The sequence below is a fragment of the Janthinobacterium sp. Mn2066 genome (assembly GCF_049319705.1).
Lineage (GTDB): Bacteria > Pseudomonadota > Gammaproteobacteria > Burkholderiales > Burkholderiaceae_D > Janthinobacterium.
Map to the genome: position 1 here is coordinate 57,672 of NZ_JBMOUF010000012.1, position 57,223 is coordinate 114,894.

Below are 57,223 nucleotides of genomic sequence, written 5' to 3' on the forward strand. Positions count from 1 at the left end.
CATCTCCAGCAACTGGCGCTTGCCGGCTGCTTCCAGCTCCGTTTCCAGCTCATAAGCCGTGTCGAAATGGTCTTCGATGGCGCGCTTGTTGCGGCCGGTGATGAAGATCATTTCCGTGATACCCGCCGCGACCGCCTCTTCCACCGCATACTGGATCAGTGGCTTGTCGACGATGGGCAGCATTTCCTTCGGTTGCGCCTTGGTGGCGGGCAAGAAACGGCTGCCCAGGCCGGCCACGGGAAACACTGCTTTTCTGATTTTTTTCATAAATTTATCTGCAAAATGTTAAATTGAATTATTCTTGCGCCAGCAGGGCCAGCAAGCCCGCTTCATCGAGCAGGGCCACGCCCAGCTCCTGCGCCTTGGCCAGCTTGCTGCCGGCGTCGGCGCCGGCCACCACATAACTGGTTTTTTTCGATACAGAACTGCTGACCTTGCCACCGGCCGCCTCGATCAGCGCGGCTGCGTCATCGCGCCCCATGGTGGGCAAAGTACCCGTCAAGACAAAGGTCTTGCCTTCGAACTTGCCACCAGCAGCGGGCAACTCGGGTAATTCTGCCAGCAATTGCGTGCGCAGCTCGTCCAGTTGGCGCAGCAGCGCCACATTGGCCGCCTCGGCCAGCCAGGAGGACAAGGCATCGGCCACGCCCGCCGGCAAGCCCGCCTGGAAACCGCTGCCCTGCGCCGCCAGGCTGGCCAGGGTCAGCCCCCGCTCCACCAGCTGCTTGCTGCGCGCCTCCGTCAGCTTGGGAATGCCGACGGCCGCCAGCAGCTTGGTTTGCTCGAGTTGCGTGCGCAGCTTGGCACTCGGCGCGTGCTCGCCCTGCGGCACCACGCCAGCGGACAACAAGGCGTCCAGCGCCTGCTGGTTTTTTGGCTCGGCAAAAAAGTCAGCGATGGACAAGGCCACCGTGCCGCCAATATCGGGCAGCACGCGCAGCAAGGCTGCCGGCGCGCGACGCACGCGCGCCAGGCTGCCCAGCCATTCAGCCAGGGTCTTGGCCGTCGATTCGCCCACATGGCGGATGCCCAGCGCAAACAGGAAACGCTCAAGCGGCGGCTGCTTGCTGGCCTCTATGCCCGCCAGCAGGTTTTCTGCCCATTTGGTGGGAATCTTGCCTTGCTGCACCGTTTCCGGCGTCGAGCCATCGCGCTCATCGGCACGCAGCTTCATTTCCAGCAATTTATCCAGGGTCAAGCCATACAGGTCGGCCAGGCCATGCACATAATCGAGTTCGACCAGGGTATCGATATAACGTTCCCCCAGGCCTTCGATATCCATCATGCGGCGACCCGCGAAATGACGGAACGCTTCCTTGCGCTGTGCCGAACAGAACAGGCCACCCGAGCAGCGCGCAATCGCCTCGCCCTCTTCGCGCACCACGTGCGAACCGCAGACGGGACAATGTTCCAGCATCTTGAACGGCGCCGGGACCGGTTCAGGCCGTTTGTCCAGCACCACCGCCAGCACTTCCGGGATCACGTCGCCCGCGCGGCGCACGATGACGGTATCGCCCACGCGCACATCCTTGCGCAGCACTTCATCTTCATTGTGCAAGGTGGCGTTGGTGACGGTCACGCCGCCCACGGAAACAGGCGCCAGGCGCGCCACCGGGGTCATGGCGCCCGTGCGGCCCACCTGGATATCGATGCCCAGCACCACCGTCATGGCTTCTTCGGCGGGAAATTTATGCGCCAGCGCAAAACGCGGCGCGCGCGACACAAAACCCAGTTCCTGCTGGTCCTGCGTGGCGTTGACCTTGTACACCACGCCATCGATTTCATACGGCAAGCCGGGGCGGCGCGCGCCGATGTCGGCGTAGTATGCCAGCAAGCCCTGCGCACCCTGCACCACCTTGCGCTCTTTCGACACGGGTATGCCCAGGCTGTCGTACCAGTCCAGCAAGGCCGAGTGCGACTCCGGCGCCTCTGCACCTTCCAGGGCGCCGATGCCGTAGGCGTAAAAGCGCAGCTTGCGCTGGGCCGTGATGCGCGAATCGAGCTGGCGCAGGCTGCCGGCAGCCGCGTTGCGGGGATTGGCGAATTCTTTCTGGCCAGCCTCGCGCTGGCGCTCGTTCAGGCGCGCAAAGTCGGACTTGAACATCATCACTTCACCGCGCACGTCCAGCACGGCAGGCACGCTGTCGCCAAGCAAACGCAGGGGGATGCCGGAAATGGTACGGATATTGGCCGTCACATCCTCGCCCGTGGCGCCGTCGCCACGCGTGGCCGCCTGCACGAACAAGCCGTTTTCATAGCGTAAATTGATGGCCAGGCCATCGAATTTCACTTCGGCCGCATAATCGACGAGGCCCGCATCGAGATCGAGGCCTTCGCGCACGCGGCGGTCGAAGTTGACGATGTCGTCGTCGGAGAAACCGTTATTGAGCGACAACATGGGCACCGTGTGCGTGACTTGCTCGAATTGCGGCAAGGGCGCCGCGCCCACGCGCAAGGTAGGCGAATCGGGCAGGCGCCAGTCGGGAAACGCCGCTTCCAGCGCCTGCAGTTCGACAAACAATTTGTCGTACTCGGCGTCGGGAATGGTGGGGTTGTCGAGGACATGGTAGGCGTGCAGGTGCCGGTTGAGTTCGGCAGTGAGTGCCAGGACGCGTTGTTGCGCGTCCTGGTGGGAAAGTTCAGTCATGTTGTTGCGGGATTCTTAGCTAAATAAACGCAGGGCGCGGGTAGAGCCGGCCGGAATGTCGGCGGCGTCCATTTCCTGGTAAAACTCCTGTACCTGGCCAGCGATCTCGGCCAGGGCCGCATCGGACAAAGCCTGGTTGTAATCGTCGACGATGGTGGCGTCCAGGCGGCCCACCAGCGAGCGGGCGCAGGCGACCATGGCGCCGAAACCGTCGCGCGCCGGCGCCACGCAAGGCACGTCCAGCAACAGGGTCAAACGTGGCGTGGTTTCCTCGGCCAGGGTGACATTGGTCGACAGCGAGAACAGGTATCCTCCCTCGCCGTCCGGCATCACGAAACGGCCATCGGGACGCACGTCGAAACCTTGTTTTTCCAAGGCGAACAGCAAGGTGGAAATCGCCCAGGGCGCGCCATTGGTATGCAGGTTGACGCCCAGCTGCGCGTCGTGGCCGGTGACGAAACGGTGCAGATTGCGCGCTTCGGCCATCACTTCCATCATGTCCGGCACTTCCGGCTCGGCGCCGATTTCATCGGCTACGCCACGCAGGCGCGTGACCAGTTCCGAGTATTCCAGTTCATTCAAGGCCGTGGTGCGGCTGGCCAGCTGCACGCCACCCTGCATCCTGGTGTAGACACCGCCGTGCACGATCGGTTCCCAGTCGCCATTCACGTGCAAGCCAATGAAATGCACGGGCTTGTTACCCACCAGGCGCAGGGTTTGCAGCACCGGCAAGATTTTTTCACCGCGCACGGGCGCTTCCAGCGACAGCGGCAGCAGGCAATCGATCAGCGGATCGACCAGGCTGGTGGCTTGCTCGGTGGCAACGCTGACTTCTTCCTGCGGTGCTGCAGTAACCGGCGCGGCAGGCGCCACGGCAGGGGCCGCCTCCAGCGACGGTTCGGCATGCGCCTGCACGGGGGCCGGCGCCGACGCCACGGCAGCGGCCGGCGGCGCACTGAATGAAGGTTCCGTCTTGACGGCGGGCGCCGCATCGAAACGCGGTTCCTGGCGCAATACGGGTTCCACGGGCGCGGCTGCGGGCGCAGGCGCCGCTGCAGGCGCTTCGCCTTCGCGCATCAGCACGTCATCGTGGTCGGTAGAAAACGCCCGTTCCACGCTTTTCTTGGCCTTGTATTCCTGCCACTTGTTGTAGGAGAAAACGGCGACGATAAAGACGCCACCGGCGCCGAACAAGGTAATTTGAAGATCTGTCATGCTGCTTGTGCCTCGGTAGCAAAATTTGCGGCGGACTCCATGTCCACCGCCACGATGCGCGATACGCCTTGCTCCTGCATCGTCACACCGATCAATTGATGGGCCATTTCCATCGCAATCTTGTTATGCGAAATGAAAAGGAATTGGGTCTGGTCGGACATGCGCTTGACCATGCGGCAGAAGCGTTCCGTGTTCGAATCGTCCAGCGGTGCATCGACTTCGTCGAGCAGGCAGAACGGCGCCGGGTTCAGGCGGAACATGGAAAACACCAGTGCGGTCGCGGTCAGCGCCTTCTCTCCACCGGACAACAGGTGGATGGTCGCATTTTTCTTGCCAGGCGGTTGCGCCATGACTTGTACACCGGAATCGAGAATCTCGTCGCCCGTCATGGTCAGGCGGGCCTGTCCACCGCCGAACAAAATCGGGAACAGCTCGGAAAAGTGATGATTCACCTTGTCGAAGGTGTCTTGCAGCAAGTCGCGCGTTTCCTTGTCGATCTTGTGGATCGCGTCTTCCAGGGTATTGATCGCTTCCGTCAGGTCGGCGTTCTGGGCGTCGAGGAAATTCTTGCGCTCGGATGCCTGCGCCAGCTCGTCGAGCGCCGCCAGGTTGACGGCGCCCAGGGCCGTGATGGCGTTGGTCAGGCGCGTCACTTCGCCTTGCAGATACGATGGACGCATGTCCGGGTGCAATTTTTCCGTCAGGGCCGCTTCATCGGCGCCGGATTCCAGCAATTGCTGGGCGAATTGCTCCTGGTTCAGGCGCGCGGCCTGCTCCTTGAGCTGCATTTCCATGATCTTGTCGCGCTGCGGCTGCAAGCTGCGTTCCGATTGCGTGCGCGCATCTTCGGATAAACGCAGCTGCTGCGTGATCTGGTCCAGTTCGTGGCGTGCATCGGCCAGCGCCCGCTCCTGCGTGGTGCGGCGTTCCAGCAAATCCTGCAAGCCATCGTTGGCGGCGCCGCTTTCCAGGTTGGCCAGTTCCAGCTGGCCCGCCTGCAGGCTTTCCGACACTTGCTGGGCTTGCGTGCTGGCCGTGGCGATATTGCGGCGCAATTCCTCGATCTTGGCGCGCTGCGATTTTTCCGCGTATTCCGTATCTTTCGCGGCCCGCTCCAGGTCGCGCAAGGCTTCGCGCGCCTCGGCCAGGCGCTGTTCCTTCTGCAGGAAATCGGTATGGCCGTCTTCGTGCGCTTCCTGCAAGTTGCCCAGTTCCATGTCCAGCTGTTCGAATTTCTCTTCCGATTCCGCCTTGATCTGCTGCTGTTCGGCTTCCTGTGCGGCAATCTCGGCCAGGTCTGCGCCGATCTGCGTGCTGCGCTGGTTGAAGCGCGCCTCGACTTCGGACAGTTTCACCACTTCCAGCTGCAGGCTGTGCACGGATGAGGTCAGCTGCTGCACCCGCAGGCGCAAGTCGGACAGATTGCGCGACAGCGCTGACACGGCCGCATCGGCCCGCACGGAACGGGCGCGCGCCTCTTCGGCCAGCAATTGCTGGGCGCGCAGCTGCTTGCCGATATTATCGATTTCCTGCTGGCGGCCCAGCATGCCTTCCTGCTCGGAATCGGCGGCGTGGAAACGCACGCTGGTGGCCGTGATCACGTGACCCAGGCGCGTGACGAAATAGCCGCCCGGCGGCAATTTACTGCGCTCAAGCAACGCCTCGGACGCGTCTTCCACCGCGTAGGCGTTGTACAGCCAGTCCTGCAGCAAGCCGCGCAAACCCGGATCGTTGAGTTTGAGCAAGTTCAAGAACGGTTTCAAGCCCGCTATTTCCGGCACGGGCAGCGGCGGCACGGTCGATGGCGCATACAGGGCCAGCTTGGCTGGCGGCGCATCGGCAAAGAACGCCTTGGCCCAGTCGATATTCGATAATTGCAAGGCGGACGTGCGCTCGCGCAAGACCGACTCCATGGCCGCTTCCCAGCCCGCTTCGATCTGCAGCTTTTGCCACAGACGCGGCAAGCTGTCGAGTTCATGCTTTTTCAGCCAGGGCTGGACCTTGCCCTGCGTTTGCACGCGCTCCTGCAATTGTTTCAGCGCAGATAGACGCGCTTCCAGCTGCGCATTGGCAGCCGTCTCGGCATTGACTTGCGCCTGGGCTTCCTGGCGTTCCTGCTCCAGCTTGGGCTGCTGCTCCAGCGCTTCTTCCAGGTAAAAGCCCTGCTCTTCCAGCGCCTGCTGCTTTTCTTCCAGCTGCAGTTTCAGGTTGTCCAGATGGCTGCTGTCGGGCAAGCTCAGGCTGTTTTTTTCCTGCTGCAGACGCTCGCGGCGGGTCAGCAAGCTATTCAGGATATTCGAGGCGTTGCGCTGGTGCGCCGACTCCAGTTCCAGCTGCTGCTGGGCCTGCATGATTTTCGCGCGCGATTCCGTGCTCTTGTGTTGCGCGGCGCGCCAGGCCGCGTCCAGCTCGGGCAATTGCTCGCCCTTTTGCTCGGCCATCATTTGCGACTGTTCCACCTTGGCAGCCAGTTCTTCGAGGTGGAATTCCGCTTCCTCGATCTGTTCCTGGTATTCGCTGCCCTGGCTGCTCCACTGGTCGCGCTGGGCCGTCAAGGTTGCCAGTTGTGCCTGCAGGCGGGCGCGCGATTCGATCACGAACTTGATCTGCGCTTCCAGGCTGCCGATCTCGGCATTGGTCTGGTACAGATGGCCTTGCGCCGTATGCAAACGGTCGCCCACGGCAAAGTGGGCCTGGCGCATCTGCTCCAGGGTCAGTTCCACATTACGCAATTTGGCCGTCTGTTCTTCCAGGTCGGTCTGCGCCTGTTCCACTTCGCGGAAATAACGCGTCTGTTCGTTCTGCGCTTCATTCTTGCGCAGCAGCCACAGCAGCTTCTGCTTTTCTTCCTGGTCGGCCTGCAAGGCGTGGAAACGGGTGGCCACCGCCGCCTGTGCTTCCAGCTTTTCCAGGTTGGCGTTCAGTTCGCGCAGGATATCTTCCACCCGCAACAGGTTTTCACGCGTGTCCTGCAAGCGGTTTTCCGTCTCGCGGCGGCGTTCCTTGTATTTCGATACCCCGGCCGCTTCTTCGAGGAACACGCGCAACTCTTCCGGGCGCGATTCGATGATGCGCGAAATCATGCCCTGGCCGATGATGGCGTAGGCGCGCGGACCGAGCCCGGTGCCGAGGAAAATATCCTGGATATCGCGCCGGCGCACGGGCTGGCCATTGATGTAATAGGTGGAGGTGCCGTCGCGCGTCAGGGTGCGCTTGACGGCGATTTCGGCATACTGGCCCCATTGGCCCGACGCCTTGCCATCGTTGTTGTCGAACACCAGCTCAACCGAGGCGCGCCCGGCGGGCTTGCGGTGCGTGGAGCCGTTGAAGATCACGTCCTGCATCGACTCGCCGCGCAACTCGGACGCTTTCGACTCACCCAGCACCCAGCGCACGGCGTCGATGATGTTCGACTTGCCGCAGCCGTTCGGCCCGACCACGCCCACCAGCTGGCCTGGCACCTGGAAATTGGTGGGATCGACGAAAGACTTAAATCCCGACAACTTGATGGAAGAGAGACGCACGTGTTTTAGAGTTCCTGGCCTGGGCTGGTGGTAAGGGGTTTAAAAGTGCCGCATCAAGAGCCGCCGTATCAAGACCAATCCGGCTCGCGCACTGACTGGTGCATGCACTGGCGATGATGCCACTAAAAAGTGGCTCATCATACCATTTCCTGATGATTTTCTGGCTAAAAACACGTGTGCGCCGCAGGGGCCGACTTTATCGTTCAAGGGCTGCGATGGCCATCCTGCGCCAGCTTCCAGTCTGCCCGCGAAAAAATGCGCTCATGGCCAGACAGATACATGGCGATTTTATGCAGCCACAGCTCGGTTGGCACGGGCTCGGCCTTGAAGCTGAGCACCGCCATCACGACGAGGCTGGCCAGCACCAGCGGCCGGCTGATGGCGATATCGACGGCGCCGCGCGCGCTCCAGATAAAGCCGACCGCCATCGCCAGGCCCAGTACACAGCCGCTGACGGCTTCCGACACGCTGTGCGCATGGCCCAGCACGCGCGCGATGGCGATCAGCACGGCATACGCCACGCCGAGCGCGACGCCAGCCTGGCGCCAGCGCGGCTGGGCGCGCTGCAGCACGACATACAGCAAGACGGGGAAAACCGCGCCGGCGCGCATGGCGTGGCCACTGAAGCCCGTAAAATCGAGCGCGCTGCTGCCCACGCCCCAGCCCATGAAGAGCAGTTTCGACAGCACCACCAGCAACAGGCCGCCGCCGTACCAGAGACTCCAGCTGAACACCAGCCGCCACTGCCTGGACACCAGCAGCCACAGGGCAATCGCCACGCCAGCCGGTCCCATCAAGGCCATATCGGCCGTAAAAGAAATACTATTCCACCAATTCATCGCAACAGCCTATTTCATCATCAGGCTGAACTATGCCATGACTGTCACCCCTGCTGCCCGGCTTTTCATCAGCACAGGGCGAGAATTACATTCAATTACAATTTCCACCCTAAATATTGCAATAAGAAAACAACTGCATCACATCATCAGGCAAGCTCCTACACGGGGTCGAGCAGTGTTCCGATACTGGCGTCCAAGCTTTCTGCGCATCATGCTGCCACCGGAAGTAATTCCGGCGAGTGACTTCTTTCATTTCAGCAAAGGAAATATGATGAACTCGAATCAAAAAGGCGATCAAGGCAACAAGCAGTCCGGTAGCGGCTCCCGTAGTGGCAACCAGGGCGGCAAACAAGGCGGCACCCACGAGCAGCATGTGGATGCCGGCCGTCAAAGCCATAAAAATGACGGCAACAAACAATCTGGCACTTCCAGCAACAAGGGCGGCAAATCCTGAGGCCCTGCTGCCGCCACGATAGCCCGAACCGCCGGCAGGCGGCAAAACAGGGCTGGCCGCAGCATGCATGAAGCGGCCAGCCCTGTTTCTTTTAAAACACTAAAGATTGTTTTGAACCACTAAATATTGGTCAGGCGCTTGCCCTTGGGCGGCGAGAAATCGCGGATGGCGTCGATCAAGCCCACCTCCAGCGCCTGCTCGGCCGTCAGATGCAGGTCGGAATACGCATGGACCCGCCAGTGCTCCTCATTCAGGCTCACATGGCTGCGCAGGATGCGTTCGGTGCGCAAGTCATCGGCCCGCAAGCCTTCGACGATGATGCTCAGGGCATCGGGTCGCGCGCCGGGCGACGCGGTGGCGTGCGATTTATGCACCATGAAGCGGGCCGTGTCGCTGGCGCAACGATGCCGCCCGGCAAGAAAGAGGGTCACCGCAATCGACGCCACGGCGCCGCCGTTATACGTGACCAGTTCGATCGGCAGCTTGCTGAGGAAGTTGTACAGACAGATGCCGTCGCTGACATAACCGCCGTTCGACTGGATCAGCACGTGCGCCGTGCTGATCTTGTCTTCGGTCATATCGGACACCGCATTGAAGACACGCCTGACCATATCGCTGTTGACGTCGCCAGACAGCGTGAAATAGGCGTGCTGATCGGTATTGCTTTGCGTATCGTTCATGGCAGAAACCCGCAAATAAAGCCTGATTCATCATAGCAAATTTCTGCCGCAACACACGCACGATGCGACGTGAAAGCAACAGTTGCCCAGCCATCAAACATGCGTGTCTTTGCCCTGTTTTGGTGCGAGTTTTGGTGCGTTCTGGAAAGCCTTTTCAGATTGACAGAACACCCCTGCTGACATATATTCCACACACTTGATCGGGAGAGGGCAATCCAGCGTTGCCGCCGAAGGGGCACTACCCAAAAACTCTCAGGCAAAAGGACCGATCAGGCGAGCTCAAGCTGTTGCTTTGGCAACACAATGACTCAACTCTGGAGAGCGGCCGCGGCGAAACGCCGGCGGCCCACCGAAGGGGCGCACGGGGCTAGCCCCGTAATCTCTCAGGTACAAAGGACAGGGGGGTGAGTGAATGCCATGGAGAAACGCGTTGGCGGCTTTCTTGTGTGTTCTGTTAACTTCCCCCTATACCTTCGTTCCGAGGATTCAATGACGCTCAAAGCGACCCCACTCAATAACGCCCACCGTGCCCTCGGCGCCCGCATGGTAGATTTCGGCGGTTGGGACATGCCTGTCAACTACGGTTCGCAAATCGAAGAACACAACGCCGTGCGCAGCGACGCCGGCATGTTTGACGTGTCGCACATGTGCGTGGTCGATATCGAAGGCCCGAACGTGCGCGCTTTCCTGCGCGGCCTGCTGGCCAATAACGTCGACAAGCTGCAAGTGCCGGGCAAGGCGCTGTATTCGTGCATGCTGAACGTCGAAGGCACCGTCATCGATGACCTGATCGTCTATTTCTTCAGCGAAAACTGGTTCCGCCTGGTCGTCAACGCCGGTACGGCCGAAAAAGACGTGGCGTGGATGCAGCAACAGAACGCCGCCACCAACAGCGGCCTGACCATCACCGAGCGCCGCAACGCGAACGCCCCGATCGCCCTGGTGGCCGTGCAGGGTCCGAACGCGCGCGCCAAGGTATGGCAGGTGCTGCCGGAAACGCAAGCCGCTTCCGACGCCATCAAGCCATTCAAGGTCGTCATCGTCAAGGACACGCCATTTGGCGAAGTGATGCTGGCGCGTACCGGCTACACGGGCGAAGACGGTTTTGAAATCGGCGTGGCCGCTACGCAAGTGGAAGCGCTGTGGAACGCGCTGCTGGCCGCCGGCGTGAAACCGGCCGGCCTGGGTGCACGCGACACCCTGCGCCTGGAAGCGGGCATGAATCTGTACGGCCAGGACATGGATGAAACGGTCAACCCGCTCGACGCCGGCCTGGCATGGACCATCGACCTGGTCAGCGAGCGCGACTTCATCGGCAAGGCGGCCCTGCTGGCCCAAGGCCAGAACGCCCAATTCGTGGGCCTGATCCTGCGTGAAAAAGGCGGCGTGCTGCGCGCGCATCAAAAAGTCATCGTGGCCGGCACCGACGCCACCGGTGAAATCACCAGCGGCACCTTCAGCCCGACCATGCAGGAAGCGATTGCCCTGGCGCGCGTGCCGAACGGCGTGACAGTGGGCGACACCGTGCACGTGGAAATCCGCGGCAAGCAACTGGCCGCCTCCGTCGTCAAGCTGCCTTTCGTGCGTAACGGTAAAATCCTGGCTGCTTAGTACGCAACTGAGCACGGGACGCGACGCGAGCAACATAATCAATAAACAAACACTCACCCTCTGGAGCAACACATGAACATTCCTGCTGACCTGAAATACACCGCCTCCCACGAATGGGTACGCCTCGAAGCGGACGGCACCATCACCGTCGGCATCACCGAATACGCGCAGGACGCCCTGGGCGATATCGTGTTCGTTGAACTGCCGACCGTCGGCAACAGCTATGGCGCCGGCGACGATGCAGCGGTGGTTGAATCGGTCAAGGCAGCCAGCGACATCTACGCGCCTGTCGCTGGCGAAGTCGTGGCAGTCAACGACGACGTCGTCAACTCGCCAGAAGCGATCAACGCCGACGCGTACGCCAACTGGCTGTTCAAGATCAAGCCAGCCGACGTGTCGGCGCTGGACGGCTTGCTCGACGCTGCAGCGTACGGCGCCACCACCGGCGAGTAATCACGTTTGAAGCGGGCCGCGTTTGCGGCCCGTTTGCATATTCCAGCTCCATTTCACCGCCGCGCCCGCGCGCCGCATCCCGGTTTTTCAGTCTTTTTTGGCCTCTATATCATGACCCGCACCAGCCTGACCCAACTCGAAGCACGCGATGCCTTCATCGCCCGCCACATCGGCCCTTCCGCCGCCGAACAGGAAGCCATGCTGTCCACCCTCGGCTACGCCTCGCGCGCCGCCCTGATCGACGCCCTGGTTCCCGCCAACATCCGCAACAAGGGCGCCCTGCCCCTGGGCGCTTACTCGCAGCCGATGCCGGAACAGGAAGCGCTGTCGCGCCTGAAAGCCATCGCCGGCAAGAACCAGGTCTTGAAGTCCCTGATCGGCCAGGGCTACTACAACACGTTTACGCCTGGCGTGGTGCTGCGCAACATCTTTGAAAACCCGGCCTGGTACACGGCGTACACGCCTTACCAGCCAGAGATTTCGCAAGGCCGCCTGGAAGCCATCCTGAACTTCCAGCAAGTGATCACGGATCTCACCGGCATGGGCATCGCAAACGCCTCGATGCTGGACGAAGGCACTGCCGCCGCTGAAGCGATGACCCTGATCCAGCGCGTGGGCAAGTCGAAATCGAACGTGCTGTATGTCGCCAACGACGTGCTGCCGCAAACGCTGGAAGTGGTGCAAACGCGCGCCCAGCCGATCGGCATCGACGTGCGCACGTTTGATCCGGCCGAAATCGAAGCGCTGGACGGCTGCTTCGGCGTGCTGCTGCAGTACCCGGGCGTCAACGGTGTCGTGCGCGACTACCGCGCCGGCGTGGAAAAACTGCATGCCAATGGCGCCATGGTCATCGTCGCCGCCGACCTGCTGGCACTGACCATGCTGACGCCACCAGGCGAATGGGGCGCGGACGTCGTCGTCGGTAACAGCCAGCGCTTTGGCGTACCGCTCGGTTTCGGCGGCCCGCACGCAGGCTACCTGTCGACCCGCGATGAATTCAAGCGCAATATGTCGGGCCGCCTGGTGGGCGTGACCGTCGATGCGCAAGGCAACAAGGCTTATCGCCTGGCCCTGCAAACGCGCGAACAGCATATCCGCCGCGAAAAAGCCACCTCGAACATCTGCACCGCACAAGTGCTGCTGGCCGTGATGGCCTCGATGTACGCCGTCTACCACGGCCCTGCCGGCCTGCTGCAGATCGCCCAGCGCGTGCACCGCTTTACGGGCGTGCTGGCAGCCAACCTGACAACCCTGGGCTACACGGTTGCCAACGCGACTTACTTCGACACCCTGACGATCCAGGTGGCCGATGCAGACAAACTGCACGCCGCCGCCCTGAAACATGGCGTCAACCTGCGCAAGGTCGATGCTACCCACGTCGGCCTGTCGCTGGACGAAACCACCACCCGCGCCGATATCGCGCTGCTGTGGAATGTCTTCGCCGACGGCGTGGCCAACGCGCCTGCCGCCCCGGACCTGGACGCCGTCGAAGCGGCAGTGACCAGCGCGCTGCCGTCGCAACTGGCACGCTCGAGCGCCTACCTGACCCACCCGGTCTTCAACAGCTACCACTCGGAACACGAAATGCTGCGCTACCTGCGCAGCCTGGCCGACAAGGACCTGGCGCTGGACCGCACCATGATACCGCTCGGTTCGTGCACCATGAAGCTGAACGCCACGTCGGAGATGATCCCCGTCACCTGGCCGGAATTCTCGAATATCCACCCGTTCGCGCCCGATGCGCAAACCGTGGGCTACCGCGAAATGATCTCGCAGCTGGAAGAGATGCTGTGCGCGCTGACAGGCTACGCGGCCGTCTCGCTGCAGCCGAACGCCGGTTCGCAAGGCGAATACGCCGGCTTGCTGGTGATCAAGGCTTACCACGAATCGCGCGGCGAAGGCCACCGCAACATTTGCCTGATTCCGTCGTCGGCGCACGGCACCAACCCGGCATCGGCCAATATGGTCGGCATGCAGGTGGTCGTCACCAGCTGCGACGCCAACGGCAACGTGGACCTGGCCGACCTGAAAGCCAAGGCAGAAAAACACAGCGCCAACCTGGCCTGCGTAATGGTCACTTACCCATCGACCCACGGCGTGTTTGAAGAAGGCATCCAGGAACTGTGCGAGATCATCCACTCGCACGGCGGCCAGGTCTACATCGACGGCGCCAACATGAATGCGCTGGTCGGCGTGGCCGCTCCCGGCTCGTTCGGCGGCGACGTATCGCACCTGAACCTGCACAAAACCTTTTGCATCCCGCACGGCGGTGGCGGCCCAGGCGTGGGCCCGATCGGCGTGGGCGCACACCTGGCAAAATTCCTGCCGAACCAGCGTTCGAGCGGCTACCAGCGCGACGTTGCCGGCATCGGCGCCGTCAGCGCTGCGCCATTCGGCTCGGCCAGCATCTTGCCGATCTCGTGGATGTATATCGCGATGATGGGCGCAGAAGGCTTGACGGCCGCTACCGAGACGGCCATCCTGGCTGCGAACTACATCGCGCGCCGCCTGTCGCCGCACTACCCTGTGCTGTACTCGGGCCACGACGGCCTGGTGGCGCACGAGTGCATCCTGGACCTGCGCCCGATCACGGACGCCACCGGCATCAGCAACGAAGACGTGGCCAAGCGCCTGATGGACTTCGGTTTCCATGCGCCGACCATGAGCTTCCCGGTACCGGGCACCCTGATGATCGAGCCGACCGAAAGCGAATCGAAAGTGGAGATCGACCGTTTCATCGACGCCATGATCGCCATCCGCGCCGAGATCGCCAAGGTCGCCAGCGGTGAATTCGACCACGACGACAATCCGCTGAAGAACGCACCGCACACGGCACAAGTGCTGTTGTCGGATAACTGGGAACGCAAGTACAGCCGCGAAGTGGCTGCTTACCCGGTCGCCTCGCTGCGCCAGCGCAAATACTGGCCACCAGTGGGCCGCGCGGATAACGTCTACGGCGACCGTAATCTCTTCTGCGGCTGCGCGCCGATCAGCTCTTACGAAGAAGAGTAAAAGTAAGCAAGCCGCACTCCCGGTGCAAACCGGGAGTGCGAGTGCGCGCTGAAAACAAAAACGGCAGGCCATCAGTGGCCTGCCGTTTTTTTATGTTCGTGCAGTGAAGCTTACAGCGCCAGCAAAGCTGCTCCCGGCAAGGCCATGGCGCCGGCGGCAATGCCCAGGCAGACTACATCGCGGCGTTCGCAGCGTGCGCGCTTGGCGCTCCAGGCGGCAAACAGCAGCGCCAGGCCGATACCGAACAGTGAAATTCCCAATGGCACCATACAACCTCCTTGTTTATCGTCGTCATCATATCTATGAAGCCCGATCGACTACCGACCGGTAGGAAGCAAGTGTAACTCAAAATGGCAGAAAGTGCAGCACGCTTGCATCAGGGGACGCTCCGAGTACCGTCCTTGACGGTTTGCCATCTGCTGGTATGATGGCAAACGCTGGTGATTTGCGGTAGCAAGCCAGCCTGGCAGCGCACTGTCGCGGCCGGCATCGTTCCACCACTTTCAAAGAATCTCTCCACCATGAAGAAACGCTCGGCTTCGGCCGACAGAATCTGCACCGTGGCCGTCGGGCATTTCTCCGAACACGGCTATGACGGCTCGTCCCTCAGTGATATCGCCGAACTGGCCGGCATGCGCAAGGCTTCCCTGTACTCGCATTTCGATAGCAAGGATGATCTGTTCCTGGCCGTGTTTGCCGACGCCTTGCTGGAAGAGCACAGCTTCATGCAGCGATGCTTCGACGACGAAGCGGCGCTGCAGCAAGCGCCGCAGCAAGCGATGCAGCAGGCCGGCGCCCTGTATTGCGACCGCATGGCGCAGCGCTATGGGCAGTCGCCGCACGCGCGTTTTTTGCTGCGCACCGTGTATTTGCCGCCACAAGTGTTGCGCGATCACATCACTGGCGCTTACCGCGCCCTGCTCGACCAGCTCGAGCGCCATTACGCGGCCAGCCTGCTGCACGCCGCACCGTGGCTGGCCCAGCCGCGCCTGGCGCTGTATGTGCAAGCTTACCTCGGCATCATAGACAGCATGCAGGTGGAATTGATCTATGCCGATGGCGCAGCCTTGCAGCAACGCCACGCCGCGCTGTGGCAGATTTTGTCCGATTCGCTGGCCATGGCGGCCCTCTCCCATGCCGCCTAACATTACAGTTTGGAAATCTAAGATTTCTTCAGTTGACACCTTTTGACCTCATCAATATCATGCGGGCATTATTCATTTACGGAGTCCCTCGTGGGTACTTGTTCTAGTGACAGTAGTCGATCGCGTAATAGCGATGTTATCGGCAGCTAAGCAGCAAGCAACACGGAATCCGTTGTCCTCCGTGCCTTGCTGAGCAAGGTGCGGTGTCTCTTGCGGCCTGTCGGCCGTGCGTTTCTCCCCTCTTCCCTTTTTCTTTCCGATCGCGACCGGCTACTGACCCGGATTGCCCGCAAGCACCATTTGCCTCGTGCATCATGGTACGCTTGCGGCACGCAAGTCTTGCCTGCGGCTGCGCCGCCCGCCAACACCTAGTCGTGAAAGGAAGAGCATGAATCTCTTCACCCGTTTGTTCGAATCGTTCCTGCGCAAGCGCCATACGGCCGGCCATTTCCGCCGCCATGCCATGCCGCTTGAAAACAGCACCGGCCGTCCTGTGCCCGATCATCTGGCGCGCCAGTTACTGATGGCCGCCCATGAAGAATTGCATGCGGCGCTGGAGCGATTGCATACGCGTGAAAGTGGTTTGAGCGAAGACGAAGCGCTGGACGTGATTGCGCAAACGGGTCCGAACGAGGTGGAGCACGAAAAGCCGCTGGCCTGGTACCAGCATCTGTGGCTGTGCTACAAGAATCCGTTCAATCTGCTGCTGACGGTGCTGGCCATCGTGTCCTACCTGACGGAAGATCCGAAGGCGACCATCGTCATCGGCACCATGGTGATTCTGTCGACCTTGCTGCGCTTCGTGCAGGAAGGCCGCTCGAACCGCGCCGCCGAGCGCCTGAAGGCGCTGGTCAGCAACACCGCCACCGTGCTGCGCGCCGGCCAGCAAATCGAATTGCCGATCCGTAAGCTGGTGCAAGGCGACATCATCGTGCTGTCGGCCGGCGACATGATCCCCGCCGATTGCCGGCTGCTGTCGGCCAAGGACCTGTTCGTCAGCCAGGCGGCCATGACGGGCGAATCCCTGCCAGTGGAAAAGATGGCCGAATTGAGCGACGCCAATGGCAAAGACCCGATGGACATGGCCAACCTGCTGTTCATGGGCACCAACGTCATCTCGGGCGCCGCCACGGCGCTGGTGCTGGCGACCGGCAACCGCACCTATTTCGGCACCATCGCCACCCGCGTGACGGCTACCGAGCGCACGCCGACCGCGTTTGAAGCGGGCGTCAACAGCGTCAGCTGGCTGCTGATCCGCTTTGCGCTGGTGATGGCGCCGCTGGTGTTCCTGATCAATGGCTGGACCAAGGGCGACTGGATGGAAGCGTTCCTGTTCGCCTTGTCGGTGGCGGTCGGCCTGACGCCGGAAATGCTGCCGATGATCGTCACCAGCACCCTGGCCAAGGGCGCCGTGAAACTGTCGAAAAAGAAAGTTGTCGTCAAGCGCCTGGACGCCATCCAGAACTTTGGCGCGATGGACGTGCTGTGCACCGATAAAACCGGCACCTTGACGCAGGACAAGATCGTGCTCGAGCGCCACACCGACGTATTCGGCCAGCCATCGGATGAAGTCCTGCAATTTGCCTACCTGAACAGCCACTACCAGACGGGCCTGAAAAACCTGCTGGACCGCGCCGTGCTGGACCACGTCGAGCTGCAAACGGAAATGCAGCTGGCCCGCGATTACGTCAAGGTCGATGAAATCCCGTTCGATTTCGTGCGCCGCCGCATGTCCGTGGTCGTATCCGAAAAGAATGACCACCATGAACTGATCTGCAAGGGCGCCGTCGAGGAAATCCTCGCTGCCTGCAGCCATCTGCGCCTGGGCCAGAGCAATATTCCGCTCGACGACGCCCTGCTGGAAAAAGTACTGGCCACCACGCAAGGCTTGAATGCGGAAGGCTTGCGCGTGGTTGCCGTGGCCGTCAAGGAAGTGCCGCCGCACAAGACCGTGTATGGCGTGGCCGATGAAACGGCACTGACCCTGATCGGCTACGTAGCCTTCCTCGACCCACCGAAGGAATCGACGGCGCCCGCCCTGCGCGCGCTGGCCGAACATGGCGTGACGGTGAAAGTATTGACCGGCGACAACCATCTGGTAACGGCGAAAATCTGCCGCGAAGTGGGCCTGACCGTGCATGGCGTGCTGCAGGGACCGCAGCTGGACGACATGGATGACGCGACCCTGGCCAGGGTCGCGGAAGAGAACACCGTGTTCGCCAAGCTCAGCCCGCTGCACAAGGAACGCCTGGTGCGCGCCCTGCGCGGCAATGGCCATATCGTCGGCTTCATGGGCGACGGCATCAATGATGCACCGGCCCTGCGCGCCGCCGACATCGGCATTTCCGTCGACTCTGCGGTCGATATCGCCAAGGAAGCCGCCGACATCATCTTGCTGGAAAAGAGCCTGATGGTGCTGGAAGAAGGCGTGCTGGAAGGCCGCCGCACCTTCAGCAACATGCTGAAATATATCCGCATGACGGCCAGCTCGAACTTCGGCAATGTGTTTTCCGTGCTGGTGGCCAGCGCCTTTTTACCGTTCCTGCCGATGCTGCCGCTGCACTTGCTGGTGCAAAACCTGCTGTACGATGTATCGCAGATCGCCATTCCTTTCGACAATGTCGACGCCGAACTGATCCAGCAGCCGCTGAGCTGGAACCCACGCGACATCGGCCGTTTCATGGTCTTCTTCGGTCCGATCAGCTCGATCTTCGACATCACCACGTTTGCCCTGATGTGGTACGTGTTTGACGCCAATACGCCGGAAAAACAGACCCTGTTCCAGTCCGGCTGGTTCGTGGTGGGCCTGCTGACGCAAACCCTGATCGTGCACCTGATCCGTACGCCCAAGCTGCCGTTCATCGAAAGTATCGCTTCCGTGCCGCTGCTGGTGGCCACCACGGCCATCATGGCGGTGGGCGTGTTCCTGCCGATGGGTGCGTTTGCCACCTACTTCAAGCTGGAAGCCTTGCCACTCAATTACTTCCCGTGGCTGCTGGCCATCCTGGTTTGCTACACCGTGCTGACGACCGTGATGAAACGCATTTACCTGCGCAAGTTCGGCTGGCAATAGTATGATGGGCCGCTCCTACCTCCCCGATCACCTTTTTAGGCGTACATGAGCGGCTCTCCCCTCCCCAAACGTAAAAATCGCAAGCTGGCCCTGCTACTCTCGGGCCTGGTCTTTCCCGGCAGCGGACACTTTGTGCTGGGCCATAAAATACGTGGCTGCATCTTTGTGCTGCCCACCCTGGCCGCCATCGTTTTCGTGCTGCGCGATGTCATGACCCGCGCCGATCAACTGGTAGACCAGATCAACAGCGGCGCCCTGCCGTTTGACCCGCAGCTGATCATGGAAAAAGTGCAGGCGCTCTCCGCCAGCGATGGCCCCGCCATGAGCATCGCCGTCTGGGTGCTGGCGGCGTTATGGATAGGCAGCCTGGTCGATACATTCATCGTCACGCGATGACGCAGGACGCAGAGGCGCGCAGGCAGCGCAAGCAAGAAAAACTGCAGGAGCGGCGCGCACTGTGGGCCGCGAAACGCCAGGATGCTGCAGGCCCGCTGGCCTGGCGCGGCTGGTTCGACGGTTCCGCCCATCCGAATCCCGGCAAGCTGGGCATCGGCGCCCTGCTGCTGGGACCGAACGGCGAACGGGTGGAAATCAGTGAACCGCTGGATTACGGCAACAGCAGCGAGGCGGAATATGCGGCCTTGATCGCCGTGCTGCAGGCGGCGCTGGCGCTGAAGCCGCCGCCGGTGGAACTGCTGCTGTATGGCGATAGCCAGGTGGTGATCAATGACGTACTGGAAACCGCTGCCGTGGGCGCCAGGGGACTGGAAACACAAAGGGCCACCGTAGTGGCCCTGCTGCAACAACTTAATCAGGTGACGTTGCGCTGGATACCGCGCCACCGTAATGGCGAGGCGGACCGTTTGTCGCAGTTGGCCATCGTTGCGTGGGTGGAATCCACTCGAACAGTCAAACTGCCAACATCAGCTCCTGAAGGTATTTAAGCGATAGATATCGATAGTACGTTGATTGGCTTGGACTCCCACTTATGTGCTAATACGAACGCGCATCTGACAATATTTATACTGCTATGCAGCGGCTCTTTGACGCACTAACGGATCGGCACCAAGAACAAGTCAAACAGCTTAGTAAACTCTTGCGGTTGACTCTAGCGATCAATTTACCTACGTTCGAAGAATGTCGCGCAAATCGGAGGGGCAATCCGGACTAGTCCATCCGAATTTTTCGTCAGGATCTGGATGTAATGCTTCCCACGAATCGGCAGGTGGCTCTCCAGCTTGAAACCATCTGGCTCGCGTTTCCTTACTCCGTGCTATGACTGTGCTTGGAGCATAAGCAGCATGTCGATGATTTAAGGCATCGACCCAGTCTGATGAAACCTCGGAATATAGCGGGTGGGTGGGGCGGTGCGTGAATAGGAGGCACTGCTCTGGTGAAATCGGCAGCGTGATCTCAATGGATGGGTTCTCTAGACCGACGGCTCGCTCGAACGGATGCCGGCGGTAGGCTGTGGGATCGTGCCACGTTGATGGGGCATCACTGGTGAGGAATCCAAGAGCGTCACTTGTACAAATCACCGTCTTATGCATACCAAGCAGTGTTGGAAGAATCAGCTTCTCCGCTGCATCGAGCAGTGTTGTAGTGGCCTTTTCCTTTAAATTATCAAAGTCTCCTGGTTTAGGAATATAGACATTAGACCGGTCAACGTGAGGAGGAAGCTCTGGCTCGACGGTTCTAGTTTCCCAGTCGGAACCTGCGACCTTCTCAAACATCTCCTTCACCTTCTCCATTTGACTGAGGAAGTGATCACGCATTGCGGCGGTACGGTTGTGTGCCGTGGCAGCGAACAGGCATACCCACAACCAATCCTCAGCCGTGAGTGGACGCTTGAAGTTGAACTTGCTATTTCTCACTCTCGTGAAGTTCGACTCCACAGTCCCCAAACCGTGCTCAAGACGTAAATCATGACCACCATCAGGCGGAGTCAGCGTATACATATCGGATTCACGGAAGATTTTTTCTGGCGATCTAGCCTTAGGGTTTTCACCCGTTCTATCAAATAACCAAATGTACGGCGTGTTCTTGTTTGTTTTAGGCGCCAAAGGATCTAGCCAAGCTTTTAGATAGCACACCGGGACAAAATGCTGCCTTCTTTGCTCGTACTTTTTTCGTTTCATGGTCTCGCCGTCCAAAGAAATTTTTCTAGTATCAGCGCACAGGTATACCTCGCCACCCAAAAAAACGCTTGCGGCCAAGCGCTCTTCACCGAGCTTATATATCTACTGATGATGCGGAATTAGCAACTTAAAAATGCAAAAAAAATACCGCATGACTGTAGTCGCAAGTGCCGATGAATGCAAGATGTCCGCATCACGGTATGATGGTTTGAAGCCGGAACGCTGCATAGCCAACAACTTAAATGCATTTTTTAGCAATATTTAACATGATGCGATCATCATAAAAAATGTGTCCTATGTGTCGCGACATACACCCCGATGTGTTCGCCTGCAGCTCTTTGACGTCAGGGGTTTATTTTCAAGCCACGCGGCTGATCCGCAAAACCTGTTTCGGCTTTGCCAGCGCCGGCCGCTTCAGGCCAGCCTGTCCACCCAGATTAAACACGCTCACCACCTGCGCCAGCTGATGCGCCTGGTGCTGCATCGATTCGGCGGCGGCCGCCGATTCTTCCACCAGGGCCGCGTTTTGCTGGGTCACGGCATCCATCTGGCCGATGGCGCGGTTGATTTCATCGATGCCCACGCTTTGCTCGTTGCTGGCGGCCGTGATCTCGGTGATGATGTCGCTCACGCGGTGTACGCTGGCAACAATGTCATCCATCGTTGAACCCGCCTCTGCCACCAGCTTGCTGCCCGCATTAACTTGCTCGACGGAATCGCCAATCAGGGTCTTGATTTCCTTGGCAGCCGACGCTGAGCGCTGCGCCAGGTTGCGTACCTCGGTGGCCACCACGGCAAAGCCGCGGCCTTGCTCGCCTGCCCGCGCCGCTTCCACGGCCGCGTTCAAGGCCAGGATATTGGTCTGGAAAGCGATGCCATCGATCACGGAAATAATATCGACGATCTTGTTGGACGACACATTGATCGCATCCATCGTGCCCACCACCTGCGCCACCACCGTGCCGCCCTTGACTGCCACTTGCGCCGCTGTCGCCGCCAATTGGTTGGCCTGGCGCGCATTGTCGGCGTTCTGCTTGACGGTCGAGGTCAGTTCTTCCATCGACGAAGCCGTTTCTTCCAGCGAGCCGGCCTGCTGTTCCGTGCGGCTCGACAAGTCCTGGTTGCCCGCCGCGATCTGCGTCGACGAGGTGGCGATGCTGTCCGTGCTGCTGCGCACTTCGCCGACGATGGTCAGCAAGCTGCTGTTCATGTCTTTCAAAGCCAGCAACAATTGCCCCGTTTCATCCTTGGCGCTGGCATCGATCTGCGCCGTCAAGTCGCCATCGGCCACGCGGCGCGCCACGTCGACGGCCATGCGCAGCGGCCCGACGATACCGGTCGTCAGCAGCCAGGAACAGACCACGCCAAAAGCCAGCGCCAGGGCCGTCAGCACCAGCAGCAGATTACGGCTGGTGCTGGCCACCCGGTCGATATCGCGCGCGGTGGCGTCGATACTGGCGCGCTGGTGTTCGAGCAATTCAAACACCATCTTCTGGTAGGTGGCGGCGGCCGGCACGAAGGTCTTTTCAAATACTTCATTGGCGGCCTCGGCCTGGCCTTCGCCCTTGAGCTTGTAGACCTGGTCGCGCGAGCTCAGGTACAGCTTGCGCTGTTCCAGCAAGGCAGCAAACATGGTTTTTTCAATCGGCTGGTCTATCAGCGCCTCGATCTTCTTTTGCAACTCGGCCGAGCTGGCCGACGAGACTTTCGATTCTTCTGCGAAATAGGCACTCAAGGACGTGTCAGAGCTGCGGGCAATCGCGATGGTGCGGCGCACGGCGCTATCGATGCGCGCATACCAGTCGGAAATATGCCGCTCCTTGGCCAGGGGCTGCTCCATCATCACGCGCGTGGCGGTCGCCACATCATGCAAGCGCCACACGCTGATGCCGGTAATCAACATGGAAAACAGCAGGATCACGGCAAACCCCAGGCCCAGGCGGGAGCCGATGCTGATATTTCTTAATAAATTCATAATATCATCCTGAAAAAATTGGCGCATGGTCCAGTGGAACCGTGCGCCAGGAAAATCTGCTACATAACGATGGCTTACGCAGCCAGCTTTTCGATCAAGCCCATTTCGGCGCTCGACATCAGCAAGTCGATATCGACCAGGATCAGCATGCGCTCGTCGAGCGTGCCCAGGCCGATCACATATTCCGTGTTGAGCGAGCGGCCCATGTCGGGCGCCGGCTTGATTTGCTCGGGCAACAAGGTGGTCACGTCGGAGACGCGGTCGACCACCATGCCAACTACGCGGTTGCCGATATTGAGGATGATGACGACGGTGAACTGGTCGTAGCTGGGCGTGCCCAGGTTGAACTTGATGCGCATGTCGACGATGGGCACGATGATGCCGCGCAGATTGACCACGCCCTTGACGAATTCCGGCGCGTTGGCGATGCGGGTCGGCGTTTCATAGCTGCGGATTTCGCTGACCTTCTGGATGTCGATGCCGTACTCTTCCTGTCCCAGCGTAAAAGCCAGATATTCGGCAGCCTTGGCGACGGCCGCGCCAGACTCGCTAGCGATAGTGTTCATGATAATCCCTTAGTAAAATAATCTATCTATTTTCACAACTAATTTGCCGCAAAGCCAGCTTATGAAATTTCTGCGTGGCAATATTACCTCATGTAAATTTTACATGCACAAGAAAATGCAGCTCGCCTCAGATACTGCGGAGCGCGCCGCTTTATGCCACACTAGCGCCTCCGTTTTTCACCCACTCAGAAATATGCAATCTTTGCTTTCCCTATGGCAACCTCGCCTGCTGGCCCTGGCCAGCGCCGGCCTGGGCGATGACAGCGCCCACGACCTCCAGCATTTGCACCGCGTCTGGCGCAATGCGGCCATCCTGCTGAAACAGCATCCGGAAGCCGATGCGCTGGTCGTGATGGCGGCCAGCTACCTGCACGACCTGGTCAACTTGCCGAAAAACCATCCCGAACGCCACCTGGCGTCGCGCCAGGCCGCCGCCTTCGCTTGCCGCCAGCTGGCCGAACAGGATTTTCCATCCGACAAGCTGGCCGGCGTGGGCCATGCGATTGAAACGCACAGTTTTTCCGCCGACCTGGCGCCACACACCATCGAAGCGCGCATCGTGCAGGACGCCGACCGCATCGACGCCCTGGGCGCCGTGGGCCTGGCGCGGCTGTTTTATACGGCGGCCCGCATGGATAGCGCGCTGGCGCATGGCGCCGATCCGCTGGCCCGGCAGCGCCCGCTCAACGACAAGGCTTACGCGCTCGACCATATCGAAACCAAGCTGGCCAGGCTGCCCGGCAAGATGCAGACGCAGGCGGGCCGCGCGCTGGCCGAACGCCGCTTGAGCGTGTTGCTTGAGTTCCGCGCCACGTTTGCGCAAGAGTGGACGATAGACCCGGCTGCTTGATGGCAATAGCCAGCAAGACGCATGCTGTCTATAATACAAGGCTCAGCTAGCGCTGCGGCCTGACTCGCCGGCGCCACGCCAATAACCTATCCCCGCCCAGCCTGGCCAGCGCTGGCGGCGCGGGGACTGCGCCGAAAGCCTGCATGTCCAAACACACCGTTACGCCCTCCCCCGCGCCCTCAGCACCGGCGCGCAGCGGCAACCTGAACTTCATCCTCGTCTGCGTCTTCATCGACATGCTGGGCATCGGCCTGGTGGTGCCCGTGCTGCCCATCCTGATCGGCGACTTCGTCAGCGGGCGCGACCAGCAAGCGTTTTGGTACGGCATCATGGCCGCCGTGTTTGGCTTGCTGCAATTCATCTTCATGCCCATGCTGGGCGCCATCAGCGACCGCGTGGGGCGCCGCCCCGTGCTGCTGTATTCGATGGCTGGCATGTGCGTCAACTTCCTGGCCACGGGCTGGGCGCCCAACCTGGCGTGCCTGTTCATCGGCCGCATCATCGGCGGCGTGTCGTCGGCCAGCATGTCGGTCGCCTCGGCCTATGCATCGGACGTTTCCACGCCCGAGAACCGCGCCAAGAGCTTCGGCAAGATCGGCGCCGCCTTCGGCCTCGGTTTCATCTGCGGCCCCATGCTGGGCGGCTTGCTGGGCGACATCAACCTGCACCTGCCCTTCTTTGTGGCGGCAGGCCTGTCGGCAGCCAATTTCATCTATGGCTATTTTCTGGTGCCCGAATCGCTGGCGCCGGGCGCCAAGGCGCCGTTCACCCTGGCCCGTATCAATCCGTTTGCTGCCCTGCTGAAACTGCTGCGCCGCCTGGAAATCCGCGGCCTGGTGCTGGCCTTCGGCTTGATGACGTTTGCGCAGATGATGCTCAACACCACCTGGGTGCTGTACACCCACTTCCGTTTCGACTGGACCCCGCGCCAGAACGGCATCGCCCTGTTTTGCGTGGGCCTGTGCGCGGCCGTCGTGCAGGCGGGCTTGCTGGGCATCCTGATCAAGCGTTTTGGCGAAGTGCGGCTATCCTTGCTGGGCATGGTGTCGGGCGCCATCACCTATGCACTGTATGGCCTGGCGACGCAAGGCTGGATGATGTACGCCCTGATCCTGTGCAACCTGCTGGCTTTTGCCGCCGGTCCTGCCCTGCAAGGCATTATTTCCAAAGCCTCGGCAGCCGGCGAGCAGGGCGAACTGATGGGTTCGCTGCAATCGATCAGCAGCCTGGGCATCATCTTCATGCCGCTGCTGGGCAGCGCCATCCTCGGCGAGGTCAGCCATTTACCGGCCAATGACTGGCGCATCGGCAGCACCTTCTTTGTCTGCGCCCTCATGCAAACCCTGGGCTTGCTCGTTGCCTGGCGTTATTTCACCTTGCGCGGTGGAAAATAAGCGGCAAGCAAAGTTAATATCCAGCCTACGCACTACACCGGGGTAGTCCAGCTAAGCATTGCATGCAAGAAATAAATAGGTGAAAATGAAGAAATCCGCCGGGCGTACAAGTGCTCGGTATTCGAGTGCGAGCAAGGATGGGTATGACTGATTTTTATTGCAGCGCCTGGCGCCGTACTGCGGCCATGCTGGCGCTGGCCCTGCCAACCCTGGCGTGGGGGCAATGTTCGCGCGACATCCAGGTGCCCGTCTCGGCGGTCAGTCCGAACGTCGTCGTCAATGGCGCCAGCATCAGCGGCATCTATCCCGACCTGTTGCGCGCGCTGGGCGCCAAGATGGGTTGCAACTTCGTGTTTACCGCCGTGCCGCGCGCGCGCCAGGAAGCCATGTTTGAGCTGGGCAAGGCCGACTTGCTGATCCCCGCCACCAGCACCCAGCGGCGCGACCAGCAAGGCCTGTTCGTGCCCCTGATGGGTAACCGCCCGCTGCTCATTTCGCTGCAAGGATCGCGTGCACCCGTCAACAATATGCAGGAATTGATCGACCGGCGCGAATTGCGGGTGGCGCTGGTGCGCGGCTATGATTACGGCGCGTCCTACCAGGCGCTGGCCAGGGAATTGAGCAGCCAGGGCCGCTTGTTTTATGAAGTCGACGCCCTCTCCGTGGCGCGGCTGATGCAAAGCGGCTTCATCGACGCCACCATCATGAGCCCGACCATCCTGTCCGGCGTGGCGCAAAATGATGCCCGCGTGTATGGCCTGGCAGACCGCTTGCGCCTGGAAGCCTTGCCGGAATTGCCTTGGGGCATGAGCGGCGCCTATCTGTCGCGCAAAACCCTCACGCCGGAAGACCAGGCCACCTTGCGCGAATTGCTGGAAAAAGTGGGCCGCTCGGGCGCCCTGCTGGACGCCTTGCAGCGCAACCACCGGCCCGAGCTGCTTAGCGCGAGCGTGCGCCCGCGCTGAAACACACCGGCGCCGCACTGATGCGGGCCGGCTGACGTTTGACGGTTACTTCTCGTTCGGCACGATCGGCAGTTCGATCGCACTGCCCGCGCCCGCCGCGTGGTACACGCGCTGGGTGGCCTTCTTATAATCCTGCGGCTGCGCCAGGAAGATATTCGGCACGAAGGTTTGCGGGTTGCGGTCGTACAGCGGGAACCAGCTCGACTGTACCTGCACGGCGATGCGGTGGCCCGGCAGGAAGACGTGGTTGGCGTTCGGCAAGGCGAAGCGGTAGCGTTCGACCTTGCCAGATGGAATCGCGGTCGGATGTTCCAGGCTGTCGCGGTAGCGGCCACGGAAGATATCCATGGAAACGCCCAGCTGGTAGCCGCCCATCGCCGGCTGCGATGGCACTTCGTCCGGATACACGTCGATCACTTTCACCACCCAGTCGCTATCGGTGCCGCTGGTCGACGCAAACAGGTTCACCACCGGTGCGCCGGCAATGCGCACGGCCTGTTTCAACGGTTCGGAGACATAGCTGAGCACATCGCTGCGGTCGCTATAACCGCGCTGGTCGCTGACCAGCCATGGTTTCCACACGTCGCCATTATCCAGGCGTACCGGGCGCGGCACGAAAGGCACGGGCTTGGCCGGATCGGAGACATATTCATCGTAGGCGCCCGTCGCGGCATCGACGCCAGCCTGTGGCGCGGCAAAGCCCAGCTTGTTGCCGTCTTGCAGGTAGACCGGGGTCAATTTCGTATCGCAGGTGTCGCACGCCAGCGGCCATTGCTGCAAACGCTGCCATTGGTTGGTGCCGCTCTGGTAGACCGTCACGGGCGCCGTGTTGGCCACCGGCGCATCATCCTTCAGGTACTGGTCGAGGAATGGCTGCATGACTTTTTCGCGGAACTGGCGCGCCGTGTCGCCGTCGAACTTCAGCGGGCCCAGGGTCGAGCCTTCATAGTTGACGCCGCTATGGCGCCATGGGCCCACCGCCAGATAATTCAGATTGTTGTTCTTGTCGCGCCCTTCCATCGCCGTATAAGTAGCATAAGGGCCATAGATATCTTCCTGGTCCCACAGGCCGACCACATGCATGGTCGGCACGGTCAATGGTTTTTTCGCCAGGATCTTGTCGAGCGCCTGTTCCTGCCAGTAGCTGTCATAGGCCGGGTGTTCGAACAGCTTCTTGGTGTAGGTCAGCTTGTCGATACCGAATTTCTTCGCAAAGTCGCCGGCCGAGCCGATGCGCAAGTACGCTTCGTAATCGTCGTAGACGCCCAATGCCGGCGATGGACCGCCGCTGCGCGCGCTGGTCTGCCCCGCGATGTACGACAGGCTGGGCTGGCGGAAAGCGCCATTATGGAACCAGTCGTCGCCGCGCCAGCCGTCGACCATGGCGCTCATGGGAATTGCCACCTTCAGTGCAGGATGCGGGTCGACCAGCGCCATCAGCACCGTGTGGCCTTCATAGGAAGAACCCAGCATGCCGACCTTGCCGTTACTCTCTGGAATGTTTTTCGACAGCCAGTCGATGGTGTCCCAGGCGTCCGTCGTATTGTCGACCTTGGTATTGTTCAGCGGGCCGCGCACCGGGCGCGTCATCACATAATCGCCCTCGGAGCCATATTTGCCGCGCACATCCTGGAACACGCGGATGTAACCGTGCTCGACCAGGGTATCGTCACCCTGTGGCAACAATCCCAGCATGGTCGGGCTGGCGGCCCGCTCGGCGCGCCGGGCCGCGTTATAGGGCGTGCGGGTCAGCATGATCGGTGCGCGTTTGGCGTCTTTCGGCACCACGATCACCGTGTACAGCTTGACGCCGTCGCGCATCGGGATCATCACCACGCGCTTGACGTAATCGTTCAAGTCCGGCATCACCAACTTGGCGCCGATATCGGGCTGCATATACGGCGTCATCGGCGCTGTTTTTTGCTGCGCGTACAGCGGCAATGAGGTGGCGGCCATGATGGCGCCGAGCAGGGTGAGTTGGGTATAGCGGGCGACAGGCCGGAGGCGCATGTATTTCTCCAAAGAACGAAAAGGTAAACAGCCATGGTAGCGAAACAATGGACCTTAAGCAATGCAAGCCGGCGCACCATTCCCGACAAAACTTGACAGATCACCGTTGAACTGCAACCATAACGCCATGAACTTTATCCCTTCACAACACGCCTGCTTGAATTGGTGGTCCCGCTCACTCCGCGCGGCCACTATTTAGTGATGTGATCATGATCAACGCCGCCTAGTTCGGTGGCGTAACAGGTGCAAACCTGGATCATCCCCGAACCAGGTGGCTCGAAAGGAAACTTGATGAGCTTGCCTAATACTCCAGATACCCAAGACAATCCAGACGCGCCGGCAGCACCGCTGTCGCCTGCCGCTATCGCTTCGCAATCCGTGATCCTGACGGGCGACCGTCCGACCGGCCCCTTGCACCTGGGCCATTACGTGGGCAGCCTGCGCAACCGCGTGACTTATCAGCACGACTACAAGCAATTCATCATGCTGGCCGACGCGCAGGCGCTGACCGACAACATGGATGACATCGACAAGGTCCACCGCAACGTGGTCGAAGTGGCGCTGGACTACCTGGCCGTCGGCATCGACCCGACCAAGACCACGGTGTTCATCCAGTCGCAGATCCCTGAACTGGCCGAACTGACCTTTTATTACCTGAACATCGTCACCGTGGCCCGCCTGGAGCGCAACCCCACCGTCAAGGAAGAAATCCGCCTGCGCGGCTTCGAGCGCGACATCCCGGCCGGCTTCCTGACCTACCCGGCCAGCCAGGCGGCCGACATCACGGCCTTCAAGGCGGGCGTGGTGCCGGTCGGCGAAGACCAGATCCCGATGATCGAGCAAACCAATGAAATCGTGCGCCGCTTCAACCGCATGTACAACCGCGAAGTGTTGATGGAATGCAAGGCGCTGGTGCCGGAAATCGGCCGCCTGCCCGGCATCGACGGCAAGGCCAAGATGAGCAAATCCCTGGGCAACACCATCAACCTGGGCGCCACGCCGGATGAAATCACGGCCGCCGTGAAAAAAGTCTACACCGACCCGCTGCACCTGCGCGTGGCCGATCCTGGCCACCTGGAAGGCAACGTGGCCTTCATTTACCTCGACGCGTTTGACCCGGACAAGGCCGCCCTGGAAGAAATGAAAGCCCATTATGTGCGCGGCGGCCTGGGCGACAGCATCGTCAAGAAGCGCCTGGAAGTGGTGCTGCAGGACTTGCTGGCGCCGATACGCGCGCGCCGCGAAGAGTTCGCCAAGGACAAGGGCCAGATCATCCAGATGCTGAAAGAAGGCACCTTCCGCGCCCGCGAAGTGGCGGCCCGCACGGCCGATGAAGTCAAGTCGGCGCTGGGTCTGAACTACTTTTAATTGCTTTTAATTACTATTCTGTAATAGCAAGCTGATGCGCCCTGCCGGAGTCGGGTAAAATCCCGTCTCCGCCAGGGCGCGGTGCATTTTGTAACCGTGAAATAAGCAATCAGCAAGGACAACAAGGCGCAATGAACGATACCGCTATCGAGCAGCTGCTGCAGCAGCATTTTTCCATCGATGCTCTGCAGCAGGCGCCCGCTCCCTTGCAGCAGGCGCTGCGCATGCTGGGCGGCTGGCTGGCCGCCGGCCGCGACACCCCGTATCCGCATACGCCATACGCGGAACTGATACCGCAGCTGTCCGCGATCAGCCCGCCAACGCACGGCATGGCGGTGACGGACTTCCTGCAGGAGCTGGACTCGACCGTGCTGGCCAATACGGCCCAGCTCAATCACCCGCGCTATATCGGCCACATGACCCAGGCCCTGCCCTGGGTCAGCGTGCTGGCCGAAGCGTTTACGGCCGCGCTGAACCAGAACCAGGTCAAGATCGAGACGGCCTATGTGTCGACCCTGATCGAAAAACAGATACTGGGCTGGCTGCATCGCCAAGTCTACCAGCACGACGATAGCGTCTACACGCAGGCGATGGCGGCCACCAGCGGCGCGCTGGGCAATGTCGTCAATGGCGGCACCATGGGCAACCTGACGGCGCTGGCGGTGGCGCTCGAACATCACATGCCAGGCACGCGCAAGCGCGGTTTGTTTGCCTCCATGCAAGAGTCGGGCTACAGCGGCCTGGCCGTGATCGGCTCGGCCCGCAGCCATTATTCCGTCAAGAAAGCCCTGGCCACCCTGGGCCTCGGTGAAGCCGCCTTGCACCTGGTACCGGTCGACCGCGACAACCGCATCGATATCACCGCGCTGGAAGCGACGATTGCTGACTTGAAAGTGCGCAACATCAAGGTAGTGGCCATGATCGGCATCGCGGGCACCACGGAAACGGGCGCCATCGATCCGCTGGCCGCCATGGCCCGCATCGCCGCACGCGAAAACATCTGGTTCCATGTGGATGCAGCCTGGGGCGGCGCCCTGTTGATCGCCGAACAATACCGCCCGCTGTACGACGGCATTGCCCTGGCCGATTCGGTGGTGATCGATGGCCATAAATTGCTATGGGTGCCGATGGCGCAAAGCATGGTGCTGTTCAAGGACAGCGCCAGCCTGAACTTGCTCAAACACAACGCCAATTACATCCTGCGCGACAATTCGGGCGACCTGGGCCAGACTTCGCTGGAAGGTTCGCGCCGCTTCGATACATTAAAGCTGTGGACCTCGTTCAAGCTGCTGGGCGTGTCCGGCTACACCACCCTGCTGCAGCAAGCCGCGACCCTGAGCGGCCAGCTGCAAGCCCTGCTGGTGGAACAAACGGACTTTGAACTGATCACCCGTTCCGATACCTTTATCCTGACTTACCGCTACGTGCCCGCGCATTTGCGCCAGCGCATGGCAGAATTGCTGGCGAGCGAACAGATCGAGGCGGCAACGGCATTGAACCAGAAGTTCAATACCCTCAACGCCAAGCTGCAGAACCGCCAGAAAGCCGAAGGCCACAGCTTCGTGTCGCGCACCGTGCTCGAATCGACGGCGTATCCGGGGCCGACCAATGTATTGCGCGTGGTGATGAGCAATGTCCAGACCCGGCCCCACCATTTACGGGCCATCCTCGATGAGCAGCGCACCATCGGCCAGGCGCTGGTGGCGGAACTGGGCCTGTAGCACCTTTCTGCGCTATTTCTACCCTATTCCCATGGCGCAGACTCCCATGTCTGCGCCAGGAAATCGATCAGGGCGCTGATGCGGCGCGGCACGGGAGCACGCCTGGCCCGCACGGCGCTGATCACCACCGCGTCCTCCTGCCATTGCGGCAATACCCGCAGCAAGCGGCCGCTACGCAAGTCATCGGCCACATCCCACGTTTCGCGCAGGGCAATCCCCATGCCCGCCACGCTCCAGGCACGCAAGGCGTCGCCATTGTCGCTGGACAAACTGCCCTGCACGACGATCGCTTCCTGCTGCTGTCCATTCGATAATTTCCAGTGATCTAGGCGCATCCCGGCATAGGCAAACAGCAAACACTCATGCGCTGGCAGGTCGGACGGCTGCCTGGGCGTGCCGCGCTCGGCCAGATACTGGGGGGCGGCGACCAGGATGCGCGTGCTGGTGGCCAGGCGCCGCGCCAGCAGGCGCGAATCGGCCAGGTCCCCCACCCTTATCGCCAGGTCAAGATTGCCCGCATACAGGTCGGCCACGTGGTCGGATAATTGCAGCTCAAACTGCACTTGCGGATGCAAGCGGCGAAACGCGGCGATGGCCGGCGCCACATAGCGGGCGCCAAACGGCACCGGTGCGCTCAGCCTGATCGGGCCGGCCAGCGCGCCACTACCGAGCAGGGCTGCGTCGGACGCCTGCTCCAGCAAGGCCAGTGCGGCCCGCGCATGCTCGGCCACGGCCTCGCCCTCGGCCGTGATTTTCAGGCTGCGCGTATTGCGTTCGAACAGGCTGGCGCCGAATGCCTGCTCCAGCCGGGCGATCTGCTTGCTGACGGTGGCTGGCGCCAGGTGCATGGCCCGCGCCGCGGCGGAAAAGCCGCCCGTATCGCACACCTTGATGAATATTTCCAGATCGTCGAGATTGCGCAGTTTCATTTATTCCGTTTCGCCATAAGTATTGTTCAATTTTACGCGTTTTCAGCAGCACTGCCAGCCGGCAGAATACCTGGCTGCGCGCCGTGGCCGCTTGCATGGGCAAGCGGCAGGCGCGCCTGAAAGGAGTAGCATGCCCATCGTTATATATCTGTTCGCGCTGTGCGCGTTTTTTGTCGGCTTTGCCGAATTCGTCACCATCGGCCTGGTGTCGGCCATGGCGCACGACCTGCAGGTGGACGTGGCCCGCATGGGCATGGCCGTGACCGCCTATGCGCTGGGCGTGGTGATCGGCGCCCCGCTGCTGGCCGCGCTATCGTCGCGCTATCCGCGCAAGCACGCCTTGCTGCTGGCGATGGGCGCTTTTGCCCTGTCCAACCTGGCCCTGGCCACATGTTCGCAACTTCCCCCCATCTTGCTGGCGCGCCTGGTATCGGGCCTGGCCCACGGCGCGTTCTTTGCGATTGCCGCCAGCAGCGCCATGCGCGCCGTAGCCAAGGAACGCTCAGGCGCAGCGCTGGCGCTGGTATTTGGCGGCGTCACGGTCGCCATGACGGCCGGCGTACCCTTGGGAACCTGGCTGGGCAGCCTGCTGGGCTGGCGCGCCATCTTCTTGCTGGTGGCTGCTGGCGCCGCGCTGGGCACGGCCGGCATCGCACTGCGCATGCCGCTGGAAGCGGCGGAAGGCGGGCACAGCCCCTGGCAGCAGTTGCGCGGCTTGCTGGACAAACGCCTGCTGGCCGGCGCCAGCGTGCCGATGCTGGCGTTCGCGGGCGCCTTTGCCGTCTACACCTATATTTCGCCGCTGCTGCTGGAAGTGACAGGGGTCAGTGTCGTGGGCGCCAGCGCCCTGCTACTGGTGTATGGCGGCGGCGCGGCGCTGGGCAATATCGCCAGCGGCCTGCTGACGGACCGCTGGGGCGCCACGCGCACCGCCGCCTTCTTGCTGCTGGGCCTGCTTGCCTGCTTGCTGGGCATCTGGTGCTGGGCTGCCCTGCCCTGGATGATGGCAGGACTGGTCGGCTTGCTCGGCTTGACGACCTATGGCGTGATTGCGCCGCTACAGTCGCGCATCATGGAGCAGGCCCGCCACACGGCGCCGCATGCACTGGAGGCGGCCTCGGGCCTGAACATCGCCGCCTTCAACCTGGGCGTGGTGCTGGGCGCTACCGTGGGCGCGGCCAGCCTGGACCATTTTGGCCAGGCGGGACTGCTGGCCAATGGCTGGCTGGGCGCCTTGTTGTGCGCGCTGGCGCTGCTGGCCTTGCTGCTGCAGGCGCGGCCCGCAACCAGGGTTGCTAAAATTTAATAGTACGGATGCCACCACGGTGCTAGAATTTTGTCTGGAGATGGCATTCCTCCAACGCAACTTTAAAAGTTTTTCGTGAACCGCCTTCGGGCTGATGATGCCTGCATATTTTCCTGGATGACCGGAAAGATGCAGGCGCGCGCAGAGCGTTCATGCATCCGCCACCTGTCCAGGTTCGGCCCACCCCAGACTGGACACTGCATCATGACCCGCATTTCCGCCTTCGCCGATTTACTCTCGCATCTGTTGAAATGGCTGCTGATCGCCGCCGTCGTGGCCGTACTGGCGGGCACCGCCTCGGCCGGCTTTTTGTTTGCCCTGGTGTGGGCGACCGGCACGCGCATGGCGCATCCCTGGCTGATCTGGCTGCTGCCGCTGGCCGGCCTTGCCGTCGGCTGGCTGTATCTGCGTTATGGCAGCGACGTGGAAGGCGGCGCCAACCTCCTGATCGATGAAATCCACGATCCGAAAAAAATCATTCCGCTGCGCATGGCGCCGCTGGTGCTGGGCGCCACTGTCGTCTCGCACCTGTTCGGCGCGTCGGTGGGCCGCGAAGGCACGGCCGTGCAGATGGGCGGCGCGCTGGCCGACCAGCTGACACGACTCTTTCGCCTGGATACGGAAGACCGCCGCATCGTCCTGATGGCCGGCATCAGCGCCGGTTTTGCCTCCGTGTTCGGCACGCCGCTGGCAGGCGCCATCTTTGGCCTGGAAGTGCTGGCCATCGGCCGCTTGCGCTATGAAGCCATGCTGCCCTGCCTGGCCGCAGCCGTGATTGCCGACCAGGTGGGCTTGCTGTGGGGCGTGCAGCATACGCATTACGCAATACCGCTGATCCCTGCCATCTCGGCCTGGACCCTGGCTGCCATGGTGATTGCCGGCCTGCTGTTTGGCGTCACGGGCAAAGTGTTTGCCACCGCCACGCATGGCTTGTCACACGCCATGAAACGCTGGATCCGCTACGCGCCCCTGCGCCCTCTGCTCGGTGGCGTGATCATTGCCTGCGCCGTCTGGCTGCTGGGCACCGATCAGTACATCGGCCTGGGCATCCCCACCATCGTCGATGCATTGAAAGAACCGCTGCCGGCCTGGGATTTTCTCGGCAAGATGGCATTTACCATCGTCTCGCTGGGCACGGGATTCAAAGGCGGTGAAGTCACGCCCTTGTTCTTTATCGGCGCCACCCTGGGTAATGCGCTGGGCCCCGTGCTGCACCAGCCCGCCACCTTGTTGGCCGCCATCGGTTTCGTGGCGGTGTTTGCAGGCGCCGCCAACACGCCGATCGCCTCGACCCTGATGGCGATGGAACTGTTTGGCGCCGAGATCGGCGTGTACGCGGCCATCGCCTGCGTGGTGGCGTATCTGTTTTCAGGCCATGCGGGGATCTACCGGGCGCAGCGCAGCGGGCATGCGAAGCGGCAGGAAGGCAAGTCCGATTGAACGCTGGCCGCCACCGGCCTCTGGGCGGGCGGGCAATATAGTGCCCCTAGTATAATGGGAAACATTTTGCCCACCGCATAGCTTTCGATGAAAAAACAAGTATCTCCTGCCACCAACCCCAAATCCAATACTTTCGTCAACCTGCCCGAACTGGCCCTGATCGCCATCACCTTTATCTGGGGCGGCACTTTTCTGGTCGTGCACAACGCCGTCACCGCCAGCGGTCCGCTGGCCTTTGTGGCCGCCCGCTTTGCCATCGCCGCCGCCATCTGCAGCCTGATTTGCCGGCGCCAACTGCTCAAGCTGACAAAGACGGAGTTCGTCGCAGGCGTGGCCATCGGCGCCAGCATCTTTGGCGGCTACACCTTGCAAACCTATGGCTTGATGTTCATTTCCAGCAGCAAATCAGCCTTTATCACGGCCTTTTATGTGCCGATCGTGCCGCTGGTGCAATGGCTGGTCTTCAGGCAGCGCCCTCACCCGGCCGTGTGGGTGGCGGTAGTGGTGGCCTTTACGGGCCTGGTGTTGCTGACGGGCACCGATGGCTTGACGATGGGTTTCGGCAAGGGCGAATTGATCACGGCCGTGGGCGCGGTTGCGATTGCGCTGGAAATCATCCTGGTCAGCCGCGTGGCCGCCAGCCTGAACATCTTGCGCGTGACCATCGTGCAACTGGCCACGGCGTCATTGATTGCGCTGGTGCTGATGCCAGTGCTCGGTGAAGCGCCGCCGCCACTGAGCAAGACTTTTGTGTTCAGCGTGATTGCCCTGGGCTGCGCCAGCGCGCTGATTCAATACGTGATGAACTGGGCGCAAAAGCGCATTTCCGCCACCAAGGCCACGCTGATTTATGCGGGCGAACCCGTGTGGGCCGGCGTGATCGGCCGCATCGCCGGCGAACGCCTGCCAGGCATGGCGATCGTGGGCGGCATCCTGATCATTGCCGCCGGCATCCTCAGCGAATGGCGTCCCAACAAGGCCGGTGACAGCGCCAAGGCCGAGCTGAGCCAGTAATCAGACCAGCGCCAGCGCCTTTAAAGCTGGCACGATCTCGCGCAGGCTGGCCACTTCAAACGTGGGAACAGCTTCCGAGGTGTTGGCCAGGCGGCCAGGATTGAACCAGCAGCTGTCGATGCCATAGCGGTTGGCGCCCAGGATGTCCGCATCCAGGCGGTCGCCGATGATGATGGCTTCTTCCTTGACAAACGGGCGCGCCATATTCGCGGCGTACTCGAAGAAGCGGACATCGGGCTTGGCGTGGCCGCACGCTTCCGAGGTGGCGACAAAGGAAATGCAGTCGCCCAGGCCGGAACTGGCGATGCGGCGGTTCTGGATGGTGTCGACGCCGTTGGTGATGATGCCCACTTCGCCGATGGCCGCCAGCGCCAGACACACTTCGCGCGCGCCATCGATCAGCACCACGGTGTCGGGCAGGGAGTCCAGGTACAGGCTGCTGGCCGCTTCCGGGTCCAGCGCCAGGCCATGTTTCAAGAAGCTGGCGCGGAAACGTTCGACTTTCAGGAAATCTTTCGTCACGTCCCCTGTTTCGAATTTGCGCCACAGTTCCGTGTTGATCGCCTGGTAATCGGTGAACAGCCCGTCCACGCGCTCTTGCAAGCCCAAAGCGTGCATGGTGCGCACAAACGAGAGTTTTTCGGAAGCCCGGAAGTCGAGCAAGGTATCATCTAAATCAAACAAAAACAGTCTGTGCTTCATGCGTTCCGCTATGAGAGTGGAGGTAATGTTGCATGTTAGCATGACCTATCTCAATGCAGGGCTCGCCTCCCCCTGCAAGGCCAGCGGCACGGCCCTGGCCCAGCGGTTCGATGACAGCGAAAACGTCAATGCGCGCACCTGGTGGTACCAGCCGGCGGGCACGTACAGCATGTCGCCGGGATGGACGATGCATTCGACCATGCTGGCCTGGCGCGCCAGCGGAAACTTGTCGAAATCGGGTGCTTCCGGGTCGAACGGCGAGCCGAACAGGATGGCGTTCGCTTCGCTCGGATATAAAAATGCGTCATGATGCGGCGGCGCAAGGAAAATGCGCTTGCTGCCCCATATTTGCGCAAAGATATTGTCGTCGTAATCGCAATGCAGGGGCGTGACCGTGCCGGCCGGGCCGATCCAGAAGCGCGGCGGACCCATCTTGTCGAAATACGTGGGCCAATGGCACTGGCTATTCAATTCGCGCAATTCCAGGTTGCCCAGATACGGTGGCAGCGCGTGCTCGCCGCTGGCCACCAGGTCCAGGTATGCCAGCATGGACATATCCTGCATGGCGCGGTCGGGCGCGAAAGCCGTGTTGATATAGTCGCCCACGCGGGCCCGCACGGGCACATGGCCGTAGCGCTGACGCAAAATATCGGGCGTTTCGGCAAACAGGGGCCAGCGCTTGACCAGCCCGCTCATCAGGAAAGGCAAGCCTCGTGCCGCCCGCGCACGGAAGGCGGCAGCGCTCAGCACCCCCAGGCGCGGCACGCTGGTTATCGCGGGCAAGTCATGGGCGGCGCGCTTGATGGCAGTGCGCATGGCGTCGATGGATTCCACGCCGCGCACCTGCGCATCCTTGCGCTCGCGCGCCGCTTTGCTGGCAAGCGCGTCTTCGGGCGTAGCAAATTCTGCTGGCGGGCGCGGGGGTAAACCGCGTGATGAAGCTGGACCCAGGACCTGGGACGCGGGGATTTTCTTTTCTACCGACATAAATCTTTATTCTGGATGGGAGACCAAGGCGCTACAGGCCCTAGTTTAACATTGCACCATCAGAAATCTTGCCCCAGTATCGGCCGGCGTCGGCGCCATGTCCGTACGCCGCCATGCGCAAACGGCCATCCGCGTGGTCAGACCGGCGTCTTGAAGATAGGATCGACGATGAATTGCTGGGCCTTGATGCGCAGGGTACGTTCTTCGTCCAGCTCGGCGCGCGTCTCGCCCAGCTCTTCGCGCTCCGCTTCCAGTTCCAGGCGTACGGTCGCCAGTTCCGTTTCCACGCGGGTCAGGGTTTCCAGCTGCAACTGTGCCTGCACCAGTTCGGCGCGCGCCGCTTCGGCCGCCTCTTCCAGGCGCGGGATGCCTTCGAGCTTGAATTGGGCCTTGGCCAGGTCCATGCGCGCCTGCTCGGCAGCTTCTTCCAGGCGCGGCAAGCCTTCCAGGCGCAATTGCGCCTTGGCCAGCTCCGTGCGGGCCTGGTTGGCGACCTGGCGCTCACGCTCCAGTTCGGCACGCAAGGTGTCCAGCTCGCCAGCCTGTACATCCAGCAACTCTTGCTGGCGCTCGTTTTCGCTGGCCAGGTCCATCAATTCCTGTTGATTGTCGTTCATCTCGGCTTCATGCGCCGTGTGGCTGGCGCTCAGTTCCTGTCCTACGAAATCGAGTATGGCTTGCTGCAGCACCGGCGACAGCGTGGCGGCCGCAGCGATCTGGCGCTGTGCCCCGGCCTTGCGGCGTTGCAACAGCTTGCTGACAGTCCCCAGGCAAGCTCCGCTGCCCAGGGTTTCGCGCAGCGCGCGCACCGTGATGGCCTGGCCTTGCGCCGCCATCGCATCCATCGCCGCATTGATCTGTTCCGCGCTTACTTTTGCCATCTCGTTTTCTCGTGTATTTCTTGTGGTTGTTGCCGGGGTCATCATGTTTTTGAGACATGATGCTTAGGGACAACATCTTATCCAAGCGAGGGCAAAACGTAAAGTATTTCTCAATAGAAATTACAATTGCACAACAGAATTTTGATTCAGCTTAAACTATCCTTCCAGCAGGCCATGTTCGCTCAGCTCATCCTGCACCAGTTCCAGCCGCAGCAAGGGGTTGTCTTGACTGAGCAATAACTGCTTTTGCATCGCGGTCAGCGACAGCAGTTCGCACCAGCGGTTCGCCACCCAGCCACTTTCATCGAGCCGGTATGGCGGCTGCATCGGCATCTGGTCCACGGGGATTTTTTGTTCCTGCAAGGTGCGTATCAGCGCACCGAGCGCATCGGCCACATTTTGCTGTTCTGGCGGAATCGCGATGACCTTGTCGGACGGCAGCATTTCCACCTGCCCCATCCACAAGCCATGCTGCAGCTGTTCGCTGTGCACAATGCGAAAACGCTGGGTGCCCATGCATTTGATTTGCAGCAAGCCTGACAAGGGCGCCGCCCATTCGATCACCCGCGCCAAGGTCCCCACCGGCGCCAGGGTCTCATGCTGGCCCGGCTTGCGCACTTCCGCGCCATCCAACAACTGCACCACGCCAAACGGCTGTTCGCCCATGATGCATTTGCGTATCATGTCCAGGTAGCGCACCTCAAAGATCTGCAGCGGCAGATAACCGTCAGGATACAGTACCGTATTGAGCGGGAACAAAGGTATCGAAGTCATGCCGCATGATGGCACGAATGGCATATCCGTGCAGCACTCCTCGCCGCCCCGCTGCGCCCTGTTATTTGTAAAAGCGCCGCTTGCTGGCCCGCTCGGCCGCTTTCGGCGTCATCACTTTCACGGCCTTTTTCTGGATCGCGCCACCGGCGCCCGTACCCGGCACGCGGTGTTCCGCCTCGAAGCCCGGCTCTTCGCTGCGCTTCAGGGTTTGCCTGGTCAGGGCCTCGATGGCCGACAGCAATTCCACCTCGTCGGCACAGACCAGCGACAAGGCCACGCCCGACGCGCCGGCGCGGCCCGTGCGGCCGATGCGGTGGATATAGTCTTCAGCCACCGTCGGCAAATCGAAATTGACCACTTGCGGCAATTGCTCGATATCGAGGCCGCGCGCGGCCACGTCGGTGGCCACCAGCACCTGCACTTCTGCCGCCTTGAAGCGGGCCAGCGCGCGCAGACGGTTGGGCTGGGTCTTGTCGCCATGAATCGAATCGGCGCGCACGCCATGTTCCAGCAAGGTATGCACCAGTTGCTCGACGCCCTTGCGCGTCTTGACGAACACCAGTACCTGGCCCCAGCGCTTTTTCTTCAACAAGTGCAGGAACAATTCCGGCTTGCGTTTCTTGTCGCACACAATCACCGATTGCTGCACGGCTTTCACGGTACTGTTGCGCGGACTCACTTCCACCGAGACCGGATCCTTCAGCATGGTTTTGGCCATGGCGCGGATGGCGTCCGAGAACGTGGCAGAAAACAGCAGGGTCTGGCGCTGCTTGGGCAAGGCCATCAGCAGCAAGTCCAGTTCACGCTCGAAACCCAGGTCCAGCATGCGGTCCGCTTCGTCCAGCACCAGGGTTTGCACTTGCTCGAACCTGATCGCGCCCTGCGATTGCAAATCGAGCAGACGGCCCGGCGTGGCTACCAGCACGTCGAGGCCCTTGCGCAGCTTGGCGACCTGCGGCTCGATCGGCACGCCGCCATACGCGACAAAGCTGCGCAAAGGCAAGTTGCCGCCATAGCTGCGGAAGCTCGCATACACCTGCTCGGCCAGTTCGCGCGTGGGCACCAGCACCAGCACGCGCACGCATAACGGTTCGACCACGCCGGCCAATGTCAGTTGCTGCAGCAGCGGCACGGCAAAGCCCGCTGTCTTGCCGGTCCCCGTCTGGGCCGCGGCCATCAGGTCGCGCTTGGCCAGCACGGCGGGAATGGCTTGCGCCTGCACGGGGGTCGGCTTGGTATAGCCTAGCTCGTCAAGTTTGCGGACCAGGGGATCGATCAGGCCGAGGGAAGAAAAACTCATGGGGAAACCTTGCAGCAAAAGAACACGGAGCCGCGATTATAGGCCAGCAGAGATGCCGGCCCATGCTTTCATCAGGAAAACCGCAATCTCAATACGTCGTCAAAACTTCATTTCCAGTGTCGCGCGCGCCTGCGGCGAGCTCGGCGAGATGTTGTTGCGCTGTATGGTACCGGTGGCGTCCGTGTAGCGCGTGTCGCTTTCAAAGTCTTGCGCCAGCAAGTTCGATATGGCCAGGCGCAGCTGGTTCTTCGGATTGAATTTCCACAAGGCATACAGGTCGAGGTCGCGCCGCGGCGAACTGTAGGCGCTCTGGCGCTCGGTGATGCGCACCGGGCCGCCATTGCGGAAATTAAAGCTGCCACCCGTCGTCAGCACGCCGTCCGGCGTCTTGTAATCGATGCCAAAGTTGGCGCTGACCGGTGTTTGCTGATCGAGGCGGTTGTCCGGTCCCGGCACCTGGTCCACTTTCGACCAGTTGCGGCTGATGCTGCCGCGCAAGTCTATCGCCGGCACGGGGGTGGCAAAGACGGCGCGCAGCGGAAACTTCGCTTCCAGCTCCAGGGTCTGCGTATTGGCGCGGCCATCGTTGACGGGCGTGGAAACCCAGCGGTCATTGATGAACAGCAAGCCCTGGCGCGTATAGCCATCGATGCGGCGGGCCGAGGCGCGCGCGCTGAGCAAGGCGCCTTCGGCCCAGTAATGCTCGTAGGAAGCGTCGATGCCCAGCGCCAGCTCCGGCCTCAGGTTCGGGTTGCCTTCGCGGTCGGGATCGGTCTGGCTATTATTGGTCGAGGTAAAGCGGCGCGGAATCAGGCTCGATGTCGGCTGCGCCTTGTAGGTGCGCGTCAAGGCCAGGCGCACCTGGTCGCCCTTGGTATCAGGCAATTTCCACAAGGTTTGCAGCAGCGGGCTCCAGACGCTGGTGCGCTGCTGCACTTCGTCAAAGCTATTGCCGGCGCTGCGCGTATCCATGCCTTCCCAGCGCACGCCCGCATACATGGACCAGCGCGGCGTGATATCCCACTCGTCCTGGGCATACAGGGCCAGGCGCTTGATGTTGGCGTCGAAACCTTCATCGCTATTGAATGGCGGACGCCCGCCGGGCAGCGGCGTTTCGCGCTGCAGGCGCTCTTCCTCGCGCTTGTTGTAAGCGCCATCCCAGCCCATGGACAGGGCATGGCCCGGCACCAGCGGCGTGGAATATTTACCGGTGGAGCTGACGCCATTTTCGGTGGACTTGACGTGCGTCAGACGCTCCAGCGCCAGGCCCACGCCATCGATGTAGCCCTGCTGCCAGCCGTCCGAAGTATTGCGGGCGGACGAGGCGCCGATCTTGAGTTCCAGCTTCGCGCCGCCTTCCAGCTTGTGCAGCCACGTCAGGTCGCTGCGGCCAAAGGCATTGTGATTGCTGGAGTTGCCCGTGTTGCTGTCGTAATCCGGCCGCGCCCCCTGCTCCGTGTTGGCACGGCTGAAGTTGCGATGATTCGAGCGGCCGCCATTGAAGAAGAATTGCGCCGTCAGGTTATCGCCACCCGGCAAGGCCCAGTTCAGGCGCGGCGACAGATTGATGCCTTCGGGCCGGCCATCGCCCGTGCCAAACGTACGGCGCAGCATGTTTTGCCGGCCGTCGGGCGCAAAACCCTGTTCCAGCGCGGGATTGTCGTAATGGTAGTCATAGCGGAACAGCGAGCCGGCCATCGAATACGAGAAATTGCCATCGCGGTCGGACAGTTGCAGATTCACGCTGGGCGAAAAGCTGTCGCGGCTGCGCTGCACGCCCAGCTTGAGTTCGCGCTGCGCCGTCTTCACGGCTTTCTTCAGCACCACATTGATGGTGCCGGCGATCGATTGCGTACTGTATTCGGCGCTGGCCGCATGCAAGATCTCGATGCGCTCGATCACGTCGGGCGACAGGGTATCGAGCGAAAAACCGGCCGGCGCCCGTTCGCCATTGAGCAAGATCTGCGTATAGCCGCTGCCCAGGCCACGCATGCGGATTTCGCCGCCCGAACGCCCGGCAGCGCCGGAAACCGTAATACCCGGCAGGCGCTTGAGCACGTCGGTGACATTGGTGTCGCCGTACTTGAGGATTTCCTCGCTGCTGACGATCATCTTGCTGGCCGTATCGTCGCGCCGCGGATCGTAGCCACTGCCCTTCACTTCCACCGTTTGCACGGCTGGCGCCTCGTCCTTGGCAGGCTTGGGTGCTGGCTTGAGCGTCTTCGCGTCAGCCGCTGCGGCTTGCGCATCCGGCTGGGGAGTGGCGGGATTTTGCTGGGCCTGGGCATTCCAGGCAAACAGGACAGCGGCGGCGACAACGGTGAGGCGCAGGGAAAACGGGTGACGAGGGATCATTGAGGTGGACAAAAGTTGGCTGAATGAAAATGGCTAAATACTAAAAAATACGCAGCCGCATTTTGCGTCAAAAATGCTCTTATGGCACACCTTTTTGAAAATATTTCTTAGAGCAAATTAAATTCGGCGCGCACACGACCATCCGGGCAAGGCGTGCGCTGCATTTCGCTGCGCGCTGCATCGCCGCTATAATGCGTTTTCACCATTCCCACCAAAGGCTCACCATCGTGTCTGACCGTCTTGCCGTCCTGCCTCAATATCTGCTCCCCAAGGGAGCGTTGACCAATTTTGCCGGCAGAGTCGCTGGCGCCAAGGGCGGCGCCATGACCACGCGTCTGATCCGCTGGTTTGTCGGCCGCTACAACGTCAACATGGATGAGGCGCTGGACCCGGACATCACGCACTACACCAGCTTCAACGATTTCTTCACGCGCGCGCTGCGCCCCGATGCGCGCCCGCTGGCCAAGGCCGGCTACGTCTGCCCCGTCGATGGCCGCATCAGCCAGTTCGGCAAGATCGACAAGGACCAGATCTTCCAGGCCAAGGGACACCAGTTCAGCACCACCGCGCTGGTCGGCGGCGATGCAGCGCTGGCGGCCCGGTTCGAGCACGGCAGCTTCGCCAACCTCTACCTGAGCCCGCGCGACTACCACCGCATCCACATGCCATGCGATGGCCGTTTGACGCGCATGATTTATGTGCCCGGTGAACTGTTTTCCGTCAACCCGACCACCGCGCGCGGCATCCCCGGCCTGTTCGCCCGCAACGAGCGCGTGGTCTGCGTGTTCGACACGGCCAACGGTCCGTTCGTGATGACCCTGGTGGGCGCCACCATCGTCGGCAGCATGGCCACCGTCTGGCACGGCGTCGTCAACCCGCCGCGCACGGGCCAGGTGCGCGACTGGAGTTATGCCAACGACAATATCGTCTTGAAACAAGGCGAAGAACTGGGCCGCTTCCTGCTGGGCTCGACCGTGGTGATGCTGTTCCCGAAAGACACCGTGGATTTCAATCCGGCCTGGCAACCTGCCGGCCCGGTGCAACTGGGCCAGGTGATGGGCAACACGCCAGCCTAAACGGGCATGTCCGTTTGATACAGTTCCTCCATTAAATCCAGAAACGCGCGCGTCTTGGCCGGCATCAAACGCCGGCCGGGAAATACGGCCCAGCCCGTGACGCGCGGAAAACGCCATTCCGGCAGCACGCGCACCAGTTCTCCCCGTTCCAGGTAAGGTTTCGCAAAGCGGTCCGTGCTGGCCGCGATGCCCGTGCCCATGCACGCCATGCGTACCAGCAATTCCGGCGAATTGGCCAGCAGGCGCACCGGTAAATCGCGCTCCCAGCTGGTCTTGCCACGCGTCAAATTCCAGCGCACCATGCCGTGGATCGCGCGCGGCAGGCTCAGCAAATCGTAGCGGTACAGGTCGTCAGGATGTTCGGGCAAGCCATGCAGGCTGGCGTACTGCGGCGAGGCGTACAGCGACCAGGTACTGAAAGCCACCGGGCGCGCCGCCAGGCTGGCATCGTCGGGCAAGGTGCCCATGCGGATGGCCAGGTCGAAGTTTTCCGCCAGCAAATCCACCCGCCGCGCCGACAAGTCGAGTTCCAGCGAAATGGCCGGGTAACGTTGCACGAATTCCGCCAGCACCTGGCGCATCACGGTATCGGCAAAGTCGGCCGGCATGGAAATGCGCAGCAAGCCGCTGGGACCGGCCTGGCGATGCTGGGTCAGCGCAGCGGCCGCATCCGTTTCCTCGGCCACCCGGCGCGCATGTTCGAGCAGGCTGGCGCCAAACTCCGTCAGCGCCAGCTTGCGCGTGGTACGCAGCAGCAAGCGCTCGCCGAGCTGCGTTTCCAGCTGGGAAATACGGCGCGACAAGGTGGACTTCGGCAAGCCCACCCTGTCTGCCGTGCGTGAAAAACTGCCGTTTTCCACCACCCGCGCAAACAGCAGCAAATCACCGGGATCGATATTCATACGCATGCCTTTTATCAGAATTGTTCCATTATTGGACCAATGTTATCCATTTTAACGGCTTCCGGATGATTTTTGGGATTGCTATAGTTCATCCATCGCAAGACAACTCACCCGGAGAAATACCATGAACATCCTGCAAATCAATTCCAGCGCCCGCAGCACCGGCTCCGCATCGACCCGCCTGGCCGACGCCATCGTCGCCCGCATCCGCAACAGCAAACCCGAAGCCGCCCTGGTGCGCCGCGACCTGGCTGCCGAACCACACCCGGTGCTCGACGAAGCCACCCTGCAGGCACTGTTTACGCCAGCGGACAAACGCACGGCTGAACAAGCGGCGCGCGTCGCCCAGGACGACGCCCTGATTGCGCAAGTGCAAGCGGCCGACGTGATCGTCATCGGCGCACCGATGTATAACTTCGGTATCACGGTGCAACTGAAAAGCTGGTTCGACGCGATTGCCCGCGCCAACGTCACCTTCAAATACACGGAAAACGGCCCGGTTGGCCTGCTGACCGGCAAGAAAGTCTACGTGGGCCTGTCGCGCGGCGGCTTGCACCGCGATGGCGTCACGGATAGCCAGGTACCGTTCCTGAACACCATGTTCCGCTTCCTGGGCATGACCGACGTGCAATACGTGTACTCGGAAGGCATGGGCATGGGCCCGGACGCCGTGGCCAAGGCCCAGGCGCTGGCCGATGCCGAGATCAACGCGATCCTGGTGTAAGCCAAAGCTGGGGTCAGACCCACCGGGTCTGACCCCAACATAACATCCACACTATGCTGGAGAAGCCAATGAGTGACACCATCACCAAACCGCGCGCCGTCGAACGCGTGCTCGCCGGCCAGTCCGTCATGGATGGCGCCGGCGTCAAGATCAACCGCGTGCTGACGCAGGCGCTGCAGCGCCGCCTCGACCCTTTCCTGATGCTCGACAACCTGGCCAGCGACCAGCCGAACGACTATATCGCCGGTTTTCCCGCCCACCCGCACCGGGGCCTGGAAACCGTCTCCTACATGGTGGCCGGCCGCATGCGCCACCGCGACAGCGCCGGCCACGAAGGCTTGCTGGCCACCGGCGGCGTGCAATGGATGACGGCCGGCAGCGGCGTGCAGCACTCGGAAATGCCGGAACAGGAAGAAGGCGTGATGGAAGGTTTCCAGTTGTGGCTGAACCTGCCAGCGCGCGACAAGATGTGCAAGCCCTGGTACCGCGATTTCGCCAGCGAAGAAATCCCCCGCTACACCACGGACGACGGCGTGAGCGTGCAAGTGATCGCCGGCCACAGCCACGGCGTGACGGGCGCCATGCAGCGGGCCGTGACGGAACCGGTCTACCTCGATATCGACTTGCCGGCCGGCAGCAGCTTCGACCAACACTTGCCACCAGGCCATAACGCCTTCCTGTACGCATTTCGCGGCGAAGTGCAAGTCGATGGCAAGTCCGTACCGAACCAGCGCATGGCGATCCTGGCCAATACGCCAGACGCCGACGGCGTGCGCATCACCGCGCCTGCAGGCGGCCGCGTCATTCTGGTCGCCGGCAAGCCCCTGAACGAACCGATCGCCCAGTACGGCCCGTTCGTGATGAATACCCAGGCAGAAATCTACCAGGCCGTGCAGGATTTCCGCGAAGGAAAGTTTGGCCAGACGGCAGCCTGATCAGCGTGCGCAAGACAAAGCAGCCGCAGCCCAGCGCGGCTGCTTTTCCATTACACTGGGAGCAAGATCATTCTCCCAAGCATGCCATGCCCGCACCCCACCATAGCCACTCTCATGACGACCACCAGGGCGGCGCCCACCTGCACGCGCATTTAAAAGGCGACGCCAAGCATACGCACTCGTTTGAAGGCCGCAGCCAGCGCACCCTGGCCTGGGCGCTGGGGTTGACGATCTTTTTTGCCGGCGTGGAAGTCATCGCCGGTTTCATCTCCAATTCGCTGGCGCTGATTTCCGATGCGGGCCATATGGTGACGGACGCGGCGGCGCTGGGCCTGGCCTTGCTGGCCCAGATCATCGCGCGCCGCCCGCCCTCCCCGCGCCACTCGTTCGGCTTCGGCCGCGCCGAGGCGCTGGCCGCCTTCGTCAACGGTTTATTGATGCTGTGCGTGGTCAGCTGGATCTGCTACGAAGCCGTGCTGCGCTTTTCCACCCCGCAAGACGTGCATGGCGAAATGGTATTCATCGTCGCCAGCATCGGCCTGGCGATCAACCTGGTGGTAGCCTGGGTGCTGTCGAAAGACCAGCAAAGCGTCAACACGCGCGCCGCCCTGGTGCACGTGATGGGCGACTTGCTGGGCTCGGTGGCCGCCATCGTGGCCGGCGTCGTGATCTACTTCACGGGCTGGATGCAGATCGACCCGCTGCTGTCGGTACTGGTCTCCCTGCTGATCCTCAAATCCACGTTTGGCGTACTGCGCGACTCCTACCACTTCCTGATGGAAGGCGTGCCCCACGAAATCGACTACATCACCGTCGGCAATGACGTGGAACAAATCGACGGCGTCAAATCCGTGCACGACCTGCACGTCTGGGACATGTCGCCCGGCCAGCCCGCCCTGATCGGCCACGTGGAAATCGAACACCTCGACCACTGGCCCACCGTCTTGCGCGCGATCAAAAAAATGCTGCTGGCCAAACACGGCATCGACCATATCACCTTGCAGCCGGAAACGGCGACCATGGCGGGGCTGCACGCGGACGACAAGACACACTGATACCGCTTATTGATCGAGCTGCTCCAGTATCCGATACGCCGCCGTCACCCGCTCTGCGCCGGGATAAAAGCGGTTGGCCAGGATGACGATGCCGGTTTTCTTGCCTGGGCTGTACAGCACGTAGGCGCCAAAGCCGCCTGTCGATCCTGTCTTATGGATCAGCACATCCTGTTGCGGCGGCAAGGGTGGCGTGATGCGGGTGGCGGGGTTGTTTGCAAAGACGATCTTGTCATCCACGCTGGTCAGCAAGCCAGGCAGTTTTGATGTTGCTGGGAATTGTTCCCAGACCAGATCCTGCGTCATTGGCCCCACCTGGAAATAGCCGGTCTGCGTGGCTTTGATGGCTTGCTGCAAGGGTGCGGCCACCGCGATCTGCCCCAGGTTGGCGTCGACGAATCGCAGCAAGTCCGAAGCCGTCGTCTTGACGCCGTACGCTTCGTCCGCCAGCACATCGGGATTGACACGCACCGGCTGATTGCGGCCGTTATAACCCTGGGCGTAATGCTGCATTTGCGATGGCGGCACCTTGATATAGCTGTGGGCCATGCCCAAGGCGGGGAATAATTGCTGCTCCATCGCTTGTGCGAAAGTTGTACCCAGGCTGTTGGCGGTGACGATGCCCAGCAGGCCGATGCCCAGGTTCGAATAGGTGCGATGGGTGCCGGCAGGGTCGGCCGGCTGCCATTGCTTGAAGTAATCCATCAACTGGGCTTCGTTCTTGATGGCGTCGGGTACCTGCATGGGGAAGTTGCCGGCCGTGTGGGTGGCCAGGTTGATCAGGCTGACATGGTCAAAGCTGCTGCCGCGCAAGGACGGCAGGTGCTGGCTCACGCTGTCCGTCAGCGCCAGCTTGCCCTGCGCTTGCGCGTACGTTGTCAGGGTCACGGCCAGGGTCTTGCTGACCGATCCGATTTCAAACAGGGTGTCGTCATTCACGGCCAGGCCCGTTTCACGCGAGGCAAGGCCGTAATTGAAGACGTAGTGCCTGCCATGGTCGGTGATGGCCACGGCCATGCCCGGCACACCGTATTGCTTCATCAGCGGTGCGATAAGTTCATCCACCTTGGCTTTCAGCCGGGCTTGCTTTTCCAGCGGCCCCTGCTGTTGCGGCAAGCTCTTGAGAGTGGGCACTGCAGCGTGTACGGCCGATAGCGGGGCGAAGCTAACCAGCGCCCCCATGATGATGTGGCGAAAATTCATACAACTCCTTGGTCGTGTGGTGAAAAACGCTTAGAGCGCGTCCAACTGTGCTGGCAAGTCACGCAAAAAAGCTTGCTTGGCGCGCGGGCCTGCCGAACTGCCGGGCTGGCTGGCTTCCAGCACCAGGCGGGAAAACACGATCGTGCGCCCGCCCTTGCTGGCCCAGCCGACGAACCAGCCATAGCTGTGTCGCAAGTCATCCTTGCCGTTCGACAATACCGGCGAAGCGGTGCCCGTCTTGCCATGCACTTCCCAGCCGTTGGGCAAGGTGCCCAGCGCAGTCAGCCTGGCCGTCATGTCATAGGCGTGGGCCGATACGGGCAATTGCCGGTTGACGATTTTGCGCAGGAAGGCCACCTGTTCGACTGGCGAAATGGTCAGGCTGGAAGCGATCCAGGACATGGTAAGGCCATTGTGCTTGCCCACGTCGCCCGAGACATCCTGATTGCCGTAATTAAAGTTCTTGATATAGCGCCGGAACTGCGGAGCGCCCAGCCGCGTGGTTACCTGCTGGGCGTACCAGACGGTGGAATTATGTATCCAGCTGGTGGGGTCGGTTGCTACCCGCCAATCGGGATTCCAGTCTGTATAGCCGGCCTTGAAAGGCAGGCGCGGGCTATGTTCATCGCGCAGGATGGCGCTGTCATAGCCCATCAGGCTGACGGCGATATTGAAGGTCGAGGCCGGCGTGACGCGCTCATCGCAATGGCCCTCGTGCACCAGTTGCCGGCCGCTGCCGGCGTCCACCATTTCGGTGCAGCTAAAGGGCGTGGTGGTGGCCGCAACTGCAGCCGGCGATGGCGGCGCGACCTTCCATGCCAGCGCCGGCTGCAGCACCAGGCTGCCGCCGGACACGGCGACCAAACCAAGCATGGCCGTCCCCCTTGCCCACCGGCTATGCACAGCGCCCGGCGCGCGTATCCAGCCTATGCGCGCCGCCACCGTGCCAGCGCTGACGCCGCCAAACGCCAGCGCCGCCTTGCCCTGGCGATGCTGCAGCTGCAATTGCGCCACCAGCGCCGCCGCATAGGCGCGGCGTGCCGATGCCGGGCGGCGGTGCAACACATCGCGGTCGCAGCCAAGTTCCTGCGCCCAGGCCAGCTCATTGCGCAGCAATCGCATGAAAGGGTTAAACCACAGCAAGGTTTGCAGCAGCAGGCCAACACTCATCCAATGCAGGTCGCGCCGGTGCAAGTGCATCAATTCATGTTCGATGATCATTTGCTGTTGCTCAGGCTCAAAACTGCGCAAGTGGCCAGGCAATAACAGGTGCGGGCGCAGCAGACCGAACAGCATGGGGGAAATCGGTGCATCGACTTCGGTAACGCTCAAGCCAGCCGGCCATGTGCCCGGCATGCCCCAGCGCTCATGCAGCGCCGTGCCGGCAGCGGCCAGGCCGTGCAAGACGCGCCGCGCCTGCCACCAGCGGCCCACGGTGTAGGCCAGTCCCAGCAGATAGGCCAGCAGCCAGGCGTGGGCAAGCATGCTCAGCCAGGAATATTCTTTTACGGTTGCATTGGACTCGGCCGTGGTGCTGGAAGCGTTCGCCCCCGCCCCCGCCTGGTGCGGCCCAGCCGCTTGCGCCAGCAGCGATTCGGGCAATTCGATCGGCGGCGCCAGGCGCAGGCGTTCACTGTGCGGCAGCAGGATCACGGCAAAGGTGGCCACCACCGCCAGCTGGCCCAGCAGCCAGCCGGCGCGCTGCAGGGAAAACACGGGAAAACGGCGGCGGCACGCGCTCATCAGGCCCCAGACGACCAGGCCCGTGAGCAGGCAGCCACAACTGGCCAGCAGAAAACGGAACACCAGGATATTCGATAACATCATTGCGCACTCGATTGCGATACATGTCACTATTGTGTGACAGTTGTCGCAGCAAGTCAAGAAACAACTGACGGTGATGTTATCGGACCAGGGCCGGCCGACCCCCTACAGGCCGGGCGACAGTCCGCCATCAACGCGCAGGTTGCTGCCGGTGATGTAGCCTGCCAGGGGGCTGGCGAGAAAAGCGACGGCTGCGGCAATGTCGTCGAGCCGGCCAACGCGGCCCAACGGCACTTGTGCAAAAAGCGGCAGCACGGCCCGTTCAACCTCTTCCCAGGGCGCCCCTTCCTGTGCCAGGCCGCGCTCGGCGGCCACTGCACGGAAACGCGCGTCGAGCGTGGCGCTGTGTATCGTGCCGGGAGACACGGCGTTGACGGTGATGCCGTCAGCCGCGACCGCTTTCGCCATCGACGCCGTCATGGCGTTGATGGCCGCCTTGGCAGCTGAATAGTCGGGCGCGGAAGATGGCGGCATCGTGGCAGCCAGGCTCGAAATATTAATCACGCGCCCCCATCGGGCCCGCCGCATGGCCGGCAATAAGCGGGTGGTGATGCGCAGCGCAGCCAGCACATTGCGATCGTAGGCAGCCACCCATGATGCCGCTTGCGCAGTGCTCCAGTCCTCCCTGGCGCCGCCCGAGCCGCCGGCGTTGTTGACCACGATATCGATAGGACCGGCGCATTGCTGCGCCGCCTCAAGCAAGCCTTGCACCTGTGCATCGTCCGTCAGGTCGCCGGTCACGACATGGGCGCGGCCGCCTTGGGCGATGATATCTGCGGCAACCTGGTCCGCCTGCTGCCTGTCGCGGCCATGCACGATGACAATCGCCCCCTCCTGCGCCAGTTTCCTGGCGATGGCGGCACCGATGCCTTTGCTGCTGCCGGTGACCAGCGCTTTCTTTCCATCCAATTGCAGATCCATGCTCGTAATCCTTGTAGGTTGCGGTGATTTAACGCATGGTATAGTGAAAAAATGGACCAAAACAGTACGCACTTTTATGTACCCACCGCGACGCCCGTCACGCAGGAGGAACGCGGTATCTGCCTGGGGCCGGATGGTTCGGTAGCGCATGTGACGCGCGTGATACGGATGATACAAGGGCGCTGGAAGCTGCCGATACTGTTCCGGCTTTATGCAGATCCATCGATGCGCACCTTGCAACTGAAACGGGATTTACCGGGTATTTCGCAGAAGATGCTCACGCAGCATCTGCGCGAACTGGCCGAGGATGGCCTGGTCGAACGGATTGATTTCGGCGAGAAGCCGCTGCGGGTGGAATATCAAATGTCAGAACGGGGCAGGCAATTGCTGCCCGTCCTGATCGCGGCCCGCAACTTTTCAGTTGCACACGCAGCCGCTTAAGCTAGCTTCCCAGCTTCCTAGCTGCGCCGCGCTTCCAGCACGCCGCTGACGTCCTTGATCACATTCAAGGCTTTCAGCAATTGCGCCGTCGAGCTGATTTCAGCGGTAAAGGTCATGCGGGCCTGGCCCTTGGCGCTTTGGGTGTTGACGCCGATCACGTTGATTTTTTCGCGCGAGAAAATCTCGGAAATATCGCGCAGCAAGCCCTGGCGGTCGCCTGCCAGGATGAAGATATCGACCGGATAGACCGTATCCTGGCCAGCGCTGCCCCACTCCGTAAAGATCACGCGTTCGGGCGCCTTGGCGCGCATTTCCTCGAAATTCTTGCAGGTGGCGCGGTGGATCGAGACGCCCTTGCCGCGCGTCACGAAACCCACGATGCTGTCGGGCGGCGCCGGTTTGCAGCACTTGGCCAGCACCGTCATCAAGCCTTCCGTGCCCACCACCAGCACGCCGGACTTGGCGCCCTGCTCCACGCTGGAGGCACGGCTCTTGCCCAGCAACACGGCGTCTTCCGGCACGGCCACTTCGCCATTGTCGTGCAGCGCCTGCTCGACGTGGCGCAGGCTGAATTCATCCTTGCCGACCGACAGGAACAATTCATCGACCTTGCCAAAGCCCAGCTTTTGCGCCAGCGCTTCGAGGTTGACGGCCGTCTTGCCTTCGCGCTGCAACGATTTTTCCACCAGCGCACGGCCATGCGACAGGGTTTCTTCCATGTCGATCGCATGGAACCAGGCGCGTATCTTCGAGCGCGTGCGGGTGCTGACGGCGTAGCCGGCGCTGAGCCAGTCGCGCGACGGCCCGGCCGTGCCCGGTGCGCCCTTGGCGGTGATGATTTCGCAGGTCTGGCCATTCTTCAGCTGCGTATTTAACGGCACCATGATGCCGTCGACCTTGGCGCCGCGGCAGCGGTGGCCCACGTCGGTATGCAGGTGATACGCAAAATCGACAGGCGTGGCGCCGACCGGCAATTCGAGCACGCGCGCCTGCGGCGTCATGACGAAGATGCGGTCGTCCAGCGTAGCGGATTTCAACTTTTCTACCCACTCGCGCTGGATTTCTTCCTGGCCCACGACGGCGTCGGCCACCTCGGTTTTCCAGGCCAGCAACTGGCGCAGCCAGGCGATCTTTTCGTCGTATTTCTGGCCGGCAAAGTTCGAGCCGCCCTCTTCCTTGTAACGCCAGTGCGCCGCCACGCCGTATTCGGCAAAGCTGTGCATTTCATTGGTGCGGATTTGCACTTCCAGCGGCCGGCCATCTTCGGCCGTCACCACCGTGTGCAGCGACTGGTAGCCGTTCGGCTTGGGCCGCGAAATATAATCGTCGAATTCTTTCGGGATCGGGGTCCAGATATTGTGCACCACGCCCAGCACCGTGTAGCAGGTCTTGACGTCGGCCACGATCACGCGGAAGGCGCGCACATCGTACAGGGCCGTAAAGTCCAGCTCCTTGCCGCGCATCTTGTTCCAGATGCTATAGATATGTTTCGGGCGGCCAAATACTTCCGCCTGGATACCGGCCGAAGCCAGCTCCGTTTGCAAGCGCAAAATTGCCGAGGACACAAAACCCTCGCGCATCATGCGTTTTTCTTCCAGCATCTTGGCGATGCGTTTATACGCTTCCGGCTCGATGAAACGGAACGACAGGTCTTCCAGCTCCCACTTCAGCTGCCAGATACCGAGGCGGTTGGCCAGCGGCGCGTACAGGTCCAGCGTTTCCTTGCCATACTCGCGCGTCATTTCATTGAACAATTTCAGTTCAGCAAAATAGCGCAAGGTCGTCACGCAGGCGGCCAGGCGCACCAGCACCACGCGCATGTCGGACGCCATGGCCAGCAACATCTTGCGCAAGGTTTCCACCTGGGCCACGGCTTGCTGCGCCGCATTCTTGCCTCGCCCGCTACCCGCATGCTGCGTCTGGGTCAGCGCGCGCAAGCGTATCAGCTGGCGCACGCCGGTGGCCAGGTCGCACACCTGCTTGCCGAAACGGGGCTCGATATCGGCCGCCGTATCGGGTTCGATCAGGGTCAGCTCGAACATCAGGCCGGCAATGCGCGTTTCCGCATCGCTGCGCAAAAACGCCAGGGTGGAGGCCACGCCGATGGCAAATTCCAGCGCGGAACGGCCGGCGAAGGTTTGCTTGTCGCCATACGCCTCGGTGGCGTAGGCAAGCGCGTCGAGCACGCGTGCGCTGTCTGGCGCACTCAAACCCTCTACCAGTTGTTCCGAGGTGCTATTCGGGGCCGAGATGGAAACCATGTAATACCTTTAACTTAACAGCGTAGTAACAGCGTAGTAACCTAGCGTTCTGCAGCGATGACGACGATTTCAACCAGGCATGCCGGATTGGCCAGTTTCGCTTCGACCGTGGCGCGCGGCGGCGTGTGGCCGGAGGCGACCCAGTCGTCCCACACTTCGTTCATGCCGTCGAAGTCTTTCATGTCGGCGATATAAATCTGGCAGGACAAAATGCAGGTCTTGTCGCTGCCCGATTCCATCAGCAGGCGGTCGACGTGCCCCAGCACTTCACGCGTCTGGCCGGCGATGTCTTGCGTGGTGTCTTCGGCGATCTGGCCCGCCAGGTAGACGGTGTTGTTGTGGATCGCTACTTCAGAGAGGCGCTTGCCTACGTACAGTCGTTTAATTTCCATACTTTTTCTTCCGGTTGTTTCAAAATCTGTCTTCAGTTACTTATTTGTCCAGCAAGAACTTGCGCGCGATGGCGATCTGGTCGTCATGGATAAAGGTGGGCGCATGGCCAACGCCGGCGATTTCCACCAGTTGCGCTTTCGGCCCACGCTGCAACATGCTCAGCGCCGTTTCGTGCGACAGCAAGTCCGATTCGGAGCCGCGCACCAGCAAGGTCGGGCAGCGCACGGCGTCGTACGCGGCCCACAGCAGCGCTTCATCGCTGGCCGCCGATTCAGGCGTTGCCGAGCGGAAGGGCATGGCCAGTCCCATATCGTAATGGCGGCGCCAGTAGCCGTCTTTATCCTGGCGCAATACATCGGACGCCAGCTTGTGCCATTCAACATCCGTGTGCGGGCCGAAACTGGCCGACACGTCGCGCACGAACTGGGCGCCCTGCTCGAAGCTTTCAAATCGCAAGTCCTGGCCGATATAGTCGCCGATGCGCTGCAGCGCTTCCGGCGCCAGGGTCGGGCCAATATCGTTCAGGACCAGCTTGCTGATCGGGCTGTCCGGCAAGGACGCCAGGCCCAGGCCGATCAAGCCGCCCATCGAGGTGCCGAACCAGTCCACCGTCTGCCGTTCGCCATTGGCCAGCACGCGGGCCAGCAGGGTCACCATGTCGCTCACATATTGCGGCACGCGGTAAAACTGCGGGTTGGCCAGCCAGCCGGAGCGGCCACGGCCCACCACGTCGGGGCAGATCACGCGGTAATCGCTGGCCATGGCGCGCGCCAGGCTATCGAAATCGTCGGCCACGCGCGTCACGCCATGGGCGCAGACGAGCACGTTCGGATTATCGGGCGCGCCCCACTCCTTATAAGACATGGTGTGCAGGCCAGCCGGGGAAATGCACTGGACGGACTTGATGCTTGCTTCAATCATGCGTTTCTTCCTATAACGCTGGACTAAACCTGCTGCGCGTCGGTTTTATCAGGCGTTGTTAAATTGGATATTAAAAAACAAGAAACCGGTCATTTACCGGCTGCCCGCGCGCGACTCTACGGCAGTGTAGCGCAGCGCGGGCAATGCTCCAAGCGGACGGCCAAAATGCTGCAATGCAGCACCAGCACAGCAGTGAAATACCGGATATATTGAATGCGCATATCTGCGGTTATCCACAATTGAGCAGGGGCGGCAATGCGCGGATGATCACGCCATCAACCCGCAAGAGGAGACCACTCGTGAAAAAACCATTTTATAAAATCCTGTACGTACAGGTGATATTCGCCATTGTCGTCGGCGTGCTGCTGGGCGTATTTTACCCAGCCAACGCCGTCGACATGAAACCTCTGGGTGACGGCTTCATCAAATTGATCAAGATGATCATCGCTCCGGTGATCTTCTGTACTGTCGTGTCCGGTATTGCCGGCATGCAAGACATCAAGAAAATCGGCCGCGTCGGCGGCAAAGCGCTGTTGTACTTCGAAGTGGTCTCCACCTTCGCACTGGCAATTGGCTTGCTCGTCGCTAACATCCTGAAACCAGGCGCCGGCTTCAACGCCGACCCTGCCCACCTCGACGTCAAGTCCATCGCGCAATACACGCACGCCGAAGGCTTGAGCACGATCGACTTCCTGATGAATATCATCCCGAAGACCTTCGTCGATGCGTTCGCCAAGGGCGACATCCTGCAAGTGCTGCTGATCGCCATCCTGTTCGGTTTCTCGCTGTCGCTGCTCGGTGAGCGCGGCCGCCCTGTTACCAAGCTGATCGACGAACTGTCGCATGCGATTTTCGGCATGGTCAACATCATCATGAAAGCCGCTCCGATCGGCGCTTTCGGCGCGATGGCCTTCACCATCGGTAAATACGGCCTGCATTCGCTGATCCCGCTGGCTAAACTGATGGGTTCCTTCTACCTGACCTGCGGCCTGTTCGTGTTCGTGGTCCTGGGTATCATTGCCCGCTACACCGGCTTCTCGATCGGCCGCTTCCTGCTGTACATCAAGGAAGAACTGCTGATCGTCCTGGGCACCAGCTCGTCGGAATCGGCCTTGCCGGCACTGATGAAAAAACTGGAGCGCCTGGGCTGCTCGAAACCCGTGGTCGGCCTGGTGGTCCCTACCGGCTACTCGTTCAACCTGGACGGCACCAACATCTACATGACCATGGCCGCCCTGTTCG

The 57,223-nt window shown here is 61.4% G+C and carries 47 protein-coding genes and 3 riboswitches (2 of these 50 only partly in view); of the genes, 22 read left to right on the forward strand and 25 right to left on the reverse strand.

What is annotated here, in order from left to right; genetic code table 11:
* The 5 genes from galU to ACL9RI_RS22090 all read right to left on the reverse strand — a co-directional run.
* Window positions 1-267, reverse strand: partial view of a UTP--glucose-1-phosphate uridylyltransferase GalU gene (gene galU, locus ACL9RI_RS22070; RefSeq protein WP_422728636.1) — the beginning only. It extends 627 nt beyond the left edge of the window; only the first 267 of its 894 coding nucleotides appear in the window; it begins with the start codon at window positions 265-267; its stop codon lies off the left edge, out of view.
* Window positions 268-295: 28 nt separating this feature from the next.
* Window positions 296-2,647, reverse strand: coding sequence for an NAD-dependent DNA ligase LigA (ligA, locus tag ACL9RI_RS22075; RefSeq protein WP_422728637.1), 2,352 nt, complete (start codon window positions 2,645-2,647; stop codon window positions 296-298).
* Between the two features lie 15 nt (window positions 2,648-2,662).
* Window positions 2,663-3,862 carry a cell division protein ZipA C-terminal FtsZ-binding domain-containing protein gene (locus ACL9RI_RS22080; protein ID WP_422728638.1) on the reverse strand — a complete coding sequence of 400 codons (1,200 nt, stop codon included), beginning with the start codon at window positions 3,860-3,862 and terminating at the stop codon, window positions 2,663-2,665.
* Window positions 3,859-7,386 carry a chromosome segregation protein SMC gene (smc, locus tag ACL9RI_RS22085; RefSeq protein WP_422728639.1) on the reverse strand — a complete coding sequence of 1,176 codons (3,528 nt, stop codon included), beginning with the start codon at window positions 7,384-7,386 and terminating at the stop codon, window positions 3,859-3,861. The genes ACL9RI_RS22080 and smc overlap by 4 nt, the downstream gene beginning before the upstream one ends.
* Before the next feature lie 203 nt (window positions 7,387-7,589).
* Window positions 7,590-8,225, reverse strand: coding sequence for a phosphatase PAP2 family protein (locus ACL9RI_RS22090; RefSeq protein ID WP_422728640.1), 636 nt, complete (start codon window positions 8,223-8,225; stop codon window positions 7,590-7,592).
* A 37-nt stretch (window positions 8,226-8,262) separates the two neighbouring features.
* On the opposite strand from ACL9RI_RS22090, the gene ACL9RI_RS22095 reads away from it, so the two are divergent.
* Entirely contained in the window at window positions 8,263-8,679 is a 417-nt protein-coding gene (locus tag ACL9RI_RS22095) for a hypothetical protein (RefSeq protein ID WP_422728641.1), read from the forward strand.
* A gap of 119 nt (window positions 8,680-8,798) precedes the next feature.
* Here ACL9RI_RS22095 and ACL9RI_RS22100 read toward each other — a convergent pair whose 3' ends face one another.
* The gene (locus ACL9RI_RS22100) at window positions 8,799-9,359 is read right to left on the reverse strand and encodes an ATP-dependent Clp protease proteolytic subunit (protein WP_422728642.1); all 561 of its coding nucleotides are present in this window, start codon (window positions 9,357-9,359) and stop codon (window positions 8,799-8,801) included.
* Window positions 9,360-9,550: 191 nt separating this feature from the next.
* Window positions 9,551-9,637, forward strand: a riboswitch (glycine riboswitch).
* Window positions 9,638-9,663: 26 nt separating this feature from the next.
* A riboswitch (glycine riboswitch) is annotated at window positions 9,664-9,769 on the forward strand.
* Between the two features lie 79 nt (window positions 9,770-9,848).
* Between ACL9RI_RS22100 and gcvT the strand changes: the two genes are divergently transcribed.
* From gcvT to gcvP, 3 genes are all read left to right on the forward strand, one after another.
* On the forward strand, window positions 9,849-10,970 hold the full coding sequence (gene gcvT, locus ACL9RI_RS22105) for a glycine cleavage system aminomethyltransferase GcvT (protein WP_422728643.1): 1,122 nt from the start codon (window positions 9,849-9,851) through the stop codon (window positions 10,968-10,970).
* A 72-nt stretch (window positions 10,971-11,042) separates the two neighbouring features.
* Window positions 11,043-11,423, forward strand: coding sequence for a glycine cleavage system protein GcvH (gcvH, locus tag ACL9RI_RS22110; RefSeq protein WP_422728644.1), 381 nt, complete (start codon window positions 11,043-11,045; stop codon window positions 11,421-11,423).
* Between the two features lie 111 nt (window positions 11,424-11,534).
* Window positions 11,535-14,435 carry an aminomethyl-transferring glycine dehydrogenase gene (gcvP, locus tag ACL9RI_RS22115; protein ID WP_422728645.1) on the forward strand — a complete coding sequence of 967 codons (2,901 nt, stop codon included), beginning with the start codon at window positions 11,535-11,537 and terminating at the stop codon, window positions 14,433-14,435.
* Between the two features lie 110 nt (window positions 14,436-14,545).
* Here the strand turns inward: gcvP and ACL9RI_RS22120 are convergent, their stop codons facing one another.
* Complete coding sequence (locus ACL9RI_RS22120; protein WP_183676497.1) at window positions 14,546-14,704, reverse strand: hypothetical protein; 159 nt, start codon at window positions 14,702-14,704, stop codon at window positions 14,546-14,548.
* A 252-nt stretch (window positions 14,705-14,956) separates the two neighbouring features.
* Here ACL9RI_RS22120 and ACL9RI_RS22125 point away from each other — a divergent pair, with 252 nt between their 5' ends.
* The 4 genes from ACL9RI_RS22125 (at window position 14,957) to ACL9RI_RS22140 (ending at window position 19,597) form a co-directional block, all read left to right on the forward strand.
* Window positions 14,957-15,580, forward strand: a complete 624-nt coding sequence (locus ACL9RI_RS22125; RefSeq protein WP_422728646.1) for a TetR/AcrR family transcriptional regulator — start codon at window positions 14,957-14,959, stop codon at window positions 15,578-15,580.
* Window positions 15,581-15,968: 388 nt separating this feature from the next.
* The gene (gene mgtA / locus ACL9RI_RS22130) at window positions 15,969-18,653 is read left to right on the forward strand and encodes a magnesium-translocating P-type ATPase (RefSeq protein WP_422728647.1); all 2,685 of its coding nucleotides are present in this window, start codon (window positions 15,969-15,971) and stop codon (window positions 18,651-18,653) included.
* Between the two features lie 45 nt (window positions 18,654-18,698).
* On the forward strand, window positions 18,699-19,049 hold the full coding sequence (locus ACL9RI_RS22135) for a hypothetical protein (RefSeq protein WP_422728648.1): 351 nt from the start codon (window positions 18,699-18,701) through the stop codon (window positions 19,047-19,049).
* Window positions 19,046-19,597: a ribonuclease HI family protein gene (locus tag ACL9RI_RS22140; RefSeq protein ID WP_422728649.1), complete on the forward strand. Its 552-nt coding sequence runs from the start codon at window positions 19,046-19,048 to the stop codon at window positions 19,595-19,597. The genes ACL9RI_RS22135 and ACL9RI_RS22140 overlap by 4 nt, the downstream gene beginning before the upstream one ends.
* A 180-nt stretch (window positions 19,598-19,777) precedes the next feature.
* Here ACL9RI_RS22140 and ACL9RI_RS22145 read toward each other — a convergent pair whose 3' ends face one another.
* From ACL9RI_RS22145 to ACL9RI_RS22155, 3 genes are all read right to left on the reverse strand, one after another.
* Window positions 19,778-20,791 carry a DUF4238 domain-containing protein gene (locus tag ACL9RI_RS22145; RefSeq protein WP_422728650.1) on the reverse strand — a complete coding sequence of 338 codons (1,014 nt, stop codon included), beginning with the start codon at window positions 20,789-20,791 and terminating at the stop codon, window positions 19,778-19,780.
* A gap of 358 nt (window positions 20,792-21,149) precedes the next feature.
* Complete coding sequence (locus ACL9RI_RS22150) at window positions 21,150-22,766, reverse strand: methyl-accepting chemotaxis protein (RefSeq protein ID WP_422728651.1); 1,617 nt, start codon at window positions 22,764-22,766, stop codon at window positions 21,150-21,152.
* Window positions 22,767-22,840: 74 nt separating this feature from the next.
* A complete protein-coding gene (locus ACL9RI_RS22155) occupies window positions 22,841-23,332 on the reverse strand; it encodes a chemotaxis protein CheW (protein WP_183676491.1) in 492 nt (163 codons plus the stop codon).
* 193 nt (window positions 23,333-23,525) lie between these two features.
* On the opposite strand from ACL9RI_RS22155, the gene ACL9RI_RS22160 reads away from it, so the two are divergent.
* The 3 genes from ACL9RI_RS22160 (at window position 23,526) to ACL9RI_RS22170 (ending at window position 26,541) form a co-directional block, all read left to right on the forward strand.
* The gene (locus tag ACL9RI_RS22160; RefSeq protein ID WP_422728652.1) at window positions 23,526-24,182 is read left to right on the forward strand and encodes an HD domain-containing protein; all 657 of its coding nucleotides are present in this window, start codon (window positions 23,526-23,528) and stop codon (window positions 24,180-24,182) included.
* 143 nt (window positions 24,183-24,325) lie between these two features.
* Window positions 24,326-25,576, forward strand: coding sequence for an MFS transporter (locus ACL9RI_RS22165; protein ID WP_422728653.1), 1,251 nt, complete (start codon window positions 24,326-24,328; stop codon window positions 25,574-25,576).
* Between the two features lie 143 nt (window positions 25,577-25,719).
* Entirely contained in the window at window positions 25,720-26,541 is an 822-nt protein-coding gene (locus ACL9RI_RS22170; RefSeq protein ID WP_422728654.1) for a substrate-binding periplasmic protein, read from the forward strand.
* A gap of 45 nt (window positions 26,542-26,586) precedes the next feature.
* Here ACL9RI_RS22170 and ACL9RI_RS22175 read toward each other — a convergent pair whose 3' ends face one another.
* Entirely contained in the window at window positions 26,587-28,551 is a 1,965-nt protein-coding gene (locus tag ACL9RI_RS22175; RefSeq protein ID WP_422728655.1) for a CocE/NonD family hydrolase, read from the reverse strand.
* Between the two features lie 291 nt (window positions 28,552-28,842).
* Between ACL9RI_RS22175 and trpS the strand changes: the two genes are divergently transcribed.
* Window positions 28,843-29,919: a tryptophan--tRNA ligase gene (gene trpS / locus ACL9RI_RS22180; RefSeq protein ID WP_422728656.1), complete on the forward strand. Its 1,077-nt coding sequence runs from the start codon at window positions 28,843-28,845 to the stop codon at window positions 29,917-29,919.
* A gap of 131 nt (window positions 29,920-30,050) precedes the next feature.
* Entirely contained in the window at window positions 30,051-31,640 is a 1,590-nt protein-coding gene (locus ACL9RI_RS22185; protein ID WP_422728657.1) for an aminotransferase class V-fold PLP-dependent enzyme, read from the forward strand.
* A 23-nt stretch (window positions 31,641-31,663) separates the two neighbouring features.
* Here the strand turns inward: ACL9RI_RS22185 and ACL9RI_RS22190 are convergent, their stop codons facing one another.
* Window positions 31,664-32,569: a LysR substrate-binding domain-containing protein gene (locus ACL9RI_RS22190; protein ID WP_422728658.1), complete on the reverse strand. Its 906-nt coding sequence runs from the start codon at window positions 32,567-32,569 to the stop codon at window positions 31,664-31,666.
* 130 nt (window positions 32,570-32,699) lie between these two features.
* On the opposite strand from ACL9RI_RS22190, the gene ACL9RI_RS22195 reads away from it, so the two are divergent.
* The 3 genes from ACL9RI_RS22195 (at window position 32,700) to ACL9RI_RS22205 (ending at window position 36,329) form a co-directional block, all read left to right on the forward strand.
* Window positions 32,700-33,875, forward strand: coding sequence for an MFS transporter (locus tag ACL9RI_RS22195; protein WP_422728659.1), 1,176 nt, complete (start codon window positions 32,700-32,702; stop codon window positions 33,873-33,875).
* Between the two features lie 27 nt (window positions 33,876-33,902).
* Window positions 33,903-33,986, forward strand: a riboswitch (Fluoride riboswitch).
* Window positions 33,987-34,079: 93 nt separating this feature from the next.
* Window positions 34,080-35,315: a voltage-gated chloride channel family protein gene (locus ACL9RI_RS22200; RefSeq protein WP_422728660.1), complete on the forward strand. Its 1,236-nt coding sequence runs from the start codon at window positions 34,080-34,082 to the stop codon at window positions 35,313-35,315.
* 87 nt (window positions 35,316-35,402) lie between these two features.
* On the forward strand, window positions 35,403-36,329 hold the full coding sequence (locus ACL9RI_RS22205) for a DMT family transporter (protein WP_422728661.1): 927 nt from the start codon (window positions 35,403-35,405) through the stop codon (window positions 36,327-36,329).
* Here ACL9RI_RS22205 and ACL9RI_RS22210 read toward each other — a convergent pair whose 3' ends face one another.
* From ACL9RI_RS22210 to ACL9RI_RS22235, 6 genes are all read right to left on the reverse strand, one after another.
* Window positions 36,330-37,013, reverse strand: coding sequence for a YjjG family noncanonical pyrimidine nucleotidase (locus ACL9RI_RS22210; protein WP_422728662.1), 684 nt, complete (start codon window positions 37,011-37,013; stop codon window positions 36,330-36,332). It abuts the gene before it with no gap.
* Window positions 37,014-37,076: 63 nt separating this feature from the next.
* On the reverse strand, window positions 37,077-38,018 hold the full coding sequence (locus tag ACL9RI_RS22215; protein WP_422728663.1) for a cupin-like domain-containing protein: 942 nt from the start codon (window positions 38,016-38,018) through the stop codon (window positions 37,077-37,079).
* A 137-nt stretch (window positions 38,019-38,155) separates the two neighbouring features.
* The gene (locus tag ACL9RI_RS22220) at window positions 38,156-38,899 is read right to left on the reverse strand and encodes a DNA-binding protein (RefSeq protein WP_422728664.1); all 744 of its coding nucleotides are present in this window, start codon (window positions 38,897-38,899) and stop codon (window positions 38,156-38,158) included.
* A gap of 156 nt (window positions 38,900-39,055) precedes the next feature.
* The gene (locus ACL9RI_RS22225) at window positions 39,056-39,673 is read right to left on the reverse strand and encodes an LON peptidase substrate-binding domain-containing protein (protein WP_422728665.1); all 618 of its coding nucleotides are present in this window, start codon (window positions 39,671-39,673) and stop codon (window positions 39,056-39,058) included.
* 61 nt (window positions 39,674-39,734) lie between these two features.
* The gene (locus ACL9RI_RS22230) at window positions 39,735-40,973 is read right to left on the reverse strand and encodes a DEAD/DEAH box helicase (RefSeq protein ID WP_422728666.1); all 1,239 of its coding nucleotides are present in this window, start codon (window positions 40,971-40,973) and stop codon (window positions 39,735-39,737) included.
* Window positions 40,974-41,072: 99 nt separating this feature from the next.
* On the reverse strand, window positions 41,073-43,328 hold the full coding sequence (locus ACL9RI_RS22235; RefSeq protein WP_422728667.1) for a TonB-dependent receptor plug domain-containing protein: 2,256 nt from the start codon (window positions 43,326-43,328) through the stop codon (window positions 41,073-41,075).
* A 227-nt stretch (window positions 43,329-43,555) separates the two neighbouring features.
* Here ACL9RI_RS22235 and asd point away from each other — a divergent pair, with 227 nt between their 5' ends.
* Window positions 43,556-44,404, forward strand: coding sequence for an archaetidylserine decarboxylase (asd, locus tag ACL9RI_RS22240; RefSeq protein WP_422728668.1), 849 nt, complete (start codon window positions 43,556-43,558; stop codon window positions 44,402-44,404).
* Here the strand turns inward: asd and ACL9RI_RS22245 are convergent.
* Window positions 44,401-45,306: a LysR family transcriptional regulator gene (locus ACL9RI_RS22245; protein WP_422728669.1), complete on the reverse strand. Its 906-nt coding sequence runs from the start codon at window positions 45,304-45,306 to the stop codon at window positions 44,401-44,403. The two genes, asd and ACL9RI_RS22245, sit on opposite strands and share 4 nt — an antisense overlap.
* 124 nt (window positions 45,307-45,430) lie before the next feature.
* Here ACL9RI_RS22245 and ACL9RI_RS22250 point away from each other — a divergent pair, with 124 nt between their 5' ends.
* The 3 genes from ACL9RI_RS22250 (at window position 45,431) to ACL9RI_RS22260 (ending at window position 48,020) form a co-directional block, all read left to right on the forward strand.
* A complete protein-coding gene (locus ACL9RI_RS22250) occupies window positions 45,431-46,030 on the forward strand; it encodes an FMN-dependent NADH-azoreductase (RefSeq protein ID WP_422728670.1) in 600 nt (199 codons plus the stop codon).
* A gap of 68 nt (window positions 46,031-46,098) precedes the next feature.
* A complete protein-coding gene (locus ACL9RI_RS22255) occupies window positions 46,099-46,965 on the forward strand; it encodes a pirin family protein (RefSeq protein ID WP_422728671.1) in 867 nt (288 codons plus the stop codon).
* 86 nt (window positions 46,966-47,051) lie between these two features.
* A complete protein-coding gene (locus tag ACL9RI_RS22260; protein WP_422728672.1) occupies window positions 47,052-48,020 on the forward strand; it encodes a cation diffusion facilitator family transporter in 969 nt (322 codons plus the stop codon).
* 6 nt (window positions 48,021-48,026) lie between these two features.
* On the opposite strand, the gene ampC is transcribed toward ACL9RI_RS22260, so the two are convergent.
* The 3 genes from ampC to ACL9RI_RS22275 all read right to left on the reverse strand — a co-directional run bounded on the left by ampC (window position 48,027) and on the right by ACL9RI_RS22275 (window position 51,965).
* Window positions 48,027-49,220, reverse strand: a complete 1,194-nt coding sequence (gene ampC, locus ACL9RI_RS22265; RefSeq protein ID WP_422728673.1) for a class C beta-lactamase — start codon at window positions 49,218-49,220, stop codon at window positions 48,027-48,029.
* Between the two features lie 30 nt (window positions 49,221-49,250).
* The gene (gene blaOXA / locus ACL9RI_RS22270) at window positions 49,251-51,047 is read right to left on the reverse strand and encodes a class D beta-lactamase (RefSeq protein WP_422728674.1); all 1,797 of its coding nucleotides are present in this window, start codon (window positions 51,045-51,047) and stop codon (window positions 49,251-49,253) included.
* A gap of 102 nt (window positions 51,048-51,149) precedes the next feature.
* Window positions 51,150-51,965, reverse strand: a complete 816-nt coding sequence (locus ACL9RI_RS22275; RefSeq protein ID WP_422728675.1) for an SDR family NAD(P)-dependent oxidoreductase — start codon at window positions 51,963-51,965, stop codon at window positions 51,150-51,152.
* 51 nt (window positions 51,966-52,016) lie between these two features.
* On the opposite strand from ACL9RI_RS22275, the gene ACL9RI_RS22280 reads away from it, so the two are divergent.
* The gene (locus tag ACL9RI_RS22280) at window positions 52,017-52,406 is read left to right on the forward strand and encodes a winged helix-turn-helix transcriptional regulator (RefSeq protein WP_422728676.1); all 390 of its coding nucleotides are present in this window, start codon (window positions 52,017-52,019) and stop codon (window positions 52,404-52,406) included.
* 17 nt (window positions 52,407-52,423) lie between these two features.
* Here the strand turns inward: ACL9RI_RS22280 and ACL9RI_RS22285 are convergent, their stop codons facing one another.
* The 3 genes from ACL9RI_RS22285 to ACL9RI_RS22295 are packed head-to-tail and all read right to left on the reverse strand — an operon-like array spanning window position 52,424 to window position 55,981.
* Window positions 52,424-54,667 (reverse strand): RelA/SpoT family protein, encoded by a 2,244-nt coding sequence (locus ACL9RI_RS22285; RefSeq protein WP_422728677.1) that lies wholly within the window; start codon window positions 54,665-54,667, stop codon window positions 52,424-52,426.
* Between the two features lie 41 nt (window positions 54,668-54,708).
* Complete coding sequence (locus ACL9RI_RS22290) at window positions 54,709-55,059, reverse strand: RidA family protein (RefSeq protein ID WP_422728678.1); 351 nt, start codon at window positions 55,057-55,059, stop codon at window positions 54,709-54,711.
* 40 nt (window positions 55,060-55,099) lie between these two features.
* Window positions 55,100-55,981 carry an alpha/beta fold hydrolase gene (locus ACL9RI_RS22295; RefSeq protein ID WP_422728679.1) on the reverse strand — a complete coding sequence of 294 codons (882 nt, stop codon included), beginning with the start codon at window positions 55,979-55,981 and terminating at the stop codon, window positions 55,100-55,102.
* 263 nt (window positions 55,982-56,244) lie between these two features.
* Between ACL9RI_RS22295 and ACL9RI_RS22300 the strand changes: the two genes are divergently transcribed.
* Window positions 56,245-57,223: the 5' portion of a dicarboxylate/amino acid:cation symporter gene (locus tag ACL9RI_RS22300; RefSeq protein ID WP_422728680.1), read on the forward strand. 359 nt of this gene lie beyond the right edge of the window; 979 of the gene's 1,338 nt are visible here — the first part of the coding sequence; the start codon lies at window positions 56,245-56,247; the stop codon falls past the right edge of the window.

What these genes read in the sequence shown, in the direction of transcription:
- ACL9RI_RS22165 (WP_422728653.1), top strand. Translation starts at nt 24,326, where the DNA reads ATGTCCAAACACACCGTTACGCCCTCCCCCGCGCCCTCAGCACCGGCG.
- ACL9RI_RS22095 (WP_422728641.1), top strand. Translation starts at nt 8,263, where the DNA reads ATGACTGTCACCCCTGCTGCCCGGCTTTTCATCAGCACAGGGCGAGAA.
- ampC (WP_422728673.1), bottom strand. Translation starts at nt 49,220, where the DNA reads ATGAATTTTCGCCACATCATCATGGGGGCGCTGGTTAGCTTCGCCCCG.
- ACL9RI_RS22185 (WP_422728657.1), top strand. Translation starts at nt 30,051, where the DNA reads ATGAACGATACCGCTATCGAGCAGCTGCTGCAGCAGCATTTTTCCATC.
- ACL9RI_RS22255 (WP_422728671.1), top strand. Translation starts at nt 46,099, where the DNA reads ATGAGTGACACCATCACCAAACCGCGCGCCGTCGAACGCGTGCTCGCC.
- ACL9RI_RS22175 (WP_422728655.1), bottom strand. Translation starts at nt 28,551, where the DNA reads ATGCGCCTCCGGCCTGTCGCCCGCTATACCCAACTCACCCTGCTCGGC.
- gcvH (WP_422728644.1), top strand. Translation starts at nt 11,043, where the DNA reads ATGAACATTCCTGCTGACCTGAAATACACCGCCTCCCACGAATGGGTA.
- ACL9RI_RS22225 (WP_422728665.1), bottom strand. Translation starts at nt 39,673, where the DNA reads ATGACTTCGATACCTTTGTTCCCGCTCAATACGGTACTGTATCCTGAC.
- ACL9RI_RS22195 (WP_422728659.1), top strand. Translation starts at nt 32,700, where the DNA reads ATGCCCATCGTTATATATCTGTTCGCGCTGTGCGCGTTTTTTGTCGGC.
- ACL9RI_RS22135 (WP_422728648.1), top strand. Translation starts at nt 18,699, where the DNA reads ATGAGCGGCTCTCCCCTCCCCAAACGTAAAAATCGCAAGCTGGCCCTG.
- ACL9RI_RS22090 (WP_422728640.1), bottom strand. Translation starts at nt 8,225, where the DNA reads ATGAATTGGTGGAATAGTATTTCTTTTACGGCCGATATGGCCTTGATG.
- blaOXA (WP_422728674.1), bottom strand. Translation starts at nt 51,047, where the DNA reads ATGATGTTATCGAATATCCTGGTGTTCCGTTTTCTGCTGGCCAGTTGT.
- ACL9RI_RS22200 (WP_422728660.1), top strand. Translation starts at nt 34,080, where the DNA reads ATGACCCGCATTTCCGCCTTCGCCGATTTACTCTCGCATCTGTTGAAA.
- ACL9RI_RS22285 (WP_422728677.1), bottom strand. Translation starts at nt 54,667, where the DNA reads ATGGTTTCCATCTCGGCCCCGAATAGCACCTCGGAACAACTGGTAGAG.
- ACL9RI_RS22275 (WP_422728675.1), bottom strand. Translation starts at nt 51,965, where the DNA reads ATGGATCTGCAATTGGATGGAAAGAAAGCGCTGGTCACCGGCAGCAGC.
- ACL9RI_RS22245 (WP_422728669.1), bottom strand. Translation starts at nt 45,306, where the DNA reads ATGAATATCGATCCCGGTGATTTGCTGCTGTTTGCGCGGGTGGTGGAA.
- ACL9RI_RS22100 (WP_422728642.1), bottom strand. Translation starts at nt 9,359, where the DNA reads ATGAACGATACGCAAAGCAATACCGATCAGCACGCCTATTTCACGCTG.
- ACL9RI_RS22280 (WP_422728676.1), top strand. Translation starts at nt 52,017, where the DNA reads ATGGACCAAAACAGTACGCACTTTTATGTACCCACCGCGACGCCCGTC.
- ACL9RI_RS22080 (WP_422728638.1), bottom strand. Translation starts at nt 3,862, where the DNA reads ATGACAGATCTTCAAATTACCTTGTTCGGCGCCGGTGGCGTCTTTATC.
- ACL9RI_RS22170 (WP_422728654.1), top strand. Translation starts at nt 25,720, where the DNA reads ATGACTGATTTTTATTGCAGCGCCTGGCGCCGTACTGCGGCCATGCTG.
- ACL9RI_RS22145 (WP_422728650.1), bottom strand. Translation starts at nt 20,791, where the DNA reads ATGAAACGAAAAAAGTACGAGCAAAGAAGGCAGCATTTTGTCCCGGTG.
- ACL9RI_RS22295 (WP_422728679.1), bottom strand. Translation starts at nt 55,981, where the DNA reads ATGATTGAAGCAAGCATCAAGTCCGTCCAGTGCATTTCCCCGGCTGGC.
- ligA (WP_422728637.1), bottom strand. Translation starts at nt 2,647, where the DNA reads ATGACTGAACTTTCCCACCAGGACGCGCAACAACGCGTCCTGGCACTC.
- mgtA (WP_422728647.1), top strand. Translation starts at nt 15,969, where the DNA reads ATGAATCTCTTCACCCGTTTGTTCGAATCGTTCCTGCGCAAGCGCCAT.
- trpS (WP_422728656.1), top strand. Translation starts at nt 28,843, where the DNA reads ATGAGCTTGCCTAATACTCCAGATACCCAAGACAATCCAGACGCGCCG.
- ACL9RI_RS22140 (WP_422728649.1), top strand. Translation starts at nt 19,046, where the DNA reads ATGACGCAGGACGCAGAGGCGCGCAGGCAGCGCAAGCAAGAAAAACTG.
- ACL9RI_RS22230 (WP_422728666.1), bottom strand. Translation starts at nt 40,973, where the DNA reads ATGAGTTTTTCTTCCCTCGGCCTGATCGATCCCCTGGTCCGCAAACTT.
- ACL9RI_RS22160 (WP_422728652.1), top strand. Translation starts at nt 23,526, where the DNA reads ATGCAATCTTTGCTTTCCCTATGGCAACCTCGCCTGCTGGCCCTGGCC.
- ACL9RI_RS22125 (WP_422728646.1), top strand. Translation starts at nt 14,957, where the DNA reads ATGAAGAAACGCTCGGCTTCGGCCGACAGAATCTGCACCGTGGCCGTC.
- ACL9RI_RS22260 (WP_422728672.1), top strand. Translation starts at nt 47,052, where the DNA reads ATGCCCGCACCCCACCATAGCCACTCTCATGACGACCACCAGGGCGGC.
- gcvP (WP_422728645.1), top strand. Translation starts at nt 11,535, where the DNA reads ATGACCCGCACCAGCCTGACCCAACTCGAAGCACGCGATGCCTTCATC.
- ACL9RI_RS22120 (WP_183676497.1), bottom strand. Translation starts at nt 14,704, where the DNA reads ATGGTGCCATTGGGAATTTCACTGTTCGGTATCGGCCTGGCGCTGCTG.
- ACL9RI_RS22290 (WP_422728678.1), bottom strand. Translation starts at nt 55,059, where the DNA reads ATGGAAATTAAACGACTGTACGTAGGCAAGCGCCTCTCTGAAGTAGCG.
- ACL9RI_RS22215 (WP_422728663.1), bottom strand. Translation starts at nt 38,018, where the DNA reads ATGTCGGTAGAAAAGAAAATCCCCGCGTCCCAGGTCCTGGGTCCAGCT.
- gcvT (WP_422728643.1), top strand. Translation starts at nt 9,849, where the DNA reads ATGACGCTCAAAGCGACCCCACTCAATAACGCCCACCGTGCCCTCGGC.
- ACL9RI_RS22205 (WP_422728661.1), top strand. Translation starts at nt 35,403, where the DNA reads ATGAAAAAACAAGTATCTCCTGCCACCAACCCCAAATCCAATACTTTC.
- ACL9RI_RS22155 (WP_183676491.1), bottom strand. Translation starts at nt 23,332, where the DNA reads ATGAACACTATCGCTAGCGAGTCTGGCGCGGCCGTCGCCAAGGCTGCC.
- ACL9RI_RS22235 (WP_422728667.1), bottom strand. Translation starts at nt 43,328, where the DNA reads ATGATCCCTCGTCACCCGTTTTCCCTGCGCCTCACCGTTGTCGCCGCC.
- ACL9RI_RS22190 (WP_422728658.1), bottom strand. Translation starts at nt 32,569, where the DNA reads ATGAAACTGCGCAATCTCGACGATCTGGAAATATTCATCAAGGTGTGC.
- ACL9RI_RS22220 (WP_422728664.1), bottom strand. Translation starts at nt 38,899, where the DNA reads ATGGCAAAAGTAAGCGCGGAACAGATCAATGCGGCGATGGATGCGATG.
- ACL9RI_RS22250 (WP_422728670.1), top strand. Translation starts at nt 45,431, where the DNA reads ATGAACATCCTGCAAATCAATTCCAGCGCCCGCAGCACCGGCTCCGCA.
- ACL9RI_RS22150 (WP_422728651.1), bottom strand. Translation starts at nt 22,766, where the DNA reads ATGAATTTATTAAGAAATATCAGCATCGGCTCCCGCCTGGGCCTGGGG.